The sequence below is a fragment of the Cognataquiflexum aquatile genome, from assembly GCF_003316845.1.
Lineage (GTDB): Bacteria > Bacteroidota > Bacteroidia > Cytophagales > Cyclobacteriaceae > Cognataquiflexum > Cognataquiflexum aquatile.
On the sequence record NZ_QMIK01000008.1, the window covers coordinates 115,343 to 173,013 of the forward strand.

General features: G+C 42.4%; 46 protein-coding genes (2 of these 46 running past the window's edge). 12 read left to right on the top strand and 34 right to left on the bottom strand.

The genetic code is table 11. The annotated features are described in order from the left end of the window. The 3 genes in view from porU to DQW11_RS20040 are tightly spaced (at most 31 nt apart) and all read right to left on the bottom strand, a layout consistent with a single transcriptional unit that may run on beyond the window. Positions 1-453: the start of a type IX secretion system sortase PorU gene (gene porU, locus DQW11_RS20030; RefSeq protein ID WP_232826809.1), read on the bottom strand. The gene continues 2,781 nt to the left of window position 1, outside the view; 453 of the gene's 3,234 nt are visible here — the first part of the coding sequence; its start codon is at positions 451-453; the stop codon falls past the left edge of the window. Positions 454-484: 31 nt separating this feature from the next. Beyond that, a complete protein-coding gene (pssA, locus tag DQW11_RS20035; RefSeq protein WP_113925899.1) occupies positions 485-1,177 on the bottom strand; it encodes a CDP-diacylglycerol--serine O-phosphatidyltransferase in 693 nt (230 codons plus the stop codon). Next, positions 1,178-1,831, bottom strand: a complete 654-nt coding sequence (locus tag DQW11_RS20040; RefSeq protein WP_113925900.1) for an MBL fold metallo-hydrolase — start codon at positions 1,829-1,831, stop codon at positions 1,178-1,180. A gap of 55 nt (positions 1,832-1,886) precedes the next feature. Between DQW11_RS20040 and DQW11_RS20045 the strand changes: the two genes are divergently transcribed. From DQW11_RS20045 to DQW11_RS20055, 3 genes are read left to right on the top strand one after another with little or no spacing between them, the layout of a single operon-like run. Further along, positions 1,887-2,936, top strand: a complete 1,050-nt coding sequence (locus DQW11_RS20045; RefSeq protein WP_113925901.1) for an NAD(P)/FAD-dependent oxidoreductase — start codon at positions 1,887-1,889, stop codon at positions 2,934-2,936. Between the two features lie 44 nt (positions 2,937-2,980). After that, positions 2,981-6,361, top strand: a complete 3,381-nt coding sequence (locus DQW11_RS20050) for a biopolymer transporter Tol (RefSeq protein ID WP_113925902.1) — start codon at positions 2,981-2,983, stop codon at positions 6,359-6,361. Between the two features lie 15 nt (positions 6,362-6,376). After that, positions 6,377-7,255: a YicC/YloC family endoribonuclease gene (locus DQW11_RS20055; RefSeq protein WP_113925903.1), complete on the top strand. Its 879-nt coding sequence runs from the start codon at positions 6,377-6,379 to the stop codon at positions 7,253-7,255. A 23-nt stretch (positions 7,256-7,278) separates the two neighbouring features. Here DQW11_RS20055 and DQW11_RS20060 read toward each other — a convergent pair whose 3' ends face one another. The 16 genes from DQW11_RS20060 to DQW11_RS20135 all read right to left on the bottom strand — a co-directional run bounded on the left by DQW11_RS20060 (position 7,279) and on the right by DQW11_RS20135 (position 30,600). Further along, positions 7,279-7,941 (bottom strand): energy transducer TonB, encoded by a 663-nt coding sequence (locus DQW11_RS20060; RefSeq protein ID WP_113925904.1) that lies wholly within the window; start codon positions 7,939-7,941, stop codon positions 7,279-7,281. A gap of 216 nt (positions 7,942-8,157) precedes the next feature. Then, positions 8,158-8,832: an energy transducer TonB gene (locus tag DQW11_RS20065; RefSeq protein ID WP_113925905.1), complete on the bottom strand. Its 675-nt coding sequence runs from the start codon at positions 8,830-8,832 to the stop codon at positions 8,158-8,160. A gap of 212 nt (positions 8,833-9,044) precedes the next feature. After that, positions 9,045-9,422 carry a glycine cleavage system protein GcvH gene (gcvH, locus tag DQW11_RS20070; RefSeq protein WP_113925906.1) on the bottom strand — a complete coding sequence of 126 codons (378 nt, stop codon included), beginning with the start codon at positions 9,420-9,422 and terminating at the stop codon, positions 9,045-9,047. A 55-nt stretch (positions 9,423-9,477) separates the two neighbouring features. Further along, complete coding sequence (gene sov, locus DQW11_RS20075) at positions 9,478-16,416, bottom strand: T9SS outer membrane translocon Sov/SprA (protein ID WP_232826810.1); 6,939 nt, start codon at positions 16,414-16,416, stop codon at positions 9,478-9,480. 235 nt (positions 16,417-16,651) lie between these two features. Continuing rightward, positions 16,652-17,251, bottom strand: coding sequence for a Holliday junction branch migration protein RuvA (gene ruvA, locus DQW11_RS20080; protein WP_113925907.1), 600 nt, complete (start codon positions 17,249-17,251; stop codon positions 16,652-16,654). A gap of 3 nt (positions 17,252-17,254) precedes the next feature. Beyond that, positions 17,255-19,519, bottom strand: a complete 2,265-nt coding sequence (locus tag DQW11_RS20085) for an NADP-dependent malic enzyme (RefSeq protein WP_198669935.1) — start codon at positions 19,517-19,519, stop codon at positions 17,255-17,257. 22 nt (positions 19,520-19,541) lie between these two features. Next, positions 19,542-20,645, bottom strand: a complete 1,104-nt coding sequence (locus DQW11_RS20090) for a DUF4837 family protein (RefSeq protein WP_113925908.1) — start codon at positions 20,643-20,645, stop codon at positions 19,542-19,544. A 69-nt stretch (positions 20,646-20,714) separates the two neighbouring features. Beyond that, the gene (locus tag DQW11_RS20095; RefSeq protein WP_113925909.1) at positions 20,715-22,142 is read right to left on the bottom strand and encodes a lytic transglycosylase domain-containing protein; all 1,428 of its coding nucleotides are present in this window, start codon (positions 22,140-22,142) and stop codon (positions 20,715-20,717) included. Between the two features lie 18 nt (positions 22,143-22,160). After that, a complete protein-coding gene (gatA, locus tag DQW11_RS20100; RefSeq protein WP_113925910.1) occupies positions 22,161-23,591 on the bottom strand; it encodes an Asp-tRNA(Asn)/Glu-tRNA(Gln) amidotransferase subunit GatA in 1,431 nt (476 codons plus the stop codon). A gap of 23 nt (positions 23,592-23,614) precedes the next feature. Next, positions 23,615-23,818, bottom strand: coding sequence for a twin-arginine translocase TatA/TatE family subunit (gene tatA, locus DQW11_RS20105; protein ID WP_113925911.1), 204 nt, complete (start codon positions 23,816-23,818; stop codon positions 23,615-23,617). Positions 23,819-23,929: 111 nt separating this feature from the next. Beyond that, positions 23,930-25,174, bottom strand: a complete 1,245-nt coding sequence (locus DQW11_RS20110; protein WP_113925912.1) for a murein hydrolase activator EnvC family protein — start codon at positions 25,172-25,174, stop codon at positions 23,930-23,932. A 3-nt stretch (positions 25,175-25,177) separates the two neighbouring features. Next, on the bottom strand, positions 25,178-25,915 hold the full coding sequence (locus DQW11_RS20115; RefSeq protein WP_113925913.1) for a DUF4292 domain-containing protein: 738 nt from the start codon (positions 25,913-25,915) through the stop codon (positions 25,178-25,180). Further along, the gene (locus tag DQW11_RS20120; protein ID WP_113925994.1) at positions 25,908-27,632 is read right to left on the bottom strand and encodes a tetratricopeptide repeat protein; all 1,725 of its coding nucleotides are present in this window, start codon (positions 27,630-27,632) and stop codon (positions 25,908-25,910) included. Before DQW11_RS20120 ends, DQW11_RS20115 begins: the two co-directional genes overlap by 8 nt. Positions 27,633-27,838: 206 nt before the next feature. Beyond that, complete coding sequence (dut, locus tag DQW11_RS20125; protein ID WP_113925914.1) at positions 27,839-28,273, bottom strand: dUTP diphosphatase; 435 nt, start codon at positions 28,271-28,273, stop codon at positions 27,839-27,841. Beyond that, complete coding sequence (locus DQW11_RS20130; RefSeq protein WP_113925915.1) at positions 28,270-29,793, bottom strand: lipopolysaccharide biosynthesis protein; 1,524 nt, start codon at positions 29,791-29,793, stop codon at positions 28,270-28,272. Before DQW11_RS20130 ends, dut begins: the two co-directional genes overlap by 4 nt. Before the next feature lie 21 nt (positions 29,794-29,814). Beyond that, positions 29,815-30,600 (bottom strand): enoyl-CoA hydratase/isomerase family protein, encoded by a 786-nt coding sequence (locus tag DQW11_RS20135; RefSeq protein WP_113925916.1) that lies wholly within the window; start codon positions 30,598-30,600, stop codon positions 29,815-29,817. Positions 30,601-30,825: 225 nt separating this feature from the next. Between DQW11_RS20135 and DQW11_RS20140 the strand changes: the two genes are divergently transcribed. After that, positions 30,826-32,280, top strand: coding sequence for an NADP-dependent isocitrate dehydrogenase (locus DQW11_RS20140; RefSeq protein ID WP_113925917.1), 1,455 nt, complete (start codon positions 30,826-30,828; stop codon positions 32,278-32,280). 457 nt (positions 32,281-32,737) lie between these two features. Here the strand turns inward: DQW11_RS20140 and typA are convergent, their stop codons facing one another. From typA to DQW11_RS20165, 5 genes are all read right to left on the bottom strand, one after another. Further along, positions 32,738-34,543, bottom strand: a complete 1,806-nt coding sequence (typA, locus tag DQW11_RS20150; protein WP_113925919.1) for a translational GTPase TypA — start codon at positions 34,541-34,543, stop codon at positions 32,738-32,740. Between the two features lie 201 nt (positions 34,544-34,744). Then, a complete protein-coding gene (locus DQW11_RS22310; protein ID WP_157966161.1) occupies positions 34,745-34,894 on the bottom strand; it encodes a hypothetical protein in 150 nt (49 codons plus the stop codon). After that, entirely contained in the window at positions 34,891-35,514 is a 624-nt protein-coding gene (locus DQW11_RS20155; protein WP_157966162.1) for a hypothetical protein, read from the bottom strand. Before DQW11_RS20155 ends, DQW11_RS22310 begins: the two co-directional genes overlap by 4 nt. Beyond that, a complete protein-coding gene (locus DQW11_RS20160; protein ID WP_157966163.1) occupies positions 35,511-36,227 on the bottom strand; it encodes a hypothetical protein in 717 nt (238 codons plus the stop codon). Before DQW11_RS20160 ends, DQW11_RS20155 begins: the two co-directional genes overlap by 4 nt. A 142-nt stretch (positions 36,228-36,369) precedes the next feature. Further along, the gene (locus DQW11_RS20165) at positions 36,370-36,714 is read right to left on the bottom strand and encodes a PadR family transcriptional regulator (protein ID WP_113925922.1); all 345 of its coding nucleotides are present in this window, start codon (positions 36,712-36,714) and stop codon (positions 36,370-36,372) included. Between the two features lie 198 nt (positions 36,715-36,912). Here DQW11_RS20165 and DQW11_RS20170 point away from each other — a divergent pair, with 198 nt between their 5' ends. The 4 genes from DQW11_RS20170 (at position 36,913) to DQW11_RS20185 (ending at position 41,060) form a co-directional block, all read left to right on the top strand. After that, positions 36,913-38,307 carry a hypothetical protein gene (locus DQW11_RS20170; protein ID WP_113925923.1) on the top strand — a complete coding sequence of 465 codons (1,395 nt, stop codon included), beginning with the start codon at positions 36,913-36,915 and terminating at the stop codon, positions 38,305-38,307. 153 nt (positions 38,308-38,460) lie between these two features. Beyond that, a complete protein-coding gene (locus DQW11_RS20175; RefSeq protein WP_113925924.1) occupies positions 38,461-39,267 on the top strand; it encodes a hypothetical protein in 807 nt (268 codons plus the stop codon). A gap of 45 nt (positions 39,268-39,312) precedes the next feature. Then, positions 39,313-40,137, top strand: coding sequence for a hypothetical protein (locus DQW11_RS20180; protein WP_113925925.1), 825 nt, complete (start codon positions 39,313-39,315; stop codon positions 40,135-40,137). Beyond that, on the top strand, positions 40,134-41,060 hold the full coding sequence (locus DQW11_RS20185) for a glutaminase (protein WP_113925926.1): 927 nt from the start codon (positions 40,134-40,136) through the stop codon (positions 41,058-41,060). Before DQW11_RS20180 ends, DQW11_RS20185 begins: the two co-directional genes overlap by 4 nt. A gap of 288 nt (positions 41,061-41,348) precedes the next feature. Here the strand turns inward: DQW11_RS20185 and DQW11_RS20190 are convergent, their stop codons facing one another. The 4 genes from DQW11_RS20190 to DQW11_RS20205 all read right to left on the bottom strand — a co-directional run bounded on the left by DQW11_RS20190 (position 41,349) and on the right by DQW11_RS20205 (position 46,231). Next, the gene (locus tag DQW11_RS20190) at positions 41,349-43,730 is read right to left on the bottom strand and encodes an OmpA family protein (protein ID WP_113925927.1); all 2,382 of its coding nucleotides are present in this window, start codon (positions 43,728-43,730) and stop codon (positions 41,349-41,351) included. 2 nt (positions 43,731-43,732) lie between these two features. After that, positions 43,733-44,896, bottom strand: coding sequence for a hypothetical protein (locus tag DQW11_RS20195; protein WP_113925928.1), 1,164 nt, complete (start codon positions 44,894-44,896; stop codon positions 43,733-43,735). Between the two features lie 158 nt (positions 44,897-45,054). After that, positions 45,055-45,348, bottom strand: coding sequence for a thiamine-binding protein (locus tag DQW11_RS20200; RefSeq protein WP_113925929.1), 294 nt, complete (start codon positions 45,346-45,348; stop codon positions 45,055-45,057). A gap of 217 nt (positions 45,349-45,565) precedes the next feature. Next, a complete protein-coding gene (locus tag DQW11_RS20205; RefSeq protein WP_113925930.1) occupies positions 45,566-46,231 on the bottom strand; it encodes a GDSL-type esterase/lipase family protein in 666 nt (221 codons plus the stop codon). Between the two features lie 273 nt (positions 46,232-46,504). On the opposite strand from DQW11_RS20205, the gene DQW11_RS20210 reads away from it, so the two are divergent. Continuing rightward, on the top strand, positions 46,505-47,536 hold the full coding sequence (locus DQW11_RS20210) for a DUF4407 domain-containing protein (RefSeq protein WP_113925995.1): 1,032 nt from the start codon (positions 46,505-46,507) through the stop codon (positions 47,534-47,536). Positions 47,537-47,998: 462 nt separating this feature from the next. Here the strand turns inward: DQW11_RS20210 and DQW11_RS20215 are convergent, their stop codons facing one another. The 6 genes from DQW11_RS20215 to DQW11_RS20240 form a co-directional block, all read right to left on the bottom strand. Continuing rightward, complete coding sequence (locus DQW11_RS20215; protein ID WP_113925931.1) at positions 47,999-50,425, bottom strand: DUF5686 and carboxypeptidase-like regulatory domain-containing protein; 2,427 nt, start codon at positions 50,423-50,425, stop codon at positions 47,999-48,001. A gap of 73 nt (positions 50,426-50,498) precedes the next feature. Continuing rightward, a complete protein-coding gene (locus DQW11_RS20220) occupies positions 50,499-51,263 on the bottom strand; it encodes a DUF5995 family protein (RefSeq protein WP_113925932.1) in 765 nt (254 codons plus the stop codon). After that, on the bottom strand, positions 51,264-51,992 hold the full coding sequence (locus DQW11_RS20225) for a VIT1/CCC1 transporter family protein (RefSeq protein ID WP_113925996.1): 729 nt from the start codon (positions 51,990-51,992) through the stop codon (positions 51,264-51,266). A gap of 69 nt (positions 51,993-52,061) precedes the next feature. Continuing rightward, positions 52,062-53,222, bottom strand: a complete 1,161-nt coding sequence (locus DQW11_RS20230) for a dipeptidase (RefSeq protein ID WP_113925933.1) — start codon at positions 53,220-53,222, stop codon at positions 52,062-52,064. A 228-nt stretch (positions 53,223-53,450) separates the two neighbouring features. Further along, entirely contained in the window at positions 53,451-53,858 is a 408-nt protein-coding gene (locus DQW11_RS20235) for a DUF779 domain-containing protein (RefSeq protein WP_113925934.1), read from the bottom strand. 245 nt (positions 53,859-54,103) lie between these two features. Further along, entirely contained in the window at positions 54,104-55,630 is a 1,527-nt protein-coding gene (locus DQW11_RS20240) for an aldehyde dehydrogenase family protein (protein WP_113925935.1), read from the bottom strand. A gap of 222 nt (positions 55,631-55,852) precedes the next feature. Between DQW11_RS20240 and DQW11_RS20245 the strand changes: the two genes are divergently transcribed. From DQW11_RS20245 to DQW11_RS20255, 3 genes are all read left to right on the top strand, one after another. Further along, on the top strand, positions 55,853-56,773 hold the full coding sequence (locus tag DQW11_RS20245) for an AraC family transcriptional regulator (protein WP_113925936.1): 921 nt from the start codon (positions 55,853-55,855) through the stop codon (positions 56,771-56,773). Between the two features lie 416 nt (positions 56,774-57,189). Then, positions 57,190-57,381 carry a hypothetical protein gene (locus DQW11_RS20250; protein WP_113925937.1) on the top strand — a complete coding sequence of 64 codons (192 nt, stop codon included), beginning with the start codon at positions 57,190-57,192 and terminating at the stop codon, positions 57,379-57,381. A gap of 74 nt (positions 57,382-57,455) precedes the next feature. Beyond that, positions 57,456-57,671, top strand: partial view of a glycosyltransferase family 2 protein gene (locus DQW11_RS20255; protein WP_113925997.1) — the 5' end (the start) only. Its footprint extends 522 nt past the window's final position; 216 of the gene's 738 nt are visible here — the first part of the coding sequence; it begins with the start codon at positions 57,456-57,458; the stop codon falls past the right edge of the window.

Consider the following 57,671-nt stretch of genomic DNA (forward strand, 5'->3'; position numbering starts at 1 on the left):
TATGTTGGCATCCTCCCATTTTTTAGCTTGGACATGGAATAGTCTTCCACCGCTTGTGGCGTTGCCGGATGGGATTTCATCCCCAAGGACTTGATTGCCTTTGATTTTTTTTCCTATCAGGTAATAAAGCGTATCAGAATAAATATGGTGCTGATAATTCAGATTTTCTTCAGTGGCAAGAATCTGGTGGGGGCCATTGACAAAGAAATAAATGTCATTTCCAATGGTTTTGGAAGGAATTTCCTGAAGCGTGAGTTGCAGGCTATCGAGTTTTTGTGGCAACATTCCCGGGAAGCCAAACACAGCCACATCTTCGCTATCCTCAAAGCCAAGGCTTTTTATTAGGGTGTTGGTAACTTTGTAGACTCCAGATTCTACAACAGGAAATTTATAATAGCTTGGGTTGGTTTGGCCAATGGATTCAAAGCAAAAAAGGAATAGTAAAACTACCATTCCTGCTTTATAAATAAATTTAAATCGACTGCTAAGCATTCCGGGTGATTAATGCCTCAATAAATGAGAGCGCAATATACACAATAATTGCAAATGGAATACCAGCTATCCCAAAGATAATGAGAGAGATAAGGGAAAATGCAATGACTAGATACCTGAAAATATTCTTGCTAAAGGAAAAATCTTTGAATTTTAGGGCAATGAGAGGGAGTTCTGCCACAAGCAAAAATGACATCACCACTCCGATTCCTACAAGCACAAATGGGTTGGACAAAAGGCCTCCAAAGAATTCGGATTCTTCTGCCAAAAAAGGAAGTGTGCTGATCAAAAGGGCATTTGCAGGAGTTGGAACTCCGATAAACCGATCCGATTGGCGGACATCTATGTTGAATTTTGCCAGTCTGAGGGCAGAAAAGATCCCTACCAAAAAGGCCACATAGGGTAAATATTGATTCTCTGTTTGGTATTCGATCATCGAAAACAATATGAAAGCGGGCAAAACGCCAAAGGTGACCATATCCGCCAAGGAGTCAAGTTGCTTTCCGATTTCACTGCTTACCTTTAATATCCTAGCTACAAAGCCATCCAAAAAATCGAATACGGCCGCCAGAAATACCATATACGCACCAAACTCAAGTTGGCCGTCGAGCACAAAAAGAATCCCCGCCATGCCGGCAGCAAGGTTTAAGGAAGTCAGGGCGTTTGGTATATGTTGTTTGATCATCTAGTATCTGGCGCGCTTGCCTACAAAAGGGTTGTTTTCTTTTTCTTCTCCGATGCTTGTTGCAGGGCCATGACCGGGATATACGGTAGTTTCCTCCGGCAAGTTGAACATTTCTCTTTTGATCGAGCTGAGAAGTGTCTGATGGTCGCCCCCCGGAAGGTCGGTCCGCCCGATACTTCCCTGAAAGAGCGTATCTCCGGCGATGCATATTCCTGTCGGTTGGTGGTAAAAAACCAAATGTCCTGGTGCATGACCGGGTACAAAAAGAATATCGAGTGTCTGGTTACCGATCGTCAGTTTTTGTTTTTCATCTATAAATGCATCGGGTTCTGCTTCCTGATACCCCGCAAAGCCATAGTTGGGCGCATAGACCTTTACGGATGTGAGAACCGGAACTTCATTTCGGTGAATCAAAAAGGGCACTTTGTAGGTGTTCTTTACGAAGGCATTTCCCAAAACATGGTCGATGTGGCAATGCGTATTGACCAATAGGGTGACTTTTAAGCCTTCGGCTTGGATGAAGTTGGCGAGGGTTTCCTTTTCTTTTTTCTCAAAACAGCCCGCATCAAATATTGTCGCCTCTTTGGTTTCGTCGAAAAGAACGTAGGTGTTTTCGGAAAAAGGATTGAATGTGAACGTTTTGATCTGTAGCATCAGAAATCTTTTTTAAACCAACTCAAAATAACGAATAAAGAAACTAATTTTGACCATGGAAGTTGATTTTTTACTGGTTGGTCAGGGATTGGCCGGTACGGTATTGTCACATAGATTATTGGCACTTGGGCAGAAAGTGATGGTCATAGACCTTCCCGGGGGCAATCAAAGCAGCCGCATCGCTGCCGGATTGTATAATCCCATCACCGGCAAAAAAATGGTAAAGTCCTGGAATGCAGACCTGCTTTTTCCTGAAATAGAACCTCTTTATACCGAACTTGAGGAGCTTCTTGACACCAAATTCCTCTACAAAAAGAACATCTACCGCCCCTTTTTAAATATTGAGGAGCAAAATGAATGGATGGGAAAAACAGGCGATCCCGGATTTGAACCTTATTTTGAAAGGATATTCTCCAAAGAATTATACCCTGAAGTCACCAATCCCTTTGGCGGGATTCTTCTGAAAAACTCCGGTTATGTCGATATCAATACACTCTTGACTGCCTATTCCGAATATTTGACCAAAAAGAATGCTTTGCTTGAATCCGTATTTGAGGAGGAAAGCCTTGAAATCGGAAAGTCAGGAGTTTCTTATAAGGGCATTTCAGCCAAAGGCATCGTGTATTGCAATGGCCTTGGGGCGATGAAAAGCTGTTATTTTTCAAATTTGCCTTTTGCACCGGTAAAGGGGGAAATATTGGATATCATCCAGCGTTTCCATCCTGACGAAATCATCAATCGGGGGGTCTTCAGAATCACACTTCCCAATGGAAACCAAAGGGTGGGGTCAACTTACACCTGGCATGACATGGATCAAGGGCCCACCGAAAATGCCAAAAATGAATTGTTGGAAAAACTAGAGAAGCTTGTTCCCGCAAAGGTTTTGTCTATCCAAAGCCACCGATTTGGCATCCGTCCGGCAACAAAAGACCGAAAACCGTTTTTAGGTGAACATCCTGACTTTCCGGGCGTTTATATTTTCAATGGTTTCGGGGCGAAAGGCGTATCTTTGATTCCGTATTACAGCAATATGATGGCCGAAATGCTTTTATATGGCCATCAACCTGAAAAAGAAGTGAACATTAATCGGATTAAAAAAACATAATTCAAATTTTTAAGTATATTTAAAACCCAAGTGAATCAGGTTAGATGAAAAATAAGATCGTATTCTTAGTCTTATCAATCTTCTTTTTGCAGCTCCCATTGCTGTCTTTAGCGCAGTTTAATGGGGAGAAATTCGGTAAAAACCGAGTCCAACACAAAAATATTGAGTGGTATTACTATAGTTCCAATAACTTCGAGGTTTATTATTATGATGGCGGCATGAACAATGCCAAAATGGCTATTGATTACCTTGAGAGTGAATTTGAAAGGCTGACCCAATTGATAGGGTATGTGGCTTATACCAAACCTAAAATTTTTATTTATAACTCTCCCGAAGAAATCCTCCAAAGCAATGTTGACCTGAATAAAGATGAATTTACCATCGATGGACAGACTTTTTTCAGCAAATTAATAGGAGAAGTAGCTTATCCCGGATCTTGGGAGGCTTTCAAAAAAGAACTGATCTATACCACTTCCAAGGTAATCATTGAGGAGATGCTCTATGGGTCCACGATAGCCGACGCTTTCCAATCCAATCTGATCAACAGCTTTCCTGACTGGTATATCGATGGCGTGGCCATGTACCTTGCCCATGGCTGGAGTATGGAAATGGATGATTTTGTAAGGCATTATTTCAAAGAAGAAAAAAGCACCAAACTCCATAAACTCAAAAGCAGGGAGGCAGGACTTGTCGGACAATCGATATGGAATTTTATTGTTGAAAAATACGGCAGACGCTACATTTCCAGTATCCTCAACCTGTCAAGAATCAACAGGAATGAAGAAAACAGTATTGCCAACACCATAGGCGTAAATTATAGGGTTTTTCAGGACCAATGGAAACAATTCTATGTCAATACAAACCAGCAGGTTTTCAATACTTTCAAAGACATCAATGCTTCCAATGAAATCACCGAAACATCGGAATCTTACCTCGGCATTATCAATGACATCAAATTCAGTCCTGATGCCAAGCATCTAGCCTATGTCATCAACAGCGGAGGAAAATACAAGGTGCAGGTTAGGAATCTGGCTGATGGCAGGGAAATGACCATTTTATCAGGTGGTGCAGTATCTGCAGACCAGCCCGCCAATCTTACTGTTCCGATTATTGCCTGGAAGGATACCCTCAATCTGGCCATAGCCACTTTCAAGAGGGGAACCACGACATTGAGGTCAAGGGCAATAGATGGGTCCAGTCAGGATAAGATTTTTCTAAGAAATATTACCCAGGTACTCAGTTTGGATTTCAATTCCACAGGAAAGAGTATGGTACTTTCTTCCATTGCCAATGGCAAAACAGATGTCTATTCCCTCAATGTGAGGGGAGTGGGAAAAAGAATCACCAATGATGTTTTTGACAATATCAGCCCGGTATTTTTGAATGATTCCACGATCATCTACAGTTCCAATTTTACAGCGCTGCCTGATTCGGTCCTGACAAGAACGCCTGACGTAAAACTCCTGCCTGATTACTTTAACCTGTTCCAAGTCGATCTTTGGGATTCTTTGAAAGTAACCAAACTCACCAATCTCAATAACAAAAACATCAGGCCGAGGATTCTGAACAGCAACAACGTACTCTTCTTAAGTGATCAGAGTGGGATCATGAACCTGATGCGGCTCACTGTTTCCAATACCATTGCAAGCCAGATGACTGCATTCAACAAGAGTCTGGAGGCATTTGATTATTCATCCAGATTAAACAAAATCGCCTATTCTTACAGGGATGGTAATCAGAGCCGGTTGGTGATAGAATCCTATTCCAACATTGATCAGTTTACCCCAAGTACTCCGAGAATTCAGCTTTCTCAGGCCAAAACCCTTTCAGAAAGGATATCGTCAAGAAGGTCTGAAATCGATGGGGTAACCAAAAAGCAACCCCAGGAACTTACCCGTAGGGCGGAGCAGCCTACAGTAAAAAGAGATTCAGTCCTGAATATCCGGTTAGAAGACCTGATGTTGACCACACCTCCAACCAGTGACCAAAAGCAACAGCAGGCAGCTAAAGATTCGATCCCCGCACCCAAGAGTTTGACAGGAAGCATCAACACCGACAGGCTAAGATTTGAGAAAAAAGGCGGCATAGATACTGAAAATTACGCGTTTGATACAGTACCCAAAGCTGCCGCTCCGGTCGCACAAACCGGTCAGTCCACCAGGGGAAATATGCTTGAAAATTTCAGGAAGCAAAGTCTTCAAAAAAGAATTACCGGTCCTGCCAGGATGACACCGCAGTTTATTACCTCCAATCTCAGTACTGATTGGGTAGTGGATCCGATAAGGGGTTTTGGATTGGCCTTGTCGGGTAGGATGACGGACATTCTTGATAACCATAATTTCAAAGGGGGCTTGATGTTCCCGCTGGACTTTAGATCAGGGAGCGATGTTTTCTTCGAATATGAATACCTGAAGCAAAGGATTGATGTCAGCCTGAGGTACGATAGAAGGACAATCAAAATCCTGCCTCCTGACCAAGGGGACTTCACTTCCCAACTTTATGTCCTGAACAAAACAGAATTGGGATTCTCCTATCCATTTAATGTCCACTCCAGAGTCACTATCGCACCTTTGTTGGCAAAGACCCAATATTTTAACCTCAATCCTGACTCCATCATATTTGGTCAGGACCCGGATCAAAATAGATTTGATGTCACCTATGGAGGCGGAAGGTTTGAATTTGTGTATGATAAAACACAACAAATGGGATTGTATACCCAAAAAGGAGGAAAAGCAAAAGTGGGAATAGTCCATTACCAAGGTCTGAACAATGCCTCTAGGTCCTTCACTAATTTTTACCTGGATTTTAGAAATTATCAGGTCATTCACAAGAACCTCATATTGGCCACAAGGCTTTTTGGAGGATCCTATTTTGGGAATAACCCGCAAAATTATTTGGTGGGAGGGATGGACAACTGGCTGTTTAATGAATTCTACCAGCCACCAAGCAACAGACCGGAATCATCGCCGGTAAGAAACGATCAGGGTTTAGAAAATTCCAATATTTTATTTACAGAATTTGTAGACCTCAGGGGATACCTATTTGATGAAATTAGGGGAAGAAACGTCGTTACCTTCACTACCGAGCTTAGGATTCCATTGTTTTCCTATTTGTCAAGGGGAAACATCACCTCCAACTTTGTGAAGAATTTCCAGATGGTAGCCTTCTATGATGTAGGTTCGGCGTGGAATGATGCGGCACCTTGGGAAAGGATCAATGACCAGAATACAGAGGTCATCACCACCCCGGGTTCGCCTTTTTTGATCACACTCAACAACTTCAACAACCCTTGGCTGCAAAGCTATGGCGCAGGCTTGAGAACTGTGTTGCTCAATTATTATTTCAAATTTGATGTTGCCAGACCAATCCGAAATTACCAAACCGAAGAGTTGAAATTTTACATTACCTTGGGATACAATTTCTAATCACAAGCGAAAATTATGATAAAGTCCATGACAGGCTATGGTTTGGCCGGTTTTGAAGATGACAATTATGTTGTCAGCGTCGAGGTAAAAACACTGAATTCCAAATTTTTAGACCTTTCGATCAGGTCACCTAAGCAGTTTTCGGACAAAGAACTTGAAATAAGAAACCTGGTCAGTGCCGTTCTGGAAAGAGGAAAGGTGAACCTGAACCTTGATTTCTCTTACAAATCGCTTGAAGAAATGCCTGTAGCGGTCAATGAAGATTTATTTTTATCCTATTACAAGACCTATCAAAGCCTTGCCCAGAAGGTTCAGACGGATAACTCGGATTTGTTTAAGTTGGCGCTACAGTCTCCACAGGTGCTCAACTCCAACGTAGAAAAGAAGACGGACACAGATGAATGGGAAATCGTAAAAAAGACCATTGAGAAAGCACTGAGGCATTGCGATGCATTCAGAAAAGATGAAGGCAATACCTTGGAAGGTAAGTTTTTGGAGAATCTGGGTGTCATCAGGGAGGGTTTGGAAACGGTCAAAACCCAAGACCCTGAAAGAAAAAACAGGATCAGAGAAAGAATTAAAGGGAATTTTAGGGATTGGATGGAGGAAAACAGTTTTGACCAAAACCGGCTCGAGCAGGAACTGATCTACTATTTTGAAAAAATTGACATTACCGAAGAAATCGTCAGGTTGGAATCCCATTTGGATTATTTTGAAAAAAATCTCACGGCGGGAGACAGCCAAGGAAAAAAATTGGGCTTTATCGGACAGGAAATCGGCAGGGAAATCAATACCATCGGTTCCAAAGCCAATGACGCCATGATCCAAAGAAGTGTGGTGGTGATGAAGGATGAATTGGAAAAAATAAAAGAGCAGAGTCTGAATATATTGTAAAAAAGGGCCAAAAGGCCCTTTTTTTATTGTAACCTGAACCGGATCGGAACCCGCATTTTGACTTTTACAGGCAGTCCGCCGTTTCTTCCCGGAATCCAATTCTCGGCTTCTTGGATTACCCTGATGGCTTCCTCATCACAACCTGCCCCGATTCCCCGGATTACCTCTACGTCTTCAATTTTGCCGTATTTGTTTACCACAAAAGACACATAAACCGTTCCTTCCACTCCCATGCGCCTTGCCTGAGTCGGGTATTTCATGTTTTTGGATAGGTATGCGTTCCATGATTCCATGCCTCCCACAGGTTGGGGCATCACCTCCGAAAAGTCAAGCAAGACGTCTACCGGTTCCACCACAGGTGGTCCCTCCAGTTCAATATCCGGAGTGGTTTCGGTACCCAAATCAATAAGGATTTCGCTGTCCGGGATGTCAATATTATCAGGGACGATTTCGATGATGGGATTGATGATTTTTGGTGGAGGCGGTGTTTGGTAGGTGAGGGGCACTTCCGGGATATTTTCTTCCCCAAAAAGAATGTCGGTCTCATCAAAAATCCTGTGGTGCATTATTTCTGTTTTCCATTCAAAAGCAAACAGCAGCAAAGACAAACTGATACAAAGACCAATATTGAGGAAATAACCTCTTTTTTGGTCAAGATCTGAAGAAGGGTTTTTCTTGGTTTCCATGGTCGTATGTTTTGGTGTCCATGAATTTAAAAAGAGTTGAGCACTAATCCGTCTATTTAACTATAATTTCAATATTAAAGAATGTTAAAAAAAATCGACCACAGTCGACGGACGACAGTCCACTGCCGCTGCAATTGGAATTCAATCCTTAAATTTGGATAGTGGAAAGATGGCATTCATACAAAAAAATAAGGGGCTTGCGGCCCCTTATGTATTTTATCCAAGTTTGAATCTTATCGGAAGTCTCATCCTAACCCTTACCGGGCGACCTCTTTGCTTGCCCGGAGACCATTTTGGAGCTCCTGTGACAACTCTTAGTGCTTCTTCGTCACAACCTCCACCGATACCTCTGAGAAGTTCAACGTCCTGTACAGATCCGTCAGTATTCACAACGAACACCACATATACTGTACCTTCGATTCCCATCCTTCTTGCTTGGGTTGGGTATTTCAGGTTTTTACGCAGGTATTCGTTCCATGCTTCCATACCTCCCGGAAATTCCGGAGAATTTTCAACCACGTCAAAGATCTCGTCCGCCTTCTCCACTACAGGAGCATCAGCGATGACCACTTCCTTGATTACTGTTTCTTCCTGTACGTCCACATCGAAGTTAACTTCTATTTTTTCTTCGATTTCCACTTCATCAGGAATTTCCTGGATGACCGGCTGCTCGATTGGCGGTGGCGGTGGTGGTGGCTGTTCTGTAATTGGAATATCCAACAGTTCTTCAAATTCATCGGTTACTTCGCCAAGGTCTTTCAAATTCCTATCGTCATAGGATTTGTATTCAAAAGCAACAAGGCATAACCCGACGCTAATGAATAATCCAAGATTCAGGAACATTCCTGATTTTTTGGATAAATCCGCTTGTGGCGTCTTTTTAGCTTCCATGGTTGTTGATTTATTAGGTTAATAATTTTTTACAATGTAAGAGATAACAATTTTAGCCATTTATTTTAATTTTTACAAGAGTTCAAATTGCCTTGCATAAAATTATTGAACCAATTAGCCTAATTATTTCTTCAATCCCGTGAGGGGGAAAATAAAATGTAGATTTTAAACTTCCTCAAGGACTGTATTCAGGTGTTGATTTCCGATAGGGTTTATCCTCCTACGAGTTCGGAATATTCTTCAAACGACAACAGGTCAGAAGGGACTTCACCGGAGAACTTCACCTTGATCATCCAACCTGATTCGTAAGGGGAATCATTTACCAACTCAGGGGAGGATTCCAACTCTTCGTTGAATTCAATGATTTCACCTTCCAAGGGCATAAAAAGATCTGATACAGTTTTCACAGCTTCGACAGTACCAAAAACTTCACCTGCTGCGATGGTTTCACCGACTGTTTCCACTTCGACGTACACGATGTCCCCAAGTTCCCTTTGTGCAAATTCTGTAATGCCGATGACAGCGATGTCATTTTCAATTTTGACCCATTCGTGGTCTTTTGTGTACTTGAGCTCCTTTGGAAAATTCATATCGGTTTTAATTTTAAAGTGTCCAAAAATACAAGGTTTCGACAAATGTAAAAACCTATTGTGCTAAATTAAATCGCAATTGTCCGCCAAAGGCTGTGGAGCTTCTACGGAAGGCAGTGGTGACTCTTGGGTCGTTGATGGTACGGTCAAAATAAAGGGTAATATTCAGACTTTTGCTCACGATATATCCAATAGTCGGGCGGATCTGGATATTCAGGTTTCCGTTTGTGACTGTGCTTTCTCCTTCGATTTTTCGCTGAACCTGTCTGGTGTCCACAACTTTGGTGCTCAGCCTGAACTGCAGGTCATTTTCCAAAATCTCTTGACGTCCTTTGATTTTGAACGGTATTTTCACACCTGCTTTGGTGTATCCCAAGTCAAGTCCAAAATCCCGGCTTGATTGTTCTGTAACCTGTGCATTGGAAAAATTCAAGCCGAGGTTTCTTTCAGAATTATATTCCATCACGATGTTGAGACGGTCCTTGGTGAGGAGGTTGACACCGATCAGCGGGGCAAACCGCTCTGAAAGTACCACTTGGTTCAATATGAAGATGGGGATATATTCACCGAATTCGTTGGTGAGGTTGGCACCGGGAAAATTCCGGATGCTGTTGTACAGTTCCAAACCTTTGTTATACAAGAGTGAGTTTGAAAAATTGCTCACATCGTAGGTGGAGGTATAGGCATGGGTCAGGCTGATGCTGGAGAAATATTCCTTCAGAGCAGGTATCTGGCTCAGACCCTTGTAATCCACTCTCCAGTTTGGTATGGGGATTTTAGGGAATGGATTCAGTTCGATGGTATTGGGATCCTTTCCTGAATATGCCGAAAGGAATGACAGGGTCAAGACATCCTGACCATTGATGGAATACTCTCCGCCGGGATTCAGTGCATTGAGCCTGGACTGGATGATGCTTCTGTTTTGTTCAAAATCGGTAAAGAGAGGGGAGTTGTTATTTTGGTCATCCCTGGCTAAAGTGGTCCTGATAATGGAATAGGTGATGCTGTATGCACCGGATCTGTTTGGACTCAGGGAACCGAATTGTCCAGGATTATCGGGGGAGTTTCTGAAGATTTCTGTATAATCTCCCGTTTCTCTTTTCCTGGCCTCCAAGGTGATGTTGAAATCTTTGAACGGCACTACCAAGCCTGTTACCTGAAGGTTTTTGGTCTGGTTTTGTCTGAATAACTGCGTCATTTGTGTACTTGGCGCCATCAGGTTTTGCTCCGCAAGGCTCAAGCGGATATTCGGATCCTGACTTCCAAAAATGAATCCCAATCCCGGGTTCATGAAACTCCTGTCCATTCCCAATAATCCTGTCTCTGGCATATATCCGGGCAAAAATGTCCCCTCCACCACAGAATACCTAAAATTGACATCCTTGATCATGGTGAGGAATTGAATCGTTTTTCTGGTGAAAGGTGTACCGATGGTATCCTCTGCGCTGACATTTGTTCTCCCGGGAATACTTGGCCGCTTTGGAGCATTCAATGCCCTGTATTTGGCACTCTTATTATACAGTTTGACAAAATCCAGTTTACCTACCATAGACCTGTCTCTTGTGTTTTGGATGACATTACCCAAGGTATCCCGCTGTCCGATGGCACCGGTCAGCCATGAATAGGTGGCGGCGTATTTGTAATCCATCCCTATCCAATCCAATGCACCGACCTTATCCAAAGGCAATTTGTAATTGACATTGACTTGGTGGTTGTAATTGGTTGTTCTGCCAAAATTCCGGATGTTGTTGCGCAGAGAATCTCTCTTTGATTCGGTGTCAATGTCCCCGTCCGGTTCGTCGACCACCGCCATTATCCTGCTGAGGTAATCTACCCTGAGGTTTTTGGTGAGGTCCCAGTTGAGGTTATAAGTCTGGTTGAGGAAGAAACTTTTTTGGAAGAACGGATCTACTCCATCGATGGTCAGTTGGTCGTTCCTGTATTGGGTACGCAAAAACCTCCTGTCCACATCTATCCTTGCGGCAAAGGAAGTCGGTACAAAGTTGAAATTCATATCCCTGATGAGGCTGAATTTCTCTCCGCCTACCCAACTTGAATTTTTGAATGGTTCAAGTACAACAGGTTTTGGCTGGTACACATAAGCAATATTGCCGAGGTACGTTTCAAAAAGGTAGCTTTCTGTATTGATGTTGCTTTGCCTGACAGAACCATGGGCATATGAAAACGAGAAGTTGCTCAGGTCATAGACGCGGTTTTTTTCCTGATTGGGATTTTTATTTTTGCGGACATTGGTAAAACCGATGTTTCTTCTGCTCATTTGGTCCAAAACCTGGTCTGTATAAATTTCTCTCTCGGAATCGTTCTGGAATTTTTGCAGGGCAAGGTCAAAGAGTACGTCAGGGTTCAATGGGTCAAACTGGGGCTTTGTAACTGCATTCTCAAAACTGATATACATCGGGATGGATACATTCAATCCTTCCGGTAGGATTTTGTGAAGGTTCACATTGGCCGACACGTCATACAGGGTGGCGGAAGTTACTGCCCTTTGGGAAAGTCTTGTCTCCAAGCCCCCAAAACCAAAAGTATTGTGCCTCACTGAAGTCGAAATCGTAGCCACATCGGCAATCTGGGCATTGAGCCTTGCATTGGCAGCCCATCCGGAAGATTGCTTGTAGCCTGTCAGCCTCAATTCATTTGCCCATATACAGATGGACTTCGAGGCACCGCTTCCGCTTCCGGGATTTCTGATCCCGATCATCAAGCCCTGAACCAGACTCAATTCAGGCCGTCCCACCACCGTCACTTTGTATTGCCTGATATTTTGGGAAAAGGCAAGGTTTAAAGGTACCCGACTGTTATCCCTTTCTATTTTGACACCCACTATTTCATTGATGGCAATATCGATTTCATTTTCCTGCGGCCAGATCTGTAAGGGATCTCTGGTGCCTTTTGGGGTGATATTGAGGGGAACTTCGATTTCGTAGTAGTTGTCTGTATAATCCGTACCCAACCTCAAAAAAGCTGTCAATTCACCATCCTGGGCATCTTCACTGTCTGCGTGGATAAACATTTTCATCCGCTCAAACTGGACCATGTCCAAAGAATTGGCATTCTTGAAAACTGCACGGGCATCCTTTGCCTGGAGGTCTTCCACGCAAAGGCGGATGGATTGCTCATTCAATACCCTTTCGACAGAAGCGAGGTTATCCCGGTCCCTGACGATACCCGGCGGCAAAACATAGGGGCTTTGGGTGGCGCTTCCCTGTCCGTTGTCTTCAATATTGACTACATCCACGCTGAAGTTGGAGTTGTCCGGTTCGGGAACTTCAAAGAATCCCCTTTCATACAACGATTCTAAAAACACACGCCATTGACTTGCTACCAAGCGGAAGTTTGCCATACGGAGGACGACAGGCTGCTCGAAATCTGTCAGGTAGGTTCTCATATACCTGATGGACTTGAAGCCGGAGATGTCTCCCTGAACCCTGTCGGGAGTCCTTACCGGAATTCTGAATAAATACCAATCGACCTGATCCCCGCTTTGGCTGGAGGTAACTTTGTCTACAATGTAGTTTTTGCCCACTTCCATTTCCCCTGGTCTGAGGTCAATTTCATATTCGTAGTAGGCTTCCAATTCATTGACGGTGTTGTCATTGTTCAGGTCTTCGTTGTCAGGAATGTTGGACCCTGCAGGTACAAATGACAAGTTGCTGTTATTGGAAATGGGTGTGTTCCCATCCATTCCGTTGAATTTCTTATACCTTTCCAGGATTTTGATATTGTTATTGTCAAGTTCTTCCCCCAAATAATATTGGAAATTATCAGCCGAAGGGTCATTTTTGATCGCCTGCAATGCAGGTGGACTGACGTTTAACCTGTCAATGAAACGGGTCCTGAAAAAATCTTCTTCTTCTTCATTTCTTAATCCATCCATTCCTACGTCTTGGTTCACCCTGGATTCGGGGGAGTTGTCAAAAGCGGGAATCAGGAATTGTTGTTGGGTGATTTTACCCCATTCGGTGACGTTGGCATTGTCCGGATTTCCGTCAGCAGGGAGGCCATTTTCAAAACCATGCCGTCCGTCTTTGATGACATCTTCAGATACCTCACCTAAGTTGAATATCAATTTTCCACCGGTAGTATTGTTTTGGTTGAAATTTCCGTCCAAAACCCGCCCGTTTTCTCCTTCAATAAATGGATCAAGCATCCAGAATTCCAAGAATTCAATATTGGTCCTGTCAAAATCGACTTCAGTCGTAATCGGTCTGGTCACACCGCCATAATTCTGTCTTGGATTTGGAAGAAATCCTTGAGTGTTCAGGTTGGGATTGTAGTTGTACAGTCCCCTTTCGCTTGGGAAATAGGCAAGTTCAAAAAGTGGTTCAGGCACCACAATGACATCCCTGTCCCTGTTTTGGAAGATTTCCTGGGGCAATACCCTTCTGACATAATGGTTGATACGGTCCTCTTGGTTGATATTGGCAGGTACATCCGCGCCCCCTTCTCTATAGAAGATATTGTCAATATTGTACCAAGCTACTTTTGCCCGGCGGTAGGCATTGCCCAATCTGTCAGGAGTGATGGGACTCAAGTCAAAAAGGTTGTTGTCAGTTTTTGGAGTAGCCGCCAGGTGCCAGGTCTGTGCTGCCGATCCACCAAGACCATATGGGGTAATGGCTGTCTCGAAGTCATCGATGTAGTTGGTAGGTTCGCCCAAAACCTGGTTGGAAGTACCCGGTAGAAGCTGCGCAAATTCCCCACTGACCTGAATCAAAGATTTTTCCTTGGTATCGGTAAAGGGAAGGGCATCCGCCAATTTGGTCAAAAACCGGGATTCATCGCTGAAATTGGCATCCAATCCCCACATGCTGTTCCTGAGTGTTTCATTTCCTATGGCTATCCTGGTGATATTTGGCCGCTCGTTTAGGTATAAGAAGGTACCTCCGATATTGAATTTGTCATTGAGGATATAGTCAAGCCTTGTTCCCAACAAACTCCGCGTCTGGAAGGAAACCAAATCCGCTTTTTCAAAACTGATGGAAATTCTTTTTCCTGATTGGAGGATCCCTTCATTGATGATATTGACCCGTCCAAAATTGTAATCAACTGTAAAATCAACCCCTTCCGCCAAAGGGATGTTTCCAGCCATCACGATCACCGAACCGGGGGAAATATTCAATCCCGGCAAAAGGATTTCTGAGGCTGAACCGGCAGTGAGTCTTCCTTTGATAAAAAATTTGTCATATCTGGTGACCAATTCTGCATCGGCAAGGGTAGTCCGGTAGAGCGTGTCAAAGACATATTTATTGGCAAGGTTCGCTTCATTGGGCAAAAACTGACTTCGCAGCGTCTGTCCAAATGGCTCTAAGACAGGGAAGACCAATAATCCCCGTTCCGGGAAAATGGTGATGCCGGGAATAAAGTCAAAGTTTCCGTCGGGAGCAGGATCATTTTGGGGGTTGAGGTTATCAAGTCCTGTCAATCTGATCAATGGTCTGTTTTTGACATTTTCCCCTTCCAAAAGGGTGGGGTTATCGAGTCCCGTCCGGTCATCCCGATAGATCACCTGAAGTTGAAAACCGTCCTGCTGGATTTGGTTGGCATTGAGGTTATAGATGTTTTTCATCATCAGGTCCCAAGTCGGAATCTTGATGTTGATCCTGGCAGGCCTAAGCATTTTTAGGAAAATGAGGTCGCTGATGGGGCGGTTTTGATAATCTTCTGACAATTCACCGACCTTATAGACCTGTCCGTTGTAGGTATATTCAAAAGAAACCGCCAAGACCTCGTCGTTTTGAAGCCTTCTGGAAAGCGAGATATAGCCGAGTTCCCGGTTGAAATGGTATTCTGTCGGGGCAAGTTTTCTGGCACCGTTGACCTGTTCGAAATCTATGCCCCGCGTAAGTCCCAAGCTGGATTCGATGGCTCCTGAACCGGTGTCAAAAGGCCTGAAAGCAGGATTTCCGTTGAGTTTATCAAAAAGCAAGTTGGCTTGGTTGTATGCCGGTGCGCCCGGGGTTCCTGGTCCGATGTTGGGATTCTCGGGTTTGTAAATCCTCGAGCCTTCGCCAAGGTCGATGAAAGAAGTAAAATTCCTCAGGGTTTCCGTGTTTTGGGCGCGGTTCATGATGTAAACTTCCACCCTTGTAATGTTGAGTCCTGAAAGAATCTGCGGCAGACCTCTCAGCCATCTTTCGTAATTTTCCCTAAAGAAATGTGCGAGAAAAAAGTGGCGGTTTTCATCATAGGAAGAGCCTTGCACTTCAAATTGCCTTCCCTGTCCTCCGGCTTCAATGACAAGTTCATCCCGTCTTCCCCTTTGGGTGGAAGCTACTCCGGTGACGAAGAGTTTTCCGAATTGAAGCTGGGTTTTGACACCAAACAGGTTTTGCGCTCCCTGAATCAGGCTGTTTTGGACAGGCATGCTGACGTTCCCAATTTCAATGGATTTGATGATGTCCTCCTTGAATCCGGTGTATTCTGCTTTGAGTTGGTTCTGAAAGTCAAAGGAATTGTTGGAATCGAAGTTTGCTCCGATCTTTAATTTTTGGCCCAATGTACCGTTGACGGCCATTTGGATCTGTTGGTTGAAATTGAAATTCCCGTTTTGCTGCTGTCTGACGGGAATGGAGGGGTTGTCAATTCTTCTGAAAATGGCACCTAAATCCAAATCCACAAAACCTGTCGGAACAATATTGATGTCACTGCCGCCAAAAATCCTGTCAAGACTTGGGCTAGTGGTAATGGGCGGAATCAGATTTCTGCCGCTGACAGGACTTTCCCCGTCTAATCCTTTGGACCTGCTTCTCCAATATTCCTGTCTGACCCTGAATTCCTGTATTTTTGAAAATTCATCAAAATCGTATAACTCTCCTGGATCTGTGTCCGTAGAATCCATCTGATCTTGGATCCTATATCTTGGGATGGAGTCCATTTCCACCTGAATGTTGGGTTGGATGGGGCCGGTTTGGTAAAAAGGGGAGTATTTTGGCAGGTAGGGATTCTGGGTTGGATATAGGGGATTGGTCCTCATATTTTGCCAAAGCAAAAATGAAGGGAGCATTCTCCTTTTATTCAAAGAATCAATTCTGCTCTGAATGCTGTCAGGTCTGGTCTGAACACTGTCTGTCCTTGTTTCCTGAGCCTGTAAACTACCAAAAAACAATAAACAATAGACCAGAATGAGAAGACCTATTGGTTTCAAAAAGGATGTTGCGCTTTTTTTTGAAAAAAATTGCGGATACAAAAGGCAGTCGGGTTTGTGATGATTACGGGTTTTTTAAAGATGCTTTAATTAATTCTTCCAAAGAAATTTCCGGACCGGTTTTTTTCAAAACTGTCGCAATGTTTTTTTCTGCAACAGCCTTGGTAAACCCTAATGTCAGCAAGGCTTGTAACGCCTCTTCTTTTGTTTTATTGTTGGTTTTTGAAAAGGAGCTTGTCGGAATGATAGCATCCCCAACCGATTCTTTTTTGATCTTATCCTTCAATTCCAGGATTATTCTCTGGGCTGTTTTTGTCCCGACACCTTTGACATTTTGGATGGTACGCGCATCCTCATTTACAATGGCACTTTCGAGTTCTTCTGAGGTCAAAGATGATAAAATCATCAGGGCGGTATTGGGCCCGACGCCCGAAATCGAAATTAGGTTAAGGAACAGTTTTTTCTCAGAATCATGGCTAAATCCATACAGCGTATGGCCATCTTCTTTGATGCTTAAATAAGTGAGGAGCATAATTTGCTCCTCATCTTTGATTTTTGAATAGGTCTGAAGTGAAATCCTGACCTGATATCCAACACCGGAAATATCGACTATGACAAATGTAGGGTCTTTGTAGGTCAGCTTCCCTTTTAGATATGCAATCATGCTTTAATCCTTTGTTTGGGCATCTACCACAGCGATAGCTACCATGTTGATAATATCCCTGATAGAACTTCCAAGCTGTAATATATGAACAGGTTTGTTCATACCCAACAGGACCGGTCCGATTGCCTCTGCATTTCCAAGTTCCGAAAGCAGTTTGTAGGCAATATTGCCTGAACTCAGGTCAGGGAAGATCAGCGTGTTTACTTTGTGTCCGATCAATGAACTGAAAGGATAGGTTTCTTTTTGGATTTCTTCATTCACGGCAACGTTGGCCTGCATTTCTCCTTCAATGACAAGTTCCGGATACCTTGCTTTGGCCATAGCTGTCGCAATGGAAGTTTTGGAGGCCACGTCACCTTTTGCCGATCCGAAATTGGAATAGGATAGCATTGCTACTTTTGGCTCTATGTTGAAAAACCTGACGCCGCTTGCTGTCAATCCCACTATTTCTACCAATTGCTCGGCGGTGGGGTTTACATTGACCGTGGTATCAGAAAAGAAGAATGGCCCTTTGGAGGTATTCATGATGTACATTCCCGCTACCCTGTTGACATCCGGTTTGACTCCGATTACCTGCAGTGCAGGGAGGATGGTTTTTGGGTAATCTTTGGTCAGACCAGAAATCAATGCATCGGCTTCACCTACCTCGACCATCATGGCACCGTAATAATTTCGGTCTTTCATCAGACGGATACATTCTGCCGGAGTCAGACCTTTTCTTTTTCTTTTTTCGTAAAGGATATTTCCAAAAAGCTTGAGTTTTTCTTCGTCCATATAAGGATCGATGATGGTCACGCCTGTCAGATCCAAATTATGTTCCTCAATGAGGGAGTCGATTTTCTCTTTATTTCCCAGTAAAATAGGAATAGCGACGCGCTCGTCTCTCAACAGCTGTGATGCTTTGAGGATTTTGACATTGTCAGCCTCTGCAAAAACGACGCGCTTTGGGTTTTTCTTCGCCCTTGTTACCACTCTGAGCATGAGTCTTTGGTCAATTCCTATTCTTTCTTGAAGCTCAAGGTTATAGGCTTCCCAATCCGTGATCAGTGTTTTTGCAACACCTGAATCCATGGCTGCTTTTGCGACCGCAGGGGCGATGGTAGTAATCAACCTTGGATCTAATGGTTTTGGTATCAGATAGGTTTTTCCAAATGTGATTTTATTGTCACCATATGCGCGGTTCACGATATCAGGAACAGGTTCTTTGGCCAAAGCTGCAATCGCCTTTGAGGCTGCAAGTTTCATTTCCTCATTGATCGAGGTGGCCCTGACATCGAGCGCACCACGGAAAATATATGGAAAGCCAAGTACGTTATTCACCTGATTTGGATAATCTGACCTTCCGGTTGCCATGATAATATCATCTCGAGTGGCCATTGCCAGGTCGTAAGCAATCTCAGGATCTGGATTGGCCAAAGCAAAAACTATGGGATGTTCTGCCATGAGCAGGATTTGCTCTGGATGTACAGAATTGGCCGAAGATAAACCTAGAAATACATCTGCTCCGGTCATTGCTTCCGTCAGTGTGTGCAAATCCTTAGATGTAGCAAATTCAATTTTGGTCGCATCCAAATCAGGTCTGTCCTTTCTGATTACTCCTTTTCTATCACACATGACAATATTCTCGGGTTTTACACCAAGATTCATGTAAAATCTGGTACAGGCAATGGCTGAAGCACCTGCTCCATTCACTACCAATTGGATTTCTCCGATTTTCTTGTCCACTACTTCCAAGGCATTCAACAAAGCTGCACCGGATATGATGGCTGTACCGTGTTGGTCATCATGCATGACCGGGATATTCATTTCCCTTTTGAGTGTCTGTTCGATCACAAAGCACTCCGGGGCTTTGATGTCTTCGAGGTTGACGCCGCCGAAAGTAGGCTCAAGGGATTTGATGATGTGGATTAATTTTTCAGGATCAGTTTCCGCGATTTCGATATCAAAAACATCAATTCCTGCAAATTTTTTGAAAAGGACACCTTTTCCCTCCATCACAGGTTTGGATGCTTCAGGTCCTATATTTCCCAATCCAAGTACGGCTGTACCGTTGGAAATGACAGCGACCAAGTTACCTTTTGCAGTATATTTATAAACACTTTCTTTGTTGTCGGCTATTTCCAGACAGGGTTCTGCCACTCCCGGAGAATAGGCAAGTGCCAGATCCAACTGGCTTGAAAGCGGCTTGGTGGGTACTACTTCGATTTTTCCGGGTTTCCCCTGAGAATGGTAATTTAAAGCGTCTTGTTTTCTGATTTTAATAGCCATAAAGGTTTATTGTTATAATGTATCAGCTCGCCTGTTCTTTTTCTGCAAGTAGGTCAGTGGCCAATAATATTGTTTCTATTTCTCGGATTGATTCGCGGTGGGCTTCATTTGGATAATAGACAAATCCTTCCATATAGTAAAGCTTGCCTCTCTTGGAATCCACTATCACATAGGCCAAAAATGACCCGCCCATGCTGAGGTTATTGGTTTTCCATCCTCCCCTGATTTCAATGCTGTAATTATCATTGATCAAGAAATTCTTGAAAATCGGAGAAGGGTCTACTTTTTCAATTACAAGATGGGAGTTTGGGTTATTGGGATCCCCAAAGATGTGCGTTTTGGTAATTTTATCTCTTAGGGCGATAAGAGAGTCGGGGAAAACCTGAAGTTCTGAAGTATAATCCGTTGAATAGAAAAACAGGCTGATATCCGGTCTTTGGGTGGTAGGAGTGGGTTGTCTGAGCCACAGAAAGTTATCTTCTGATTTCACTACCTGATAAGATGCCGGTACATTGATATTCAAACCAAGTTTTTCTGCAAAAACCGTTGCTTCAGAGCTTTTTCTTGCCATTAAAAGCTTTTCTAATCTTTCTCTTTCCCTAACCTGGAAAAGATTTTGAAGTTTTCCTTTGTTTTTTTTCAGGTTGGAGATAAGCTCTTCCTCATTGTTTCCAAATAGGTAAATCACTTCCTGACCTTGGGCAAATTCATCCTCATTTCTTAACAAATAAAGATTCGGATCATTGGCGGCCTTGTCTTTTGCTTCTTTGCTAAAAACCGAATTGATGTTTTGGCTGGCAATTCTTTTGTCATCAAAGGTGGTTACGTAAATTATATTTGTAGAGGATTTAAATATCCGGGACATGGCACTTGGGTCGATTTTTCGGATATCAAACATGCTTTCTCCTCTAATAAGACCTGGCACGTCTGATTGAAAAACCTCTTTGAGGGCATCGCCCACTTCACCGTTCCATTTGACGGAATCAATAACCAAAACGATTTCCCCGATTGCACCTCTTGCCTTTGGTTTGGTGGAGGACGAGCCTTCGCCTTCCTCACAGCTCCAAAATACCATAGAGGCAATGATTAAAAGCACTGATAGTGCTGTTTTTTTATAATTTTCCATAATAGTTTTAATTATAAGTACAATTTAGGAATAAGAATACCCAGAAAAAAATTTTACTAATCAAATAGGTTAACCGATTTTTAATTTTTGTCCTGGTTTGATTTGATTAGAATTGAGGTTGTTGAGTTTTTTGATCTGATCGATGGTTATTCCGTTGAATTTCTTTGAAATGATCCAAAGGGAATCTCCCGGCTGGACTGTATAAAACTGCGGTGCTTGTGCGGGTGAGGCGGCAGCTGAAGCAAGGTTGGAGTCAAAGGAACTTTCTTTTTTGTAGATGGTTAATTTTTGGCCCGTCTTGATCGTATTTGACCTGAGGTTGTTCCAATTTTTGAGGTTAGTGACAGTTGTACCATGCTTTTGGGCAATTGACCCGAGTACATCACCTGACTTCACCACATAGGTGATTTTGTTTTGGTTTGCCGGGACTTTGTTTGTTGTGGCTGCCACAGCAGGCTTGGGTGTATTCGTGGTGGTGATTGCATTTGCCCTGAGTGCTACAGATTTTTCTGAAGTCAATTTGACTGCATCAGCAAACTGTTCTTTGTTTTCAGTAATGTAAGCTACTTTCGATTTCGGTACATTGACAGCCATGGATTGGTTTGAAGCAGGAATAATCCTGTTTTGAATGGCCGGATTAAGGTGTTCCAAGTCATCAATACAAATACCGGAAAGGGCTGCAAGTTGCTCCAAATCCAATTCTTGGTTGAATCTGATCTTCTCGTAGGCAATAGGGTAGGTGGGTTGTTCCAAGATCAGGTTGTGGTCCTCAGCATACCTCATGACATACATCATGGCTTGAAACTGAGGTACGTAACTTCTGGTTTCTTTTGGCAGGAAATCATAAACTCCCCAAAAAGTCTTCTTACCTCCTGATTTTCTGATGGCTTTCCTGACATTGCCGGGGCCACAATTGTAAGCTGCCAAGGCCAATTCCCAATCACCAAACATACGGTAAAGGGATTTGAGGTATTTGGCTGCAGCGTCTGAGGACAATTCCGGATCCATTCTCAAGTCTACGTCTTTGTTGTAATCCAATCCGTACATCTTTCCGGTGGCGGGCATAAACTGCCATAATCCCAAAGCTCCAACCCGGGATTTTGCTGAAGGATTGAGACCTGATTCTATGATTGACAGGTATTTGATGTCCTCAGGCATATCATGGTCCAAAAGCGCTTCCTCAAACATTGGGAAATAGATGTCCTTTCTTTGGATGACCATTTTGGTATATTCCCTGTTTCTGACTACAAAGTAGTTGATAAAAGCAAAAACCCTCTCATTCAGTTCAAAGGGCATGTCTGTCTCCATTGCGCTAATTTTTTTCGCAACCTCATTGTAAGTGAAATCCGGAATATGTTCAAAATGGTAAATGGGAACAATTGTTTTTTCCTCAATTGTAGCATTATTGAGACTGTAAAGTTCCTGACTGAATGCAACCGGGTAAAGAAGAAGAAAAAGTAGAAAAGTGGGGATTAAGGAGATAGATAGATTTTTCATTGGGCGGGTAATTTTGAGTTAATTACTATTAAGTTCCATCAGATAATTGCCAAAAGCGTATAATTCAGCCTCTTTGAATGAATTTGCCATGATCTGGATCCCGATAGGTAAGCCCTTGCTGTCTGTACCATTTGGAAGGGATAGTGCCGGAACTCCTGAGACAGAAGCCTGAACAGTGAATAGATCTTCCAAGTACATGGCAACAGGGTCATTCCTATGTTCTCCAAACTTAAACGCCGTCGAAGGCGTTGTTGGCATAATAATATAATCAAATTTATTTAAAACCTCTTCAGTATATTCTTTTATTAATCTCCTGACCTTCTGAGCTTTGGTAAAATAGGCATCATAATAGCTTGCGCTGAGGACAAAAGTCCCTAACATTATTCTCCTTTTTACCTCATCCCCAAATCCTTCTGATCTGGTCAGCTTGTACATACTTTCCAGATTATGGGCATTTGGACTTCTGTGGCCATATTTTACCCCGTCAAATCTGGATAAGTTTGAGCTTGCCTCGGCAGTGGTCAGAATATAGTAAGTCGGAAGGGTATATTTAAGCAGTGGAAAATGGACTTCTTCTACTTGGTGTCCTTCTTCCTTTAATTTTTTTAAAACTGCCAGGGTATTTGCTTTGATCTCGGGCTGTAAGGCTTCTGATTCGATTGTTTCTGTGATGAAGGCAATTTTTGCCCTTTTTCCAAAATGTAACAGTTCCGAATAGTGGGGAACAGGTTTCTTGGAAGCGGTGCTGTCAAAATTGTCAGTCCCTGCCATGATTTCCATGACGAGTGCATTGTCCCGCACATTGCGTGACAGAACACCGATCGTATCAAAAGAAGAGGCATAGGCTATCAGGCCCCAACGGGAAACTCTGGAATAGGTAGGTTTGATACCGACAAGTCCGGTAAAAGCTGCCGGCTGTCTGACGGAACCTCCTGTGTCAGTTCCCAAAGAAACGGTACATAGGTTAGCCTGCACGGCTACAGCAGAACCACCGGATGAACCGCCGGGAACCCGTGTTTCATCTGCTGCATTCAGGACTTTCCCGTGGGCTGAATTTTCGTTCGAACTGCCCATTCCGAATTCATCGCAGTTGAGTCTGCCGATAATGATGGCATCTTCGTCGATCAATCGCTGGACAGCTGTTGCGGTAAATTGAGATTTAAATCCTTTGAGGATTTTGCTCGAGGCGTTGGATTCGTGGTCTTTGTAGACCAAGACGTCTTTGATGCCAACCACCATGCCGGCAAGTCTACCGGCTTTTCCTGAAGCGATTTTCTCATCCACTTTGGCAGCCTGTGCCAATGCGGAATCCTTATAAACTTCAACGAAGGCGTTGAGGTGCGCCTTCGTTTGGATATTTTGTAGATAATAATTTACAATCGCTTTACAATCGGTTTCCCTATTTTCAAGCGACTTGGTAATGTCGTCAAATGAAAGGAATTTTTCCAAGGTGTTTTACTCTTTGAATCTGATTATTCTTTTTTCTTTTTTTCTTTTAGACCTTCTTCAAGATCGTCCTGAATCTCCTTGGTGGCATCTTTGAACTCTCTGATTCCTCTTCCTAGTCCGCGTGCCAATTCAGGGATTCTTTTAGCTCCAAATAGCAGAAGTATAACGACTATTATCAAAATAATAGAACCTCCGCCCATGTTTTGCAAGAAACCCAATGTAGTCATAATGGTATTGTTTTAGATTTATATGGTACAAAGATATAAGAGTGCCATTCTTACACAAAGGAAAGATGCTCCCATATACCGCTTTTTTTATAAATATACGATTTAATTGTTTTATCGACCCGCTAGCCAAGATGATGGGTCCATGGGCTGAAGACCTTTCCATGTTTCGAAGTGGACTTCTGCTATCCCTTCCTTGTTTGTGTACACCTGTCCAAGTACTTGTTTGGCTTTTACTTTGTCACCGGATTTGACCGATACCACTTTCAGCTTGCTGTACATGGTGTAGTATTCGCCATGTTTTACCACGATCGTACCGCCATATCCCGGAAGGGTAAATATTTTGGTGACTTCTCCATCAAACACTGCCCTGACGTTGGAATTTGGTGTGGTCTGAATGTCTACTCCGTCATTGTCTTCTGTGATTCCCTTCAATGTCGGGTGTGGATGAGTTCCGTATCTTTTGGTAACAAATCCGGTTTCCACAGGCCATGGCAGTTTGCCTCGGTTGCCTGCAAAGGAACTTGACAATGCCGCTGCCTCCGGTGTCAACGGAATACTGCTGCCGGAAGATTTGGTTGCTGTGCTGTTTTTCTTTTTTGCATCGGCTTCTGCAAGCCTTATTTCCTCTTCAATGATCCTTTTGATCATGCTGTTGAGGTTTTCCTGTTGTTTTTTTGCGGCCGCGATTTTTTTCCTCAAATCCTGTTCCTGCTTGGAAAGGTTGTTGACTATTCCCTGCTGTTGTCTTTTTTCCTTATCCAGCTTCTGCTTTTGTTCCTGTTCTTTGGTCAATACTACCTGCTTTTCCTTTTTCTTGTCTTCCAAAAGGTTTTTTTGGTAAGCAAGCTCGGTGGTTTTTTCGGTGATCAGAGCCACCTGCTTTTTCCGGGCGTCCGAATATTGTTTGAGGTATTTCAACCTCATATAGAATTGCTTGAAAGTAGTGGAGCTAAATATAAAAGCAGTCATCGTCAGGCCCGAATTCAATTTGGAGGAAGTATAGACCATGCCTGCATACTCTTCCTTGAGGTTTTTGAGATCTGACTCCAAAGAACTGATCGAGCTTTCCGTTTCTTTGATTTCTCTATTGATGAGCGTGACTTCGTTGCTGAGGGTCCTGATGAAGGTGATTCTGGTCTGCAGTTTTTTATTGACAGCATTGAGTTGGCCCACAGATGTTTTTTTTGTCTCTGAAGTTTTCTTCAATATCTGGTCAAACTCGGAAAGGCGCTTTTGGATATCTGCTTTTTCCTTTTCCAATTGTTCCCGTGTTTTTTTGGTTTGGGCAATGGCTTCCCCATTGGGAAATCCGAGTGCTACACACAAAAACAGGATAATTGCAATCTTAATTTTCATCGATTAAAAATGAAATGGAAAGGAAACGGGCTCAGTCAAGTAATCAATACGGCTAAACTCCAGATGGATGATGGCGTTTTGAACGCCTTCAGGTGAGTTGAACGAGAGTTTCAACAACATCTTGTTTGGAAAGGGCTGACCATTGACTTCCTCAAAGGTAGGATAACTTGCCATAAATGACCCCTTATCGTCCAAAGTGTTGCTGGTAAGCTCCACCACTTTGCCATGGGAGGTGCTGACCCGCGAATGGTACCTGACACCATCCCTGATCTGGGTCAGTTCGAAGTATTTTCCGGCCCGCAGCAACCTGTCTCTATAACTGAACTCCTGCGGGACATTGGCAAAAAGGAGATTTTGCATGAGTGGCAGGTCTAATTTCAGTCCGTACCTATCAAGCATTTCCACAAAACTGATATTGATGTCTTCTCCGTTGATACGGTCCTTGATCCGCATTTTTTCTTCGGTCACCATTCCCCGGATCGCTTCCACACCCAATCCCGGCGTGATGCTAAACCATACCACACTGTCTTTTTTTGCTCTCAGGCTGATGGTTCCCTTGGTCACTTTGCCATTTGATTCTTCCAACACAATTCTTCCTTTGGCACTGATATACTCAAATTCAAAAATGGTAGGGCGAAACTCCTCCATGATTTCATCTGAAGTGTAGAGAATGGGTTTTTTTGCACATCCGGCAAGAAAAATTGCCGCAATAATCAAAAAAGTGATTGACCCCTTAATCATAATATTTTTTGTCCTTGATTTTTTTCAACAGAAATTCCGAAGTTTCTTCCCCTCCCTCTGCTTTTTTCCAATAAGCAATCGCCTCGTTGCTGTTTCCCAAATGGAAAAGAATGTCGCCATAATGTTCCAACATCACTCCGCTTGGAGTTTCTTCGTATTTCAAAGCCAGTTCCATATAAGTTTTGGCCCCTTCATAATCTTTCAATTGAAACAAAACCCATGCATGGGTGTCAAGGTAAGTGGCGTTTTTTGGAAACTTTTTCACTAACTGCTCTGACATTTTTTTTGCTTTTTCCAGGTCTTTTTTAGCAAGGGAAAGATAGTAAGCATAATTGTTCAGGACATGCTCATCATCTGGTCTTACTTTCAAAACAGCTTCATAAGCTTCAAAGGCTTTTTCGGTTTTTCCGGTCAAATGATAAGCATCTCCCAACTGTCCATTGATCAAAAGATCCAATTGGGGGTTTTTGCCATTGTTGATTTCAAGCGCTTTATTCAAAGAAGTTTCTGCTTCCTCTCCTTTTTTGACGGCAAGCTTGGCAGTTCCGTCAAAAAACCAGAATTCAGCTTTGTCTGGAAATTCCCCCACAGCCGTGGAAGTCAGCTCCTCGATTTCGCTAAACTCTTTCCCCATTTCAAACATGGTCGTGATGACGCCCTGCAAAACCTGGGCGTTTGCGGGATTGATGCTGAGAGACTGTTTGTACAGTTCCAAAGCCCCTTCTCTGTCCCCTTCAAACAATTTTTTGTCTCCCAAGATGGTCAGGATGTCTGCATCATTGGGGTGATTGGCAAGCATACTTGCTGAGAGATTTTCGATAAGATCATCTCTTCTGGCCGATTTTGGCTCCTGAAGGATGCCGGCAAATGCCTGGGCTTTAACCTGCCCTTCCAAATCAGGATTCGCAAAGGCAGATTTTATCAGTTCTTCGGCTTTGTCTATTTCGCCTTTGTCTTTGTAAAGTGCATAGGCAGCCATCTGCAGGTCAGGCTGATTGGGATAGGCAGCTAGTGATTTTTCTACATGTTGAATGGCCTCATCGGTTTTTCCGTTGTTAAAGAGAATTTCGACAAGGTTGATAACGTACAGAGAATTGCCCGGTTGGGAATCAATCAGTTTTTCCCCTTCCTTGATGGCGCTGTTGAGGTCATTTTTCCTGAGAAAGATTTTTTGTTTTTGAAGCGTGATTTGCGGAGCCATGCCGTAGTATTCTTCCGCGGCAGTCAATGCTTCCAATGCTTTGTCAAATTCATTTCCTGCCAAATACAGGGATGCAAGGTCAAGGATGTAATTTTGGTTTTCTTCGGTATTTGCCATCAGCTTCTCCAAAATCGCAGCGGCCTTTTTGGGTTGGTTCTGCTTGGAATAAACCTCTGCCATGACCAGGTTGTAATACTTGTTGTCCGGGTCCAATTCAACGGCCTTCATCCCAAATTCCAAAGCCTTGTCCACTTGGTTGGCACGTAGCAGGATTTCAGCAATTTTAAAATTGATGGCAGGTTGGTCGGGACTTAGTTCTCTTGCTTTCTGAAAATAAAAATAGGCTCTGTCAAAGTCTTCCTGCATCAAATACCGCTGTCCGTCGATAAAAAGTCTGGAGGCCTGCGCTTCGTTTAATTGTTTTTTTCTTTCCTTTTTTGAAAGTTTTTCTTGGGAAAATGCGCCAAAGCTGATCAGCAGCAACAGCGAAACACTCAATATTTTTTTGAACTGTATAGTCACAGGGAGGGTTTTATTTCGATTTTGATTTTATTGATTTTGACGCGGATGCGAAGAAGTGATGTGGAATATTTGCAGTATTTTTTCATTTGCTCTACACGATCACCTACTTAACGCAAACATAGTACCTTTTTGTTCTTTTTGGTTGGGTTCAAATTTTGCGGCTGTTGATTTGGCTATCCAACCCACCATTTGGAAATCCCTTAAGCTTTGCCTGTGCTGCCGTAACCACCTGCGCCACGTTCGGTTTCCGACAGGTTGTCTACCGAATCCCATTGAATCTGTTCATGCTTGGCGATGACCATCTGTGCAATCCGCTCCCCATCCTGCACCACGAAAGTTTCATTCGAAAGGTTTACCAACAAAACCTTGACCTCACCTCGGTAATCTGCATCGACTGTACCGGGAGTATTGAGGACTGAAAGCCCATATTTGAAAGCCAATCCACTTCGCGGCCTGATCTGGGCTTCAAATCCGGCAGGCAACTCAATAAAGAGCCCTGTACCAATCAGCTTTCTCTCCAAAGGCCCCAATGAAACCGGTTCGTCGAGGTTTGCCCTGAGGTCAAGGCCTGCAGCCAAAGGAGTCTGATATTCCGGTAATGGGTGTTTGGATTGGTTGATTACCTTGATTTTCATGGTTTTCTTTTTTTCAATTGATTGGAGAACTTTCGGAGTTCCTCTTTTTCAAGCCACAAAACTACGAGAACAAAAACAATCACAAGGCTATTTCTTGTAATAAATTGAAGGACAGCCTGCTCTATTTCCAAGAAAAATCCCAGATAGCTCAATCCAAAAGCAAATACGAGGTAAAAGGAATCTTTTCCTGTTTGGTAAGGAATCGGGAAATATTTCTGCCCAAAAAAGTAACAAACAACTGCCATAATCAAGTAACTCAACAAGGTGCTCAACGCGGCCCCCATATAACCGAGAATCGGAACAAAAACAAAAATCACAATGACTGTCACCAGCGCCCCGATAGCGGTGATGTAAAAACTGAATTTGGTCTGATCGGTCAACTTAAACCAAATACTGAGATTGAAATAAATCCCCAAGAAAAGATATCCCAACAATAAAACCGGGACGATATATAACGCTTCGCTGTAGCCTTCCCCACGGAGAAAAAAACTGCCAAGCAGGTCCAGATTGACAGAAACCATCACCATCAAAAGCGAACAGAAAATCACAAAAGCATGCATCACCCTTGCAAAAAGAGCAGGACTATTTTTGTCTTTAGATTGGTTAAAAAAGAAGGGTTCGGCTGCGTGTTTGAAAGCCTGGATGATCAGGTTCATGAAAATGGCCAACTTGAAATTTGCCCCAAATATTCCCCCAGCTTCCCTTTGTGAAAGGCCTTCATAGAAATTCTCCGGCAATACATATTCAAACAATCCCCTTGAAAAAACCTCATTGGTCACCCCCGCCAGTCCCATTAAAAGTAAGGGAACTGCATAATGCCACATGGGTTGCAGGATTTTTTTGTCCATCCCAAAAACGAACTTTCCAGAAAGCCTGAATAAAACCGGAATCACCAGGGCATTAGCCAAAAGGTTTGAGAGTAAGATGTATTCTACGCCCCAGTCAGAATTGTAAATGGTATTGACAAAAGGCTGCAGGGAAGGCAGCAGTTCTCCATTCCACACATGAAAACAGAATACGATGAAGAAAATATTGAATCCCACATTCAGTAAAATATTGCCAAGCTTGGTCAGGGCAAATTGAAGCGCTTTGTTTTCTTTTCGCAACTTCGCATAAGGCAAAGCCAAGATGGCATCTATGGCCAAAATCCAAGCCATCCAACGGAAGAGGTATTCCTGCCCTTCGTATCCCAGCCAACTTGCCAAAGCCGGCGCCGAGAAATAGATGATTGCTCCCATTGAAATGGAAGTTGTAATCAGGAGAGATTGGATTTGTGCGAATACTTTTTGTGCGTCGAGTCCCTTTCCAGTGGCGTATCGGAAATAGGTCGTTTCCATTCCATAAGTAAAAATGATATTCAGAAAGGCTATGTAGGCATAAATTGCTGTAAATGACCCTATAGCCTCCTTATTTAAGTAGGTGATATAAATCGGAAGAAGTAAAAAATTGATGGTCTTGGCTAGGATGCTGCTGATGCCATAGATGGCGGTTTGTCCTGCAAGTTTTTTCAGTTGGCTCATTGTAAAAAAGAAAAAGGGGAATTAAGCCCCTTTGAAAACCGGTTTTCTTTTTTCGAGGAAAGCGGAAGTGCCTTCCTTATAGTCACCTGACTTGACACATCTGGCAAAGCTGTTGGCTTCTGTTTGGTAGCCGTCCTCATCAGGTACAAAGACCGAATTGACGCAGTCCACAATCATGCCGATGGCAAGTGGCGCTTTACTCATTATTTTTTTGATGATTTCTTCGGCTTTCGCCATGGCATCTTCCTTGGTTGGAAGGACATGATTGACCAGGCCAAGGGCTTTGGCTTCGTCTGCACCGATCATGTCTCCGGTCATCATGAGTTCATTGGCTTTTCCCCTTCCGATCAGGTAGGTCAGTCTTTGAGTCCCGCCATATCCGGGGATGATTCCAAGATTGACTTCCGGCTGTCCAAATTTGGCAGAGGCTACAGCCACGCGCATGTGACAGGCCATAGCCAATTCGCATCCGCCACCCAAAGCAAAACCGTTGACGACGGCGATGACAGGCTTGTGGCAATTCTCTATCATGCTGAATATTTCCTGACCGTTCTCCGCAAATTTCCTTGCATTCAGTTCGTTCAGATCCGCAATCTCACTGATATCTGCTCCGGCGATAAATGCTTTTTCGCCTGAACCTGTGATGATGACGGCTTTGATGTCTTTGTTGTCGGAAACTTCCGTGAAGATTTCCCTGATTTCAGTCAAAGTAGCAAAGTTGAGTGCATTCAGTTTGGTTTCCCTGTTGATGGTCAAATACAGAATGCCAAGTTTTTCTTCAGAGAGAATATTCTTGCTGTCAGGCATGATTAAAGGTAGATGTGGATATCAAATATACAAGCATGGTATTCATTCCCCAAGCTTTGGCCGGAAAATACCTTGAGTACCGGTGATTGGTCGAGGAATTATTACTTGGGCACGGTAGCTGTTTATGGTTGGTATTATGGTAATTTATGGAAAGTCAACCGAGCCTTTCGGCTTATTTTCCTATTTTTGCAGGGTAATTCAAAACTAAACTAATTCTTTTTATATATGTCAGCAAAAACAAAGATCACCGTAGCTTACGGAGATGGAATAGGTCCGGAGATCATGAAAGCTACGCTCGAAATCCTCGAAGCAGCAGGCGCGCAGTTGGAATATGAGGTGATTGAAATCGGTGAACAGGTTTACCTGAAGGGAATCAGTTCAGGAATGGAGCCCGGCGCTTTTGACTCTTTGAGAAAGACAAAAGTATTTTTGAAATCTCCGATCACTACCCCACAGGGTGGAGGATTCAAAAGTCTGAATGTGACTACCCGAAAATCCTTTGGATTATTTGCCAATGTCAGGCCTTGCAAAGCATTTTCTCCTTTTGTGAAAACCTATTTCCCAAAAACTGACCTTGTCATCATCCGTGAAAATGAGGAAGACCTATATGCGGGAATTGAACACAGACAGACCCAAGAGGTGTACCAATGTTTGAAATTGATTTCAAAACCGGGTTCTGAAAAAATCATCCGCTATGCCTTTGAATATGCCAGGAAATATGGACGCAAGAAAGTGACCTGCATGACCAAAGACAATATCATGAAGTTGGCAGACGGCTTGTTTCACAAGACTTTTTTGGAAGTAGCCAAGGAATATCCTGAGATTCAGACTGATCACAAAATCATCGATATCGGGACAGCATTGATTGCAGAAAGACCGGAGATTTTCGATGTGATTGTGACATTGAACCTTTATGGAGATATCATTTCGGATGTCGCCGCGCAGGTCACAGGTTCGGTGGGATTGGGCGGTTCGGCCAATGTGGGAGAAGAAGTTGCCATGTTTGAGGCGATCCACGGTTCGGCGCCTGACATCGCAGGTATGGATATCGCCAACCCGTCAGGTTTGCTCAATGGCGCGATCATGATGCTTGTCCATATCGGACAACCGGACATTGCTGAGAAAATCTCCAACGCTTGGATGAAGACGCTTGAAGATGGTATCCATACCGGAGATATCTACCAACCGACACTTTCCTCCAAAAAAGTCGGCACAAACGAATTTGCAAAAGCAATCATCGAAAGATTGGGGCAAATGCCTTCAAGCCTTATTCCTGCGGTTTTCGATAAATCCGCCACTGCTCCGATGCAAATAAAGTTGAGTCCTGTCACCAAATCGAAGAAAGAACTGATTGGTGTGGATGTTTTTGTGGATTGGGACACGGAAGGAAGAAACCCGGATGTCATCGGGGAGAAGTTAAGAAAAGCAAACGCTGACGGACTCGTTCTCCAATTGATAACCAACAGGGGGATCAAAGTATATCCGGGAGGAATGCGGGAAACATTCTGCACCGACCATTGGAGATGCAGGTTCCAGACTGCGGGTCAGTCGGTAATCACCCACAAGCAGGTTTTGGATTTGCTTTCCCAAATCGAGGCCTTGGGGTTTGACTTTATCAAGACAGAGCATTTGTATGCTTTTGATGGAGTCAGGGCTTATAGTCTGGCGCAGGGAGAGTAAGGGAGAAGCGAGAAGCGAGAAACGAGAAGCGAGAAAAAAGAGCCGAGAAGCGAGACACAAGAAGCGAGAATCTGAAACAGCTTTGCCTTGTCACCTTGATGTAGGTAGGTCTTGCGGATTAATAATCAAAAAAACCGGGCAGAGATGTTCCGGTTTTTTTTGTTGTTTAGTACACAACAAAAGTATGGTTTACTAAACAACACTTTGCGATTTTTCCAAAACCCATCATTTCACAAGTTTGAAATCCCATAAAAAAATCCCCTAAGCTTTCGCTCAGGGGATTTTCATTTATTTTCAAGTTTTAAGTACCTTTTACTTTTCACATCGTATTTCCCAACTCAATAGGGATATTCTTCACTTCGCAATTAGCTTTTCCTTAATGAGAGGATTTACTTAAGCTCGTTCAGAATGACGGAAGCTTCGTACTTCCAACTTCCAACTTCGTACTTCCTACTTCTTAAGAATCTTTCTTCGCCATTCTTCCTCTTTCATTCTCATCCAGATAGATTTTTCTCATACGGATGGATTTTGGAGTGATTTCAAGGTATTCATCCTTTTGGATATATTCCATGGCCTCCTCTAGGGAGAATTTTTTGGCAGGAACGATCCTCACGTTGTCATCAGAACCGGATGCACGCATGTTGGTCAGTTTCTTACCTTTCTGCACATTGACCACGATGTCATTGTCACGGGAATGCTCTCCGATAACCTGACCCATGTAAAGTTCGTCTCCTGGATCTACAAAGAAATTTCCCCTGTCCTGCAATTTATCAATCGCGTAAGCCGTACACTGTCCACCTTCCATAGAGATCAACGAACCGTTGATACGTCCTGGGATCGGGCCTTTGAATGGCTCATAGGCAGAAAAGTTATGGTTCATGATGGCTTCACCCTGAGTTGCGGTCAGCATGTTGTTTCTCAATCCGATCAATCCTCTTGAAGGAATTTTGAATTCAAGATGCTGCAAATCACCCTTAGGTTCCATAATCAGGAGCTCACCTTTTCTTTGCGTAGCAAGTTCAATTACTTTTCCTGAAGTTGTTTCCGGAACATCTACTACCAATGTTTCGATTGGTTCGCATTTGACTCCGTCTATTTCTTTGAAGATAACTTGTGGCTGACCAACCTGAAGTTCATAGCCTTCTCTCCTCATGGTTTCGATCAGGATGGACAAGTGGAGGATACCACGGCCATAGACCAAAAATTTATCTTCACTGTCTGTATTTTCCACGCGAAGTGCGAGGTTTTTCTCAGTTTCTTTGAACAACCTGTCTCTTAAGTGGCGTGAAGTTACAAACTTGCCTTCTTTGCCAAAAAACGGAGAGTTGTTGATCGTGAAGAGCATGTTCATGGTAGGCTCGTCGATAGAGATCCTTACCAATGCTTCAGGCTTTTCGAGATCTGCCAAAGTATCTCCGATTTCGAAATCTTCGATGCCAGTGACTGCGCAGATATCTCCTGCAAGTACTTCTGTTACCCTAACCCTTCCAAGTCCTTCAAATACCTGCAATTCTTTTACTTTCACTTTTTTGATGACACCGTCTGCTTTGCAAAGGGATAATTGAGCGCCTTCCTTGATGGAGCCTCTTTTTACCCTGCCAATAGCAATACGTCCCACAAAACTGGAATAATCCAGAGAAGTGATCTGCATCTGTAATGTTCCTTCGTCGATTTTCGGCGCAGGGATATGTTCGATGATGGCATCCAATAGAGGAAGGATAGAGTCAGTTGGGTTTTTCCAATCAGGACCCATCCAGTTTTGTTTTGCCGAACCGTATAGCGTCTGGAATTCCAGTTGCTCTTCGGTAGCGTCCAAGTTGAACATCAGGTCAAATACAGCCTCATGCACTTCGTCAGGACGGCAGTTTTCTTTGTCTACTTTGTTGACTACGACGATCGGAGTCAGTCCAAGTGCCAATGCTTTGCCCAATACAAATCGGGTTTGCGGCATCGGTCCTTCAAAAGCATCGACCAAAAGGATTACCCCGTCGGCCATTTTCAGTACCCTTTCTACTTCACCACCGAAGTCGGCGTGACCCGGGGTGTCAATGATGTTGATCTTGTGGTCTTTGTACCTTACGGAAACGTTTTTGGAAAGGATGGTGATTCCTCTTTCCCTTTCCAGGTCATTGCTGTCCAGGATCAGGTCGTCAAACTGTTGGTTTTCACGGAAGATTTTGGAAACGTGTATGATCTTGTCCACCAGGGTGGTTTTGCCGTGGTCAACGTGTGCGATAATCGCGATATTCCGAATATTAAGCATTGTAAAATTGAATTAGGGTGCAAAGGTAGGAAGAATATTTGGTTTACTCTTGATGCACTTCAAAAAGGAAATGAAAAGATAAAGTTGGAAAGTTTGGAAGGTTAAAAAAGTTGGAAGGTTGTTCAATTAGAATTGGAAGATTGGAAAATTTGAAGATTGAAAAATTAGGAAGGGTTGGAAGGTTAAAAAGGTTGAAATGTTTTAAGGTTGTGGAGATTGAATGATTGAAAAATGGTTGACAAAGGTCCATGCCACATGGTCCAGGATTTCATACTTGACATCGATTTCAGAATATCCTTTTTTGGAAATCAGGGTTTTGAGTTGCTCGATTTGGGGTTTGCTGAGTTTCATTGTTTGGCAAGTTTCAATTTTTCATAAGTATGGTTTACCAACCTGATCCCGATGATCAATTGCCCGGCTAAGATCCCCATAAAAGCCGGCATGAAAATTTGCTTTGGAATAGCAGAGAATTCAAGTAACAAGTCAAAAGAAAATGACATGCATACGTACAGAAAAAACATGCTGTTGATGACGGACATAAACTCACTGCAATTGCGCATGGGCTTTGTAAAAAGTCTATAAAAAAAAGGTGCCGTATTTACAGTGATCATGACAATCAGGAATGTAGAATACGTGTGACCTGCTTCTATGGAACCAATATGGATCAGGAAATAGGTCACGCAAAATGCAAGCAAGGCCAAACCAAAATTTTCCGGATTAAGCCAACCGGCAAATAATTTTTTGAATGCGGAAGAATGATGACTGATCAAAACCTGTCTTTGGAACCTGTCTAGATTCAACTTTGCGAGCTGTTGATCCAAAGCCAACTCGAAGGAAATCTCACCTTCTTCCATTTCCTGCTCGACGGCTGATGCCAAGTGGTCCACCAATTCCGATCGAATGTCTTGGTAATAAATCCCCGTTTGGATGGATTGGTTTATCTTTTCGATTTGGGGTTTGGAGAGTTTCATATCAGAGATGTTTTGGATTTTATTTTCCATACTTCGAAAAGGGAAATCCCATAAAACATAAGACCTATTGTAAGAACCAAACTGATCTGTGGAAGGAACGCAAAAGGAATTTCATGAATGTTCAAGAATATCTTTGACATTTGAAGCAATCCATTGAGAATGAGAACCGGCAAAGTAATCCGTAAGACCAAGGCTTCGGATAAATAGGATTTGATGATGTCTTTCTGTTCTGCGAAAACGCTTTTTGCGATCCGTGTTCTTTTTCGCCAATTGAATAGCACAAAAATGGAGAAAACCGCCAATAAAATTATCGGGACATACATCATCAAAAAGTATTGATCTTCAGACCTGAGGTTCATTGAGACAGTGAACAATATCAACAAAAGTCCAAGGCTGTATATCAGTTTTGAAAAGCAGAAGTAGTTTTTTATGATTAGCCATTGGCTTTTAGAAATGTCTTTTCTGAGGTTTTTCTGAAGATTTGCCTGCAAGGAATGGCAATATCCATAAGTGAATTTTTCCTCGAGTTCTGCCAATTGATCATCAAAATCAACTTCCTTAAATTCCTGCAGGTGGCTGACATAATGGTCATAGACTTCCATGAGGATTTCAGCCGAAGAGATTTCTTTTCGGACGATGGCGCTTTTGATGGATTGCAATTCTATGGCAGTCAGGTTTCGCATTTCTCTTCGGACAACCTTTGAGGTCTTCAAGACCTCGAAGGTTTATTTAATCATGGATAATTTTTTATTGCCTTGGAAAGGCTGAATTTTTACTGTAACCTTCGAGGTTCCAAAAACCTCAAAGGTTACATTTTCAATCAATCAACCTTCGAGATTCCAAAAACCTCAAAGGTTATGTCAATCCCGGATTCCAGGTGGGATTAAGGATTCTTTGGAGGTTTTCGACAAATCCTTGCAACTCGGCCATTTTGTTGTCCACTTCCTTTTGACCGTCTTTGGTCAGGCTATAGTATTTCCTGACCCGGTTATCGACCTGCTCGATTTCGGTGGTCAACAATCCATCAGCTTCCAACTTGTGAAGGGCAGGGTAGAGGGCGCCTTCTGTGATTTTGATTTCCCCGGCGGTCAATTCCTTGACTTTTTGGGTAATCTCATAGCCATACATCCGGTCATTTTCCTCGAGCAGTTTGAGGATTATGGTTTGTAGACTTCCTTTGATCAGGTTATTGTTTGACATGTGAGTATCGTAATCAGGATAGAAAGCGAATATAAAAGAAAATTATATACATAAGAAAATTATGCATACAATTCTTTGAGTTCCATGACTAGGGGAGTTTAACATTGATTAACTAACTTTTTAACAAAATTTTGAATTTGACTTAGAGAGGGTTAGTTGAAACCAACTACCTTTGGATTAATAAAAAATTCACTTGATATGAGAAAAATTTACTTTTACCTACCTATCCTGCTTGTGTCCTTCATCTTCCAAAATTCTTACGGACAGGGAAAACTCAACTTGGAACTTTATGGCGGACCGCAAAAGTCTCATAATGCTATTTCTGTCAGTCCGCAGTCCCCGGAGTATAGCGTTTCTACTCCATTCGATTACCATCTTGGAGCTAATTTCCTTTACAGAATCAAAGGTCCATGGCAATTGTCGTTACAGGCTGAGTATATTAGAAATTCTCAAACGATAGTTTTTTATCCTAATTTTCCTGACACCAATCCGATGGTCAATTGGAGGTTCTCAGATTTTTTCGGGAATTATAGTATAGGTACAAGGTACACATGGGAAAAAGAAAAATATGCACTTTTTGTTCAACCCTCTATCGGGGTCACAGTCAATAATTATTATGATTTTCCCCAGCAAGGTTCCGGTATTGTCTTTGGTTCAGAAGAAACAGCTTTTGCAGCAAACTTCAGGCTTGAAACCGGAATAAAATTATATACCAAGAGGATGAATTATTTTATATTTGGTCTTAAACATCACCAAGGATTAAGTGAATTGAATTCGCTTGACAGAGAATTTCCTTCTTCAAATTACAAAACGGAAATAGGTAGGAAAGGATCCTATACAGGGCTTTTCGTAGGTTACGGGATCAATTTTGGCAATAAAAGCAGCAGGGAACAATTCCGGTCAAACCGTCCTGACCGAAAAGATGAAAAAAGAGATCTAGCCTGGAAAAGTGGTCCGTATGTGATGGTTTCAGGATTTCTCCGCTTTAGGCCAAAGTCTGAAAGAGAGCCCAATCTTGAGTTTTCACATATTTCGGGAGGAAGTATTTTTGCGGCAGGCTACAGATTCAATGCTTTGAGCGTGGAAACTGGGTATGCACTATTTAATACCCGTACTAATGTATCTGTTGCAGGAACAAATGTTAACATGAATCTCAACAAAAGCTTTGTGGTAAATACTGTTCCTTTGACTCTCAAATATGACTTTCAGGTTGGTGATAAAAATAAGCTTCGATTTGGGCCCACTTTCACTGCATTCTACACTTTAGGTACCTATGGAGAAGGATTCCTAGTTGGAGGTATCGGTGGGTCAGGACCTGATGGGGAATACTACCTTAATCTAAGAACAAATCCTTCTGATCCAAAAGGCGCAATATTTTTCAATGCGGGCATATTTGCCGAAGTCCCTATCTTCAATTCAAGTTTATTGAATTTCAAAGTTTCGCAGAATTTTGGCAGTCCAAAAGTAGGCCTGATGGATGTGACAGGAGAAGTGAATGGTCAGCCTGTGAACTTTGAGAGTTCAGGCACGCTGAATGGTTTTAAGCTGGAATTGGGGTATAAGTTTCCGTTGAATGTGTTGTTTAAGAAATAAATAACCGCATACAAAATCCCCTTGAATGGTTACGGCGCCAAATTAAAAGCAAGAATTAAGATTCAAATAATGATGTTTTTAATTTTGAAGGACTAAAATAATCCAACATATTGTCAGTTATTATAGCATGTTTTAATTTTTAACTGCCTGTTAATGAAATTAAGAATTGGTATTATTGGATTGATCTTTTTAAGTTTTGTTTTGGATGGTTTTTCGCAGCGGTATTATGAGGAAGAACTGCTATCGACTAGAATGGAGAGAAAAGAATTGCGGCAAAAAGCCAGTGTGTCAGATGGTGCCTATGTGCTTTTTCAGGGTGGACTTCGAAAACATGAGAATTCCGAAGGCAATGATATTTTCACCGGTGGTAATGGAGAATTCAATGGTGTAGTTGGTGTAAATTATGGTTATCGGTTAAACAATGCTTCTTTTGAAACAGGTCTGGGTTTTATATGGCATGACCATAGAGGCAGCTATTTTCTCGAAGAGGCGGGTGAAAATTTCAGAACTTTTGGGAATTACAATTCCATATTCCTTCCACTTGTTTTAAAGTATGATGTACCAACAGGTCCATCCAAAAAATTTAGATTTGGGGCCATGGGTTCTCTCAATATTCTTCTTTATCAAACAAGAACCTGGGACCAACTGGGAAAAGACATCCAATATTTCGATTATTTTAACGATCGGGATAATTATGTGGAGTATAAGTATTATTGGGACAGGCCTAAGATATCCGGGTTTTTTAAAGCAGGGTTGTATGCGGAGTTTCAGGTATTCAAGTCTTCTTTTCTTAATCTCCAGTTTTCCAAGGCAATAACTTTAAGTCCGTTAAGGACAATCACCTATGAATGGGAATATCAGGGGCAAAAGGGAGGCTTTACAGATGAGCTAAAAATAGATGGTTATATAGTAGAAATTGCCTACAAATTGCCATTGAATCTTTTTTCAGCAACCAAATAATTTTAGATTTTGAAGGTCTCATGAGAAGTTAAAAGGAGTTCTGTTATGAAGCCAAAGAGCATAGTTTTTCATTTTTTATCCTTGACTCTTTTCTTGTTTTCATGGGAAGTGGAGGCCCAATATATGTCTGAAGACCACAGGCGTGTAGCACGGTGGCACCGACAGGAACAATACCAAAAGATGAGCAGGGAAGATGGGGGTTATTTGTTTTACAATGGCGGTTGGCGGATCGAGTCAGAACCTGACAAAGTGGAAAGTTCCTATTCCAATTGGAGTGGGACGCATGGCTTAAATTATGGCTACCGCAAATCAAACCTCAGCTATGAGATCGGCCTGAATTTTATCTACCACAGCCCGGATGATTTTTTCTACATCACTGAATTGGACCATTATGTTTATTCACCAAGTGGGATAAACAGCCTCATCGTCCCCATCGGTATCCGTTTCAATATTCCTGTCGGAGAAAAGGAAAAATTCAGGTTTGGGGCGAATTTCGCAGTAAACTGGATTGCTATTCCTCTCGGTAAAAACAACGAATCCGGCAGGGGAGTTTATTATTGGCAAGGCGATGTGCCTGCTTCCGATAGGTTGGTTTACACTTGGGAAGCAGACAAGCAAAGAAGCAGGTTTTTCTTCAAAGCGGGAATTCATGGAGAACTTCAGTTTTTGAAATCTTCCTTTTTGATATTTCAGGTTTCCAGGGCGTTTATGCTGAATCCGGCAGTTACCTTTAATTACGAATGGACAGGCAAAGGGCAGTCGGGGAGTTTTCAGGTCGAGAGCGTCATCGACGGACATATGTTTGAAATTACCTACAAAATCCCCTTGAAAGTGTTGGGTGCCAAATTAAATAAGCAAATTGAGCCATGAACTACCATGCAATCATTGACGACATTTATCACGAATTAAAGGACCAGGATTTAGGAGGAAAAGTCGCTGACTATATCCCCGAATTGGCAAAAGTCAATCCCGATTATTTTGGGATTGCCTTGGTGGATCTGGAGGGGAAAGTGTATGGAGCGGGGGATTTTGAGATCCCTTTTTCTATCCAAAGTATTTCCAAAGTCCTGACCCTGACCATGGTCGCCCATGTCTTCAAAGATAAACTTTGGTCCAGGGTCAATGTCGAACCAAGCGGCAATCCATTCAATTCCATTGCCCAATTGGAATTCGAAAAAGGAATCCCGAGAAACCCCTTTATCAATGCCGGGGCTTTGGTCATCACCGATGCGCTCAGCACTTTGCACAAAAATCCCTTAGGTGAAATCCACGCTTTCATCAATGAAATTGTGGGAAGAACCTGCGTCCAAATCGATGAATCGGTGATGAACTCGGAGATCGCCCATTCAGAGAGGAATACAGCTTTGGCCTATTTTTTAAAAGCTTATAACAACTTCGAAAATGACATCCAAGAAGTCATCAGGACCTATTGTGGCCAATGTGCCATCGAATTGTGTTGTGCGGACTTGGCAAGATCGTTCTCCTTTTTGGCCAATCATGGATATTCAATTTATGCCAAAAAGGAAATCCTCAGCCCGATTGATACACAAAGGATCAATGCGCTGATGTTGACTTGCGGCTTTTACGACGAGTCGGGGGAGTTTGCTTTTCGTGTTGGTCTGCCCGGCAAAAGCGGTGTCGGAGGTGGAATCGTCGCCGTGATGCCCAACAAGTTTTCAGTTGCAGTCTGGAGTCCACCGCTCAATGGCAAGGGCAATTCCCCAAAAGGAGTCAAAGCCCTGCAACTGCTGAGGGAAAAATTGAAATATTCGCTATTTGAAGAAAGAAAGTAGGAAGTATCAAGATTTTAGTATCAAGTATCAAGAAGGAAAGTAGAAACAAGAATTTTTGGAACTAAGTACAAGGTGGCAGGTGGCAGTTTCAGCATCATTAACAACTTGAAAACCTGACAACGCGAAGCAGACAACAATTACAACTACTACAACAATTAGAACCATTACTGCCAAACCTCTATATTCCACCAACAAAATTACAACCTGACAACGCGCAACAGACAACAATTAAAACAATTACAACCACCACACATTGATAACCAAATAACCAATTGACCTTTCACCCAATCACTTCCTCTCCAACCTGACTTCCACTCTTCGGTCAAGTTCGTTGGCAGTTTGACGAGTTCCTCGGATGACCTGACCTCCGGTTTCCAGTCGGAGTTGCTCATCTTCCAACCCAAATTCATTTTTCAGAAAATCTGCCACGGAATTTACACGTTCTTCCGCCAGCCTCAGGTTGAAATTCACATTTCCGGTATTGTCTGCAAACCCTGTTACCACCAGAAGATACCCTTCATTGTTTTTCATAAACTGTCCCAAGCGGCTTAATTTTTCGGTTTCTGAGGCATCAGGGATTCTTTGATTCAGCTTAAAATAGACGATTTCCTTGGATTTGAATAGCGGTACTTTGGGTTCTTCATTGGATAGCGAGTCAACGGGGATTTCTAAAGCCATTGATGCTGAATCTCCCTCCGAAGTTATTCCGCGTAAATCCACCCCAATCATGGCGGAAGAAATTGCCAAGATTGCTTCTTGGTTTTGGAGAAATGCCTGTGCAACCGCTGCCGAGTCGATGGGAGTATTGTCATTATCTCTGTTGTCTGACAAAGCCACCACCGTGGCTACTCCTCCAGCCGCAGCAAAAGGCCACCACCATCTTTTTCGTCTTTGTCCATCCTCTTGGGCAGGGACATTTTGGCTTGTTTCTTTTTGGATGGTACGTGTATTTTCAATGTATTGGGGTTTTTGCTTTTTGGGTTTATTGGCTTTTTGGTAGTCACTATACTCCCTCAAAATCCTGTCCCGCTCGGACTTCAGGTATTTGTTTTCCTCTTCCACTTGGATCCTTCTTGCCTCAGAGAGAGTTTCTTGATTTGATGCTGCCATGGACATCGGGGCTGCCTGGTTATCGGTGTTTTCCCCGTTTTCCTGTGTATTGGTTTTTGTGGATGAAGAAGCAAGATCCTTTTTTTCCGAACTCAAGGCTGACTCACGGAAAACAGAATCTGAAACTGCGACCTGCCTTTGAAAAACACTATCCATATTTGGGAAAACCAAAACCCTTTGCTCCAAAGGAAGATTTCTTTTGAGCTCTGCTATCGAGTCAATTTCCTGAAAAAGTTCCTGCTGCCTGCGGTAAAGGCTGTCCATACTGTATCTGATATTGAATCTGGCTTTTTCTGAAGCAAGCAATAAATCCTGCTTTTCTTTTGGATCCAGCCTAGAATCCTTCTCAAGGTTTTCATATTGGCTGTCAAAAGTCCGGGAAAGATCCAAAAGCCTTCTTTCTGTTGTTTTTCCTTCAATGATCCGGGTTTCTCTTTTTTGGATTTCCTGCTCGAATGCCAGGATTTTGGTGGCATAAGCCAAACTGTCCAACCTTTCTGCTTCGATCAATTGGAAAGTATAATTAAAATTATTGGTGATTTTGACTTGTCTTTCAGGCAATGAATCAAGTTTGTTTTCCGGTTGAAATTTTGAGGTTTCTTTTTGGTTTATAGGACTATATGGATGATAAGAGCTCAGTCTTGGTGCTTTAAAAGTCTTTTTGCTTGCCCCGAAATTGAATTTCAAACCGATCCCATGGTAAATGATCCAATCCTTGGCACCGTCAGGATGGCCGCGATAGGGGCTTTCAGGATCAATTACATTTGTCCCCGGTTTGGCTGCATAAGCCTGAAAATCATTGTCATATTTCATCCTGTACCTGCCGCTGACATCGTCAAGGAAATCAGTGAAAGTGTGTAGAAAATCACTTTGGGCAAAAAATTCCATCTTTTGTCCCAATCGGACACGGAATCCCAATCCAAAATTAGCATGCCATGAATCAAGGTCGTAGCCATTGATCAACTCGGTATTCCAATCCGGAAGGTTTGTCTCATAAATCCCATCATGGATTATTCCAGGTAAATTCTGGTCATAGCGTTGGCCGTCACCATCCAAAAGATCTCCTTTTACCTCAAAATGGATATATCCCAATCCGAGAGTAAAATAGGGGGCAATCAATGAATTGGCAGAAAGTAGCCTGTCATTGTCTGATTTGAAAACAAATGAAAGCCCAAGATCACGGGTATGGTTTTGAAAATTCAATCCCCGGGCAAAGTTGGGGTTCTCTAGGTACAGATCCCCGTCACGTTGGATATACCTGTCACTCATCCCAAAATGGTAATTACCAAAGTTCAGCATGAGTCCAATGGTCTGATTCAGCTGCTTCTCCAAAAATATCTTATAGGAAGGCCGGTCAGCATAGTTTTCATTAAAGTAAAACAAATGCCTGTTTGCATCCCAATTATGCAGCCCGTCGAGCCTGTAAGGAGTGAGGTCACCATAATAATTCGTGAATCCGCCGCTTGCCCCGATTCTCCACTGAAATTCCTTTTGCTGGGAATATGCTCTCTCAAAAATGCAAATGAGGCCAAGTAAAAAAAGAACGGTTCTTTTTTTCATCCTTACCGTAATTTATTGAGTCCCATCCAAAGGTTAAATTCCAAGCTGATTCCTGTAAAGAACTGCACATAATCGTGGCTGATTCCGGTATTGATTTCTTCGTGGTTGACCAAAACAGCCCCAACATTGAACCGCATAATCCTAAAAAATTTATAGCCAAGACCGGCATACATCGGTACCCCAATAAATTGTCCGGTGATTTTGTCTCCTTGTTTTGTCTCAAAGTTTTGGATAAATACACCTGCAGAAAAGGAGGTATTCCCAAGGAACTTGGTGAATGTTCTGTTGCCCAAAGGAAAGGAAACTCCCGTGTAAAACCCATGTAGATATTGGGTATCGGGCAAGTACCTTTTGAAAGGAATAGTCGCATATCCAAAATTCAAAGGCAAGGTTGAAGGTTTCTTTTCAGTCGGGAAACTATCTATCCTCCTGATTTCGACCAAGGTCAGCAAGCTGTTGTCTACAAATTGATCCGATTCGTTTTGGGCTGCTGCAATAAGTTCATTGATGTATTGGTTGGCATACACCGCTTTGTCGTTGTCTTCTTTGGTTTTGCCGGTGATGTTAAACCTTGCTTTCCTCAGCTTCAGGCGGTCTCTCTGTTCCAGTTTTTGGCGGAATATTCCGCTAAATCCTTTGAATTCTTTTCCTAAATAATGCCGGTAATCTTCCAAGGCATCGATCACGATCTGATCCATCTGGGCCATCATGACCTGGTTTGGGTGGTTGGCTCGGATACCTTTGGAGGAAACTTCAAGATTGGCCCTGATGTAGGATTCAAGGTTATTGTTGATGGATCTTTTTATGGCTTCAAGCTGGACAGGTTCTGCTTTTTTGAAAAAGTTGAACTTAAAGAGGTAATTTTCATTACTTCTCAATGGGTCAGAGACGAATAATTCAAATTGGGAAATTTCAAAATTAAATGGTTTTTCCCAGGAATAGGTTTTTTCTATGTTGGAGGATTTTCCTCCCCTCAGCACCCTGACTTCTACCAGTTCAATATTCTTAGGCAAAGTGCCTTTTACAAAGAAAATATCCTCAGAAGGCATCGGCATGTTGCCATTGATTTCATTGGTAAGAATATCGTAATTGACTATTTTGATTTGTGCAGCTACTTCATATGAAAAGAGTATCAGACAAAGAAAACAAATAAAAATCCGGTTCATTATTGTGCGCATTTTGAAAGATGTTGGCGTGGAATATCGGTTGATTTTTTTCTAAAATCAAAAAAATAAAAAAGTTTAAAGTTCAAGAATAAAAAGTCAAATCCGGTGGTTTGCCAATATTTGATAGTGTAGGTTTCAGGTCGTAAAATCCTGCTTTCCTACTTGAATTTAGCCGTTTTTTCTTCCATGGTTACATCAGCCGCTTTTCTGACCTGCATCCGGTAATATACCAATACTTCATCCGCACCGGCTGCCAATACGGCCTCTTGCGCTTCCAAAGCTATCGCCATCAGTTTGTCTTGAGGGCCTTCCATGACAGTTTCAAATGGGGTGACTTCATATTTGACGCCTGATTTTTGGATGACTTCAATGGCTTTGTCCACCAAAGCATAACTGTCAAGGGTTTTGCTTTTTGGGACGATCTGGATTCCGAGGTTGATGGATTTGGACATGGTTGAGATGTGAGATGTGAGAAATGAGATGTGAGATGTGAGACTTGAGATTTGAGACAGAAGCGAGAGACAATAAGCGAGAACTTTGTACTAAGAACCAAGTACAAAGTACCAAGAAACAAGACTAGAATCTAAAATGAAACTCTTCGACTTTGTTCAGGGATTGAGCTTGGCAACAGTTAACCAAATAACCATTAACCAATAACCAAATAACCAACTACCTCAAGTGCCCCTTCACCGCTTTCTTCCAGATTTTGTAGCCTTTGGCATTCATGTGGAGACGGTCTTCGACAAATAATTCTTCTTTTGGACTTCCGGACTTGTCAAGCATTGGTGTCCAAACATCGATGTAAGTTACCTTTTCCTTGTTTTGGGCCAGCATCCTGACTTCCTCATTGAGGGCCATCATTTGACCTCTTTTCTCCCAACGACTTGGACTTGGCTTGGTTCCGATAAAATAAAATTCTGTTTCCGGAAATTTTGTGCTTACTCTTTCCATCAGTACTGCATATTCGCTGAGCACCTGCCTGACAGGTTTGCCGGCATTGATGTCATTCTCTCCCACATAGATAAAGATTTTTTTGGGTTCAAAATTGATGACCAGTTCATCAAGGTAAAGCAAAAGGTCATCGGTCTGCGATCCTCCAAATCCGGTATTGACGATTTTCGATTTTGGAAAGTCTTTTTCCAATGTTTTCCAAAAGCGGATACTGGAGCTTCCGGTAAAGACAATTCCGCCTCTATAAGTTGGGAGATCTGCGTATTTCGCTACCAAAGCAGCGACTTCACCTGCGAATCTATTTTCCTGTGCTTGGAGATTTTGCAAACTGGAGGTGAAAAAGAATACTAGCAGAAGGATCTTTGTACCAAAAGGATTTTTCATATTCTGTGTTTTGAATAATTGCTTGAAAGTTATGATGTGCCAATTTCGGACAAAAAATGAACACTTTTCTAAAGTTTTCCAGATTCGGACAGAATAATGGAAGCCATTACCTCCCCGTGGTTTGAGAGATTTTTTTACCCAAATCTTGTTTCTAAACCTTATTTCCCTGATTCCATCCCATTTTTATCAAGTGAAACCAAAAACTCCATACTTTCGCAGGTTCTAGTTCGTTTTTTGTTAGCAGTTTTGTATTCCAAGCAATCCCATCCGATTATGAATAAAATCACCAAATTCTTTTGGTTCTGTTCCGGTGCGTATGCGCCCCTGTTGACCAAAACCCCGACCGAAACACACAAATATGTCGGCATCGGCGGAACTGTATTTTTTACAGGACTTTTGGCAGCGATTTCTGCGGGATATGCGCTCTATACGGTATTTGAATCTCCCTGGTACGCTATCGGGTTTGGGTTGGTTTGGGGTTTGATGATTTTCAACTTGGACAGGTTTATCGTGGCAAGTATGCGCAAGCGCAACAATGCTTGGGCAGAATGGAAAATGGCCATTCCGAGATTGGTTTTCGCAGTGCTGTTAGCTATTGTTATATCCAGACCATTGGAGCTTAAGATTTTCGAAAGGGAAATCAACAGGAAATTGGATGAGAAAAAAACTGCCATGATCGCCCAAAGCAAGGAAGCTTTGAAAGCTGGATTTTCTGAAATCAATGGATTGGAAGCCAAGAAAGACAGTTTGAAATCAGAAGTTGCTGATGCGACAGCTTTCAGAGACAAAGTCCAGCAGGAATATGATTTCGAGCGCTTCGGTACCAAAACCGACGGAACCAGCGGGATAGTGGGATTGGGGAGCAATGCCAAGAAAAAAGAACAGCAACTTGACGTAGCGCAAAAAGACTTGGAAGCACTTCGTGCCGGCCATCAGGTTAGGATGGATACTTTGGATTCTGAAATCAAAAAACTGACTGCTTTGAGGCAAGCGGAGTTTGACAAGATCCAACCCAATATCGACGGATTTGATGGATTGGCAGCGAGATTGGATTCTTTGGAGATTTTGACTAAAGAGAGCAATGCCATGTTTTGGGCCAATATCATGATCATGCTGCTTTTTGTGGCAGTGGAGACCGCACCGATTTTTGTCAAATTGATATCTCCTAGAGGACCTTATGACGAATTGTTGGACTTGGCAGAATTGAGGGTTCAGGTATATGCCAATGAACAAACTGTCAAAACCCGGGAAAAAAGCGAACAGAATATTCAGGTATTCAGAACAGCAAATGGGGTAAGGGTGTGATTTGAATGCGTTTATCGTTACCCACTTCTTTGCTGGTAACTCAATAACATTCTAAGGAAAAATTTACCACATAGTTCAAATAGACCACAAAGATCTTGATCAAATCCTTTTTTAATTTCATTTAAAAGCTATGTGGACTATGTGTCTAAAAGGAAGAGTAAGGAGTTTTAAAAATAGATTAAAACCTTTTATCCATTGATCTTTCCAACGTTCGTTAAGAGAAATTTACCACATAGTTTATATAGATCACATAGAGTTTGAGCAAATCCTTTTTTTAATTGCATTAAAAGCTATGTGGACTATGTGTCTATATGGTAAAGTTTAAAAACCTCAAAAATCAAATCCCTCAAATCCTTTTATCCAATGATTATTTCAACTTTCGTAAGGAAAAATTTACCACGTTGTTCATATATAACACATAGTTCTTGATCAAATCTTTATGGATTATTGTAATTATTCACATCAAAATGAAGCAGTAATAGACAAAGTGATGGTCAGGTTTTCTTTAAATGTCGGATTTGCATAAGGTCCATATCGGTAAAAAGCACCGAGTCCCCATCCCCGGTATTGAAGTCCTGATTTTTGTTTGAGTATGTTGTTTAATTCAATGCCCGATTCGAGATATCCTTTTTCCATGGTTTTGAAATCGACAAAATCATAAAACTCTGGATTACTCAAACTACCGATGGCAAAGCTTTGGTGAAATTTGAGTTGCGGGGCAAAAATAGCCTTTCCTGCTTTTTTGTAAAACAAAGGACCTGTCTGATGTGAATAGCTCGCATGCATACTCCTGTCAGAAAGGAATTCATACAGAAACATGGTCTGTAAATATCCCGGAAACGATAAGGCAAAGTCCAAAGCATTCCTTTGTCCGACATTGATACCATAACCTGTGTTGAGGTAGGAAATCGGCAGGTTATCTCCCCAAATGCCATGTGCCGAAAGGTGGAATTGATTCAGAGAATTTCCGGAACTCCATTGGTGTTGGAATTTGAACTCAGTGTTCCAAAAATCCACATTTCCCCCAATCGCATCCGGAATGGCTTTGGACGCCCGCAAGCTGACGACAGGATAGGACATTGTCCATGATACCAGGTTGTTTCCGATTCTCGACACACTTTCTCCCCCAACAAAACGAAAGTCGATGCCTGTTTCCGTTGCCGTGAATACTCTCGGAAAATCATCCGAAGGAACTCCTGTAGCATAATTCAATACATTAGCCCTATTTTCAACTGATCCGAAAAAGCCCAATTTGACGCCCTTTAAGGGCATTTGGGAAAATTCTACAGAGTATCGTTCCACTTCATCCATGCGGTCTGCAAGGAAATTTCTGAAGATGTTACCTGTAGAACTGAAGGAATTTGTTTTGGGCAACAGCGTTTTTCCCGGTTCGGAGATGTCTTGGCTGTAGTAAAAAAGTAATTTGGAGTCATATTTTTTATCCAACCTGAGTTCAGTTCCCGCTCCATATTTCCAGCCTTTGTCTCGGAATCCATACCTGAAATATCCTTCAAATCTAACAACATCTGACAGGGTTTCATTGGAAGAAAGGCCCAACCCTAATCCCACACTCTCAAACCTATTGAATCTCAATACCCTGTTTGGAATCAGATCAACAGGGCCCAATGGAATTCTTCCCGAGCTCAGTTGGGTCAATAGCTTGGAGGCCATATTGAGACGTCTTTTGTCTTTTTCGGGCATATTATCAAACCTTACATAGGTGAGATACTCCCGGGAAGTAAGGGAATCCAAACGGAGATTTCCCCAATCATAAAGGTCATTTTGAATGGCAAAGTTGAGTGCAATCGGTCCGAACTTCGTACTCCGATCGAGCTCATTAATTTGTACATCGGAGAGGAAAGTCTGATTCGTAATTTTAAAAGCTTTCCCCTCAAATTCCATTTCCGGTGCTAGGTAGATACTGTTCAGTTGCTCAGGAAACCAATTTTTGCCATCCCAACGGTTCTTTTGTTGCAATTCAAAAAGTAGGTTTGTATCTGGGTCTGATGGTTTGATGACCATATTTTCCAAGGCATATTGCAAAGAGGAAATGTACATCAGTCCTTTACCCAATTGGTAGACTTTGCCTTCTATGGGTTGGTAGCTGATGATGTATGAAGTGCCGATTTCATTTTGGATACTGTCTTCGAGGAAGTAATCGTATTTTCTCAATCCGTCATTGGAAAGTGGATTGACATAAGGGACTTCAAGGATTTTGATATGGTCTGTGTAAAATGAAAAAGGCTGAAAACTGCTTGAAGCCATGGCCACTAGCGGGTTTTCTATGCCGGACATTTTGGAAGCTTTGACCGTTTCGTTCCTTTTTCCCGGCTTTTTGAATACCACCTCGGAGAAGCTTTCAGTCATAAAAATGTGCCCTCCTTTGAGAAAATTTACTGTGGTATCATCCACTTCAGGCTGTTCGTTAAGTCCATCCAAAGTCATGACCATTTTGTTGTAGCTGGTAAATCGATATGAATCAAGTTTGTCAGGATTATTCAGGTCTTTGTTGGCAATTGCTTTTCGGATGATAGGTAAGGCAGGATTTTCACCGGCAAGGATTTGTACCTCGCCTAATTCAACAGCCATTGGAACCAAAAAAATATCCGGCCTTGATTTTAGTGCTTGGAGGGTAATTTCTTGTGGAAAATATCCGACATGAGAAATGATCAAAACCTCATTGTCTACAAACGGATCCAGTCTAAACAAACCCCTCACATCTGTTGTCGTCCCCTTTCGTTCTTTTCCTTTTACCTGAATATTTACAAAAGGAATGGGTTGGTTTGTTTTTTGGTCGTAAACATGACCTGATAGCAAGGTTTGCCCAAAAATGGTTAAGGGAAATAAAAACAACAGGGTAATCCAAATTAGTATGTGGCTGATTTTCATAGATTGAATCTCTAAACTAATTCTTTTACCTGTCTCTGTTTAAAATGTTTTCAGATTTACACCAAAGCAGGTTTTAAGTGACCGAAATAGAAGTTTTGGAGGCTTTGTCCAGTTGGTCCATAATTTCAGGAACTGCTTTCCACTCGGCCAATCCTATCAGCCAAACCCACAGCCTAAGCTTGATTCCGGGATTGATTAGGCCTTTGGCCAATAAGGTGATGGCTTTGTCCCTTTTCTGTATAGCTTCGATTTTGTCAGCGGCAGCTTGGTATTTCCCGGCAAATTTCCAGGCACCGTCCCGGGCGAGTTTGATGCTGAAGTTTACCAGGATTTCTTCTTTACCTTTCGCAAACCGGATCAAGGTTTTGAAAAACGGAGAAATAAAACCTATGTTATCCTTGACACCATCTACCAATTCTGCCAGCACAGCATTGATTTTGTTGAAATCGTTTTGAAGGGATGTTAGGTCATGTCCGTCTATGGTTTCCACCGCAGCAATTCCCAGATCAAGGTTGATGTGGGCATTGATTCCGAGAAGAAGATGCTGGAGGACGAGGTGTTTGGTAGAATTGGCTGCCTCAAATGCATGCGCCCAACTTGCGGTAGGTTTTTGGCCTGACTGAAAAGCATCATAAGCATCAATAAACCGTTTTGCAAACATCACGTCGAGTTTTTCCATTCTTGGATTGTCCTCAAATTCTGAGTTGAGGATTCCGTTTTTGATCCGGATGGTAACCTGTCGGTACAAAATGGCAAAATATCCTATCCTGCTGCTTTTGGACCTGCACTCAGCGACAATTTGGTCCATGCGTAAGATTACCTGATCGATTGTTTCCATTTAAAATTTTGTGAGAATTGATTCCAAAAAGTCACCTACAAAATAAGCCACCAATGCAGCAAGAAAGCCCAATAACAATGTTTCTGAAATACTTTTGAGCGTGTTGGTCTGATTGACAAAACTCTTCAGCCAACCCACGACCAAGAATGCCAGACCCGTAAATAAACTTGTCCAGAAAAAGAGGTCAATATCAGTTTTCCAAATCAAATCATATACATAAACTATCAAAGGGATAAGTCCTATCAAAATGAAGGAGGCAAGAGTGGCCAATCCGATTTTGAAAGGGCTTTTGGAATCCTCCATCATGTTGAGTTCATCTTTCATCATCTCATTTACCCACCTGTCTTTGTCAGACACGATGACGTCGACCACTTTCTCCAGCAATTCACCCTCAAAACCTTTTGCTTGGTATATCTCGACGATTTCCTGCCTTTCTTTGTCAGGGATATTTTCGACTTCCCAATATTCAATATTGCGGTGCTTATTATAATTTTCTTTTTCTGATTTTGCGGAAAGGTAAGCGCCAACAGACATCGAAAATCCATCGGCAAGGAGATTGGCAAATCCCAAAATGATGATGATCGAAGCATCCAGATCCGCCCCAACGGCACCTGCGACCACAGCAAAAGTTGTCACCGCGCCATCGATTCCTCCGTAGACAAATTCACGGAGGTAATTTTGGATGTTTCCTGCAAAACTGATTTCCTTATGAATTTTGGCTTCTTGCATCATATTGTTTCAAACAACATCCATTCATGGATTTTTTCTTTCTCAGACATTGACCAAAAGCAATGAAAATTACAGGTTTTCCATCAAAAATCTTTTCACATTCTCTCCCATGATGGCTTTGATTTCGTCATCAGAAAAACCCTCTTTCATCAGGGCCTCGACGATGATGGGCAGGCCTGTGATATCAAAAGGCACACCCACACTGCCGTCATAATCCGACCCAAGGGCCACATGCTCGATTCCGACAAGGTTTTTGACTCGCTTCATGCAGGCCACGATTCCTTTGATTTCATCTTCTCCTACGGCCATGTCAAAAAAGGCAATTCCGATAATCCCTCCCTTGGCTGCCAGCCTTCGGATCTGATCATCGGAAAGATTTCGGGGAGAATTGAGTACTGCCCGGATACCGGTATGGGAAACCATCACCGGCTTGGTAGAAAGAGCCAATACATCGTCAAACATCTTTGGCGAAGCATGTGCCAAATCAATGATCATGTTCAGTTCATTCATCCTTTTGACTACGGCTATGCCAAAATCGGTCAGGCCTTCCCCACTCATACCATGCGCAGAGCCACCGAGTTCATTGTCAAAAAAGTGGGATGGCCCGATAAGCCTGACTCCTGCCTCATAAGCTTTGTCCAGGTTTTCTATTTTTCCTTCCAGGGCATGACCTCCTTCGATTCCCAATAGCCCCCCAATGATGTTTTTGTCTGTTTTTCTGGATTCTGCAAGTTGCTGAACATCCTCTTTTGACTTGATGACCAGGAATTGCCCATCGAAACCATCAGAAAATTCCTGTAGTAAGGCAGATTGGTATAGCGTCCGCTTCATCAGGCTAAACCAGTTGGATACAGGCCTGCCTTGGGCGATATTGAGTAGGGTGATGTTGTCGGTGGCATCGGAAGTGTTGGCTTCCATATTTTGTCCTTTGGGAGATTTGGAGACAACGGTAAATACCTGCATTGCTACATTCCCTTCCTGCATTCTCGGGAAATCCACATGTCCATGTTCAGACTTCTTGGTCAAGTCTCTTCCCCAAAGCAAAGCATCGCAATGCAGGTCTGCGACAAACTCGAAGGAATTGAAAAGTGCCAAAGCTTCGGGTGAGACTTTGTAGGGTGGGAGGGATTTGACAGGATTCCCGTCTTTTTCTATAATTCCCGGTACGACCATCGTTGCAATCCAATAGATTAAAAAAAGGCTTATAAATGCAACAAGTGCCTGCTTCATGGGTATAGGTGGTTTGGCTATTAAGATAAGCAAAAAATGAAATATGATTATCCGCTGCTTAGCCGCTAACTCGAAATTTAATAAAAAAGCTACGGTTAATCTGAAAAGTCCACGGTTGACAGACCATAGCCTGGCCAATGGATCTTCGATCCGAGTTTTATAGGGTTAGTAGTATGAAATCAGAATTAAAAAAAATAAATTACAGGCGAAAGGTATTTTTTCAGCCGGTCAGTTTTCCTCCAAAACCTCCTCCCCGGTTTTGGTCAGGATTAGGTTTTCAAATTCTTCCATGGTGAACAGCCTTGACCTGATCAAAAAACGGATTCCCATGGGTATTTCAATCGAAAAACTGCTGCCTCTTCCCGGTGTCACGTCCAAGGTAAGTTCGGTATGCTTCCAGTATTCAAATTGGTCGGCACTCATAAAAAAATCGCAGCCATAGACTTTTCCCATCCAAATGTCATTGGTACCAACTTTAAAATCACCCTTTTCGAAGCACATCGGCGATGAACCGTCACAGCAGCCTCCGCTTTGGTGAAACATCAAGTCTGTTCCAAAGCGTTTTCTCAAAGTATCTACCACATCCATTGCCGCTTCTGTGATCAAGACTCTTGGTAGGTTGGTCGCTTGTGTCATGGTTTTTTGGTTTTATTTTTAAAGCTACTTTGACCATAGACGACGGTCCACAGTCCACAGCCGCTACAAATGCACTTCGATCCGAGTCTTATATGGCTGGCGGCAAGGAACCACATAATTATCTATAATAATTATTTTTTGTAAAAAATGAGAAGTTTCCTCCATTCAAAGGAAACCTCTCAAATCTCAAATCTCACGTCTCACGTCTCAAATCTCACGTCTCAAATCTCATGTCTCACATCTTTTTAAAAGAAGCCGAGTTTTTTCTTATCGTAAGAAATCAGCATGTTTTTGGTCTGACGGTAATGGTTGAGCATCATCAAGTGGTTCTCTCTTCCAAAACCTGATTTTTTGTACCCTCCAAATGGTGCATGTGCCGGATAAGCATGGTAGCAATTCACCCAAACCCGTCCTGCAAGTATCGCTCTTGGTACCTGATACAATTCATGGGCATCTCGAGACCAAAGTCCTGCACCCAATCCATACATGGTGTCATTGGCGATGGCAATAGCTTCCTCTGTCGTTTTGAAAGTAGTCACGGAGACCACGGGCCCGAAAATTTCCTCCTGGAAAATCCTCATTTTGTTATGGCCCTTGAAAATCGTCGGCTGGATATAGTAGCCGTTTTCCAATCCCGAATTCAGTGACGCTTTGTCACCACCACAAAGTGCTTCTGCACCTTCCTGCTTTCCGATATCTAGATAGGATAGGATTTTTTCGAACTGATCATTTGAAGCCTGCGCGCCCATCATGGTATCTTCAGCGAGAGGATGTCCCATTTTGATGGCTTTGGTGCGGGCGATCACCCTTTCCATAAACACATCATAGATGTCCTCATGGACCAGAATTCTGGAAGGGCAGGTACAGACTTCACCTTGGTTCAAGGCAAACAAAACAGCGCCTTCCACGGCTTTGTCAAAGAAATCATCATCGGCATCAGCCACTGATTTCATAAAGATATTGGGCGATTTTCCGCCAAGCTCCATGGTGACAGGAACAAGATTTTCGGAAGCATATTGCATGATCAACCGACCTGTGGTCGTCTCTCCTGTGAAGGAAACTTTGGCAACTCTATTTGAAGAAGCAAGAGGTTTCCCTGCCTCTACTCCAAATCCGGTTACGACATTCAATACTCCCGGGGGCAATATATCCCCGATCAGTTCCATAAGGACCATGATGCTTGTTGGGGTTTGTTCGGCAGGCTTCACGACCGTGCAGCAACCGGCAGCAAGTGCAGGGGCGATTTTCCATGTCGCCATCAAGAGAGGAAAATTCCATGGAATGATCTGTGCCACGACGCCAAGCGGTTCATGAAGCGCGATGCTGACAGTATGCTCGTCATGTTCGGAGATGGTGCTTTCGTCAGCCCTGATCACGCCTGCAAAATACCTGAAATGGTCAATCACAAGCGGCAAATCCGCTGCCCTTGTTTCCCTGAGTGCTTTTCCGTTGTCTATTGTTTCTATCCTTGCCAACATCTCAAGATTCTCTTCGATGACATCGGCTATTTTATTCAATAATTTGCTTCTTACAGCTACTGAAGTTTTGGACCAAGAGGGAAAAGCAGCATGTGCTGCGTCCAATGCTTTTTCGATATCGGCTTTGTTGCCTCTTGCAGCTTTTGAAAAAACCTTGCCATCGATCGGGGAAATGTTGTCGAAATATTCTCCCGAAGAAGGTGCTACCCACTTTCCACCGATAAAGTGGTCATACTTTTCTTTGATGTGAGGCCGCTCTACCGGCTTTGCCTCGGATAAGGTCAATGTTGTCATGATTTAGATTATTTTGGATTTATTCAAATTTCCTCCATATTTTTTCCAAAAAATCCACCAATTCAATCAAGTCATCCACTTGGATTGATCATTTTGATTTATCTAAACAAATAGATCATCAAAAGAAGAGACAAGACATATCCAATTCTGTCGTTGTATGGAATGATTGCTTTTGTAAATCATTCTTAATTACTAACTTTAACATTACCCAAAATACCCAAAATGCAAAATAACTTTATCGCCGGTGTGCCTTGGAGAAAGGAAAAAGACCTGAAAACCCTTGTGGAAAACAGGACTACCTACACTTTGGACAACTGCGAACTCAATATTTTTGAAACCCACCAAGAAGCAAAGAATGTCAACCTCAGTTTCGGAGATTTGGTATTGACTACTATGCTCAAGGGAAAAAAGGTCATGCATCTCTTCGAAAAACCGGGATTTGATTACCTGCCGGGTGAATCCGTGATTGTTCCTCCCAATGAAATGATGAAGATTGACTTTCCTGAGGCAAAATTTGACAACCCTACACAATGTATTGCCCTGTCAATTTCCAAAGAAATGATAGAGAATACCTTCAACCTCCTCAATGAAAGGCTTCCCAACAAAGAAGTCACCAAAGATTGGGGTTTAGACCTTTCTTATTTTCACCTGATCAATACCCAAGACCTTTCAGAAATTATTAACAGATTTATCAGAATAGGGGTAAAGGAAAGGTCCAAAGAGAAAGATTTGATTGCCTCTTTTGCCCTCAAGGAATTATTGATCCGCCTTACGCAGACACAAGCGAGGGACATGTTGGAAAAGACTTACAAAACACTGTCTTCCTCCAACAGAATGGCATTTGTCATTGATTTTATCAAGACCAATATCCGTGAAAATCTAAATTTGGATGAACTCAGTGCAAAGGCCTGTATGAGTAAGGCCCATTTTTCTAGAACTTTCAAAACAGAACTCGGCCTTTCCCCCATGGAGTATATCCTGAAGGAAAGACTCAAACTTGCCAAACACTATCTACAAATTGCAAATTATCAGATCCAGGAAGTATGTTTCATGTCCGGTTTCAACAATATCACTTACTTTATCCGGGCATTCAAAAGTGAATTTGGTGTTACGCCGAAGGTTTTTCAGTTAACAAAGAAATAACCAAACATCCTTTGGATATTCAAAAATTGTTAAAAAATATTTTATGGTTTTTATGGTCTTTTGATATGCTTTTGTTAAGTTTAAAAAATTTTGGTAGCGAAAAAACTTTAAAAGTTTACCATTTACCAAAGTTTATACGGCTGTAGTCAGTTACAAATAAACCCACACTTGGAGTCTTTTACAGAGACTCCTTTTTTTATGCCTAAATTTTTAACCTGTTTTTTAATATTTTACAAAAAATTTCAAAAATATGGTTTAAAAATAAACCTTTTTTTCATTTTTCAATATTTTTATTTATTGCCCATCGTTATAAATACCCGACATTAAGAAATTGAGATATAATTTTCTGTATTTCAGGTGAAATTTGAAGCAGACCACATAAAATTCCTCAAAATAGGTATCCAACACATAAATAAATGGTAAATACCAGTAAATGGGCATCATTTGAGGTTTCAATTATTTATGTTGCCAATGATTGTCCTGCCACCATCTTGTCTACTGATCCGCAACAGTTTTTTCAACTTCCGGAAAAAAAGAAGAGTAACCTTGAAGCCCCTTCTTTCTTTCTTCAAAATAAAAACTGTTTAAACTTTTTAAGTGCTATTTAAGTTTTCCTTAAGCCAATCTTAAGTTTGTAGCCCGAATTTTGTCCTATAGTTTCTGGGAAAAAAAATTTTTAAAGATGGATGGGCTTACATTAATCATACCCGTATTCAATGAAGAAGGAAATATCCATCGGATATGGTCAGAAATAGACCATTACCGGAGAAATTCCCAATTTCCGGTTTTTGCTCTTTTCGTGGATGATGGTTCTGTGGACGATAGCCTTTCGCTGATCAAAGAAATATGTGACCGGGATGAGGGATTTGGTTTTGTTTCTTTTGATAAAAACAAAGGG

Coding starts and splice junctions, on each gene's coding strand:
- DQW11_RS20220 (WP_113925932.1), bottom strand. CDS start 51,263: ATGGAAACAATCGATCAGGTAATCTTACGCATGGACCAAATTGTCGCT.
- DQW11_RS20170 (WP_113925923.1), top strand. CDS start 36,913: ATGAGAAAAATTTACTTTTACCTACCTATCCTGCTTGTGTCCTTCATC.
- DQW11_RS20085 (WP_198669935.1), bottom strand. CDS start 19,519: ATGGCTATTAAAATCAGAAAACAAGACGCTTTAAATTACCATTCTCAG.
- dut (WP_113925914.1), bottom strand. CDS start 28,273: ATGAAAATCAAGGTAATCAACCAATCCAAACACCCATTACCGGAATAT.
- DQW11_RS22310 (WP_157966161.1), bottom strand. CDS start 34,894: ATGAAACTCAGCAAACCCCAAATCGAGCAACTCAAAACCCTGATTTCC.
- typA (WP_113925919.1), bottom strand. CDS start 34,543: ATGCTTAATATTCGGAATATCGCGATTATCGCACACGTTGACCACGGC.
- DQW11_RS20155 (WP_157966162.1), bottom strand. CDS start 35,514: ATGAAACTCTCCAAACCCCAAATCGAAAAGATAAACCAATCCATCCAA.
- DQW11_RS20200 (WP_113925929.1), bottom strand. CDS start 45,348: ATGTCCAAATCCATCAACCTCGGAATCCAGATCGTCCCAAAAAGCAAA.
- DQW11_RS20175 (WP_113925924.1), top strand. CDS start 38,461: ATGAAATTAAGAATTGGTATTATTGGATTGATCTTTTTAAGTTTTGTT.
- DQW11_RS20245 (WP_113925936.1), top strand. CDS start 55,853: ATGCAAAATAACTTTATCGCCGGTGTGCCTTGGAGAAAGGAAAAAGAC.
- DQW11_RS20210 (WP_113925995.1), top strand. CDS start 46,505: ATGAATAAAATCACCAAATTCTTTTGGTTCTGTTCCGGTGCGTATGCG.
- gcvH (WP_113925906.1), bottom strand. CDS start 9,422: ATGAATTTTCCAAAGGAGCTCAAGTACACAAAAGACCACGAATGGGTC.
- DQW11_RS20050 (WP_113925902.1), top strand. CDS start 2,981: ATGAAAAATAAGATCGTATTCTTAGTCTTATCAATCTTCTTTTTGCAG.
- DQW11_RS20110 (WP_113925912.1), bottom strand. CDS start 25,174: ATGAAAATTAAGATTGCAATTATCCTGTTTTTGTGTGTAGCACTCGGA.
- DQW11_RS20225 (WP_113925996.1), bottom strand. CDS start 51,992: ATGCAAGAAGCCAAAATTCATAAGGAAATCAGTTTTGCAGGAAACATC.
- DQW11_RS20185 (WP_113925926.1), top strand. CDS start 40,134: ATGAACTACCATGCAATCATTGACGACATTTATCACGAATTAAAGGAC.
- DQW11_RS20195 (WP_113925928.1), bottom strand. CDS start 44,896: ATGAACCGGATTTTTATTTGTTTTCTTTGTCTGATACTCTTTTCATAT.
- DQW11_RS20115 (WP_113925913.1), bottom strand. CDS start 25,915: ATGATTAAGGGGTCAATCACTTTTTTGATTATTGCGGCAATTTTTCTT.
- DQW11_RS20040 (WP_113925900.1), bottom strand. CDS start 1,831: ATGCTACAGATCAAAACGTTCACATTCAATCCTTTTTCCGAAAACACC.
- DQW11_RS20180 (WP_113925925.1), top strand. CDS start 39,313: ATGAAGCCAAAGAGCATAGTTTTTCATTTTTTATCCTTGACTCTTTTC.
- DQW11_RS20165 (WP_113925922.1), bottom strand. CDS start 36,714: ATGTCAAACAATAACCTGATCAAAGGAAGTCTACAAACCATAATCCTC.
- sov (WP_232826810.1), bottom strand. CDS start 16,416: ATGAGGACCAATCCCCTATATCCAACCCAGAATCCCTACCTGCCAAAA.
- DQW11_RS20235 (WP_113925934.1), bottom strand. CDS start 53,858: ATGACACAAGCGACCAACCTACCAAGAGTCTTGATCACAGAAGCGGCA.
- DQW11_RS20090 (WP_113925908.1), bottom strand. CDS start 20,645: ATGGAAAATTATAAAAAAACAGCACTATCAGTGCTTTTAATCATTGCC.
- DQW11_RS20205 (WP_113925930.1), bottom strand. CDS start 46,231: ATGAAAAATCCTTTTGGTACAAAGATCCTTCTGCTAGTATTCTTTTTC.
- DQW11_RS20190 (WP_113925927.1), bottom strand. CDS start 43,730: ATGAAAAAAAGAACCGTTCTTTTTTTACTTGGCCTCATTTGCATTTTT.
- pssA (WP_113925899.1), bottom strand. CDS start 1,177: ATGATCAAACAACATATACCAAACGCCCTGACTTCCTTAAACCTTGCT.
- ruvA (WP_113925907.1), bottom strand. CDS start 17,251: ATGATTGCATATCTAAAAGGGAAGCTGACCTACAAAGACCCTACATTT.
- DQW11_RS20250 (WP_113925937.1), top strand. CDS start 57,190: ATGGTAAATACCAGTAAATGGGCATCATTTGAGGTTTCAATTATTTAT.
- tatA (WP_113925911.1), bottom strand. CDS start 23,818: ATGACTACATTGGGTTTCTTGCAAAACATGGGCGGAGGTTCTATTATT.
- DQW11_RS20135 (WP_113925916.1), bottom strand. CDS start 30,600: ATGCCTGACAGCAAGAATATTCTCTCTGAAGAAAAACTTGGCATTCTG.
- DQW11_RS20055 (WP_113925903.1), top strand. CDS start 6,377: ATGATAAAGTCCATGACAGGCTATGGTTTGGCCGGTTTTGAAGATGAC.
- DQW11_RS20140 (WP_113925917.1), top strand. CDS start 30,826: ATGTCAGCAAAAACAAAGATCACCGTAGCTTACGGAGATGGAATAGGT.
- DQW11_RS20060 (WP_113925904.1), bottom strand. CDS start 7,941: ATGGAAACCAAGAAAAACCCTTCTTCAGATCTTGACCAAAAAAGAGGT.
- DQW11_RS20095 (WP_113925909.1), bottom strand. CDS start 22,142: ATGAAAAATCTATCTATCTCCTTAATCCCCACTTTTCTACTTTTTCTT.
- DQW11_RS20045 (WP_113925901.1), top strand. CDS start 1,887: ATGGAAGTTGATTTTTTACTGGTTGGTCAGGGATTGGCCGGTACGGTA.
- DQW11_RS20230 (WP_113925933.1), bottom strand. CDS start 53,222: ATGAAGCAGGCACTTGTTGCATTTATAAGCCTTTTTTTAATCTATTGG.
- DQW11_RS20215 (WP_113925931.1), bottom strand. CDS start 50,425: ATGAAAATCAGCCACATACTAATTTGGATTACCCTGTTGTTTTTATTT.
- DQW11_RS20065 (WP_113925905.1), bottom strand. CDS start 8,832: ATGGAAGCTAAAAAGACGCCACAAGCGGATTTATCCAAAAAATCAGGA.
- DQW11_RS20240 (WP_113925935.1), bottom strand. CDS start 55,630: ATGACAACATTGACCTTATCCGAGGCAAAGCCGGTAGAGCGGCCTCAC.
- DQW11_RS20130 (WP_113925915.1), bottom strand. CDS start 29,793: ATGAGCCAACTGAAAAAACTTGCAGGACAAACCGCCATCTATGGCATC.